Origin of the sequence: Porphyromonas crevioricanis (assembly GCF_900167225.1) — a bacterium.
Taxonomy (GTDB): domain Bacteria; phylum Bacteroidota; class Bacteroidia; order Bacteroidales; family Porphyromonadaceae; genus Porphyromonas; species Porphyromonas crevioricanis.
On record NZ_FUXH01000011.1, the window covers coordinates 1 to 57671 of the forward strand.

General features: G+C 43.9%; 47 protein-coding genes and 3 tRNA genes (1 of these 50 running past the window's edge). 15 read left to right on the top strand and 35 right to left on the bottom strand.

What is annotated here, in order from left to right:
- The first annotated feature begins 409 nt into the window (after positions 1-409).
- Both B5D48_RS06550 and B5D48_RS06555 read left to right on the top strand, forming a co-directional pair.
- Positions 410-925, top strand: a complete 516-nt coding sequence (locus B5D48_RS06550; RefSeq protein WP_023940361.1) for an isoprenylcysteine carboxyl methyltransferase family protein — start codon at positions 410-412, stop codon at positions 923-925.
- Positions 926-1040: 115 nt separating this feature from the next.
- Positions 1041-2294: a glycosyltransferase gene (locus tag B5D48_RS06555; protein WP_143742820.1), complete on the top strand. Its 1254-nt coding sequence runs from the start codon at positions 1041-1043 to the stop codon at positions 2292-2294.
- 106 nt (positions 2295-2400) lie between these two features.
- On the opposite strand, the gene B5D48_RS06560 is transcribed toward B5D48_RS06555, so the two are convergent.
- The 22 genes from B5D48_RS06560 to queC form a co-directional block, all read right to left on the bottom strand.
- Positions 2401-2473 (bottom strand) — tRNA-Pro (locus B5D48_RS06560).
- Positions 2474-2500: 27 nt separating this feature from the next.
- The gene (locus tag B5D48_RS06565; RefSeq protein ID WP_023937734.1) at positions 2501-3907 is read right to left on the bottom strand and encodes a TrkH family potassium uptake protein; all 1407 of its coding nucleotides are present in this window, start codon (positions 3905-3907) and stop codon (positions 2501-2503) included.
- A gap of 66 nt (positions 3908-3973) precedes the next feature.
- The gene (gene trkA, locus B5D48_RS06570; protein ID WP_023937733.1) at positions 3974-5314 is read right to left on the bottom strand and encodes a Trk system potassium transporter TrkA; all 1341 of its coding nucleotides are present in this window, start codon (positions 5312-5314) and stop codon (positions 3974-3976) included.
- Positions 5311-7212, bottom strand: coding sequence for a 1-deoxy-D-xylulose-5-phosphate synthase (gene dxs, locus B5D48_RS06575; protein ID WP_023937732.1), 1902 nt, complete (start codon positions 7210-7212; stop codon positions 5311-5313). The genes trkA and dxs overlap by 4 nt, the downstream gene beginning before the upstream one ends.
- Before the next feature lie 73 nt (positions 7213-7285).
- The gene (hisS, locus tag B5D48_RS06580) at positions 7286-8659 is read right to left on the bottom strand and encodes a histidine--tRNA ligase (protein ID WP_036889483.1); all 1374 of its coding nucleotides are present in this window, start codon (positions 8657-8659) and stop codon (positions 7286-7288) included.
- A 49-nt stretch (positions 8660-8708) separates the two neighbouring features.
- Positions 8709-9206, bottom strand: a complete 498-nt coding sequence (locus B5D48_RS06585; protein WP_023937729.1) for a dihydrofolate reductase — start codon at positions 9204-9206, stop codon at positions 8709-8711.
- Between the two features lie 23 nt (positions 9207-9229).
- Complete coding sequence (locus tag B5D48_RS06590) at positions 9230-10027, bottom strand: thymidylate synthase (protein ID WP_023937728.1); 798 nt, start codon at positions 10025-10027, stop codon at positions 9230-9232.
- 344 nt (positions 10028-10371) lie between these two features.
- The gene (secG, locus tag B5D48_RS06595) at positions 10372-10746 is read right to left on the bottom strand and encodes a preprotein translocase subunit SecG (RefSeq protein ID WP_023937726.1); all 375 of its coding nucleotides are present in this window, start codon (positions 10744-10746) and stop codon (positions 10372-10374) included.
- Positions 10747-10748: 2 nt separating this feature from the next.
- Positions 10749-11474, bottom strand: a complete 726-nt coding sequence (locus B5D48_RS06600) for a hypothetical protein (RefSeq protein ID WP_023937725.1) — start codon at positions 11472-11474, stop codon at positions 10749-10751.
- A gap of 6 nt (positions 11475-11480) precedes the next feature.
- Complete coding sequence (lptE, locus tag B5D48_RS06605; RefSeq protein ID WP_042120288.1) at positions 11481-12026, bottom strand: LPS assembly lipoprotein LptE; 546 nt, start codon at positions 12024-12026, stop codon at positions 11481-11483.
- On the bottom strand, positions 12004-13269 hold the full coding sequence (locus B5D48_RS06610; RefSeq protein WP_023937721.1) for a sigma-54 interaction domain-containing protein: 1266 nt from the start codon (positions 13267-13269) through the stop codon (positions 12004-12006). Before B5D48_RS06610 ends, lptE begins: the two co-directional genes overlap by 23 nt.
- Positions 13270-13547: 278 nt before the next feature.
- Positions 13548-13621 (bottom strand) — tRNA-Thr (locus B5D48_RS06615).
- 224 nt (positions 13622-13845) lie between these two features.
- Positions 13846-15426 (bottom strand): potassium/proton antiporter, encoded by a 1581-nt coding sequence (locus B5D48_RS06620; protein ID WP_023937718.1) that lies wholly within the window; start codon positions 15424-15426, stop codon positions 13846-13848.
- 22 nt (positions 15427-15448) lie between these two features.
- A complete protein-coding gene (gene sufD, locus B5D48_RS06625; protein WP_023937717.1) occupies positions 15449-16648 on the bottom strand; it encodes a Fe-S cluster assembly protein SufD in 1200 nt (399 codons plus the stop codon).
- A gap of 3 nt (positions 16649-16651) precedes the next feature.
- Positions 16652-17404 (bottom strand): Fe-S cluster assembly ATPase SufC, encoded by a 753-nt coding sequence (gene sufC, locus B5D48_RS06630; RefSeq protein ID WP_036888865.1) that lies wholly within the window; start codon positions 17402-17404, stop codon positions 16652-16654.
- Positions 17405-17467: 63 nt separating this feature from the next.
- Positions 17468-18922, bottom strand: a complete 1455-nt coding sequence (sufB, locus tag B5D48_RS06635; RefSeq protein ID WP_023937715.1) for a Fe-S cluster assembly protein SufB — start codon at positions 18920-18922, stop codon at positions 17468-17470.
- Positions 18923-18964: 42 nt separating this feature from the next.
- Positions 18965-19477, bottom strand: a complete 513-nt coding sequence (locus B5D48_RS06640) for a CvpA family protein (RefSeq protein WP_023937714.1) — start codon at positions 19475-19477, stop codon at positions 18965-18967.
- A 142-nt stretch (positions 19478-19619) separates the two neighbouring features.
- Positions 19620-22685 (bottom strand): translation initiation factor IF-2, encoded by a 3066-nt coding sequence (infB, locus tag B5D48_RS06645; protein ID WP_023937713.1) that lies wholly within the window; start codon positions 22683-22685, stop codon positions 19620-19622.
- 54 nt (positions 22686-22739) lie between these two features.
- Positions 22740-24116 carry a transcription termination factor NusA gene (gene nusA, locus B5D48_RS06650; protein ID WP_036889473.1) on the bottom strand — a complete coding sequence of 459 codons (1377 nt, stop codon included), beginning with the start codon at positions 24114-24116 and terminating at the stop codon, positions 22740-22742.
- 61 nt (positions 24117-24177) lie between these two features.
- Positions 24178-24645 (bottom strand): ribosome assembly cofactor RimP, encoded by a 468-nt coding sequence (rimP, locus tag B5D48_RS06655; RefSeq protein WP_023937711.1) that lies wholly within the window; start codon positions 24643-24645, stop codon positions 24178-24180.
- A gap of 197 nt (positions 24646-24842) precedes the next feature.
- The gene (locus B5D48_RS06660; RefSeq protein ID WP_023937709.1) at positions 24843-25283 is read right to left on the bottom strand and encodes a PepSY-like domain-containing protein; all 441 of its coding nucleotides are present in this window, start codon (positions 25281-25283) and stop codon (positions 24843-24845) included.
- A 264-nt stretch (positions 25284-25547) separates the two neighbouring features.
- Positions 25548-26216, bottom strand: a complete 669-nt coding sequence (queC, locus tag B5D48_RS06665; protein ID WP_042120305.1) for a 7-cyano-7-deazaguanine synthase QueC — start codon at positions 26214-26216, stop codon at positions 25548-25550.
- Between the two features lie 868 nt (positions 26217-27084).
- On the opposite strand from queC, the gene B5D48_RS06670 reads away from it, so the two are divergent.
- The 10 genes from B5D48_RS06670 to B5D48_RS06715 all read left to right on the top strand — a co-directional run bounded on the left by B5D48_RS06670 (position 27085) and on the right by B5D48_RS06715 (position 41837).
- Complete coding sequence (locus B5D48_RS06670) at positions 27085-29031, top strand: LptF/LptG family permease (protein ID WP_042120284.1); 1947 nt, start codon at positions 27085-27087, stop codon at positions 29029-29031.
- Positions 29032-29046: 15 nt separating this feature from the next.
- Positions 29047-30273 carry a bifunctional 3,4-dihydroxy-2-butanone-4-phosphate synthase/GTP cyclohydrolase II gene (locus tag B5D48_RS06675; RefSeq protein WP_023937701.1) on the top strand — a complete coding sequence of 409 codons (1227 nt, stop codon included), beginning with the start codon at positions 29047-29049 and terminating at the stop codon, positions 30271-30273.
- Positions 30274-30459: 186 nt separating this feature from the next.
- On the top strand, positions 30460-31362 hold the full coding sequence (locus B5D48_RS06680; protein WP_042120280.1) for a YitT family protein: 903 nt from the start codon (positions 30460-30462) through the stop codon (positions 31360-31362).
- 111 nt (positions 31363-31473) lie between these two features.
- Positions 31474-31555 (top strand) — tRNA-Leu (locus B5D48_RS06685).
- 65 nt (positions 31556-31620) lie between these two features.
- Positions 31621-33510, top strand: a complete 1890-nt coding sequence (locus B5D48_RS06690) for an ABC-F family ATP-binding cassette domain-containing protein (RefSeq protein WP_023937698.1) — start codon at positions 31621-31623, stop codon at positions 33508-33510.
- A 45-nt stretch (positions 33511-33555) separates the two neighbouring features.
- Positions 33556-34521, top strand: coding sequence for a calcium/sodium antiporter (locus B5D48_RS06695; protein WP_023937697.1), 966 nt, complete (start codon positions 33556-33558; stop codon positions 34519-34521).
- A gap of 133 nt (positions 34522-34654) precedes the next feature.
- Entirely contained in the window at positions 34655-36931 is a 2277-nt protein-coding gene (locus tag B5D48_RS06700) for an NADP-dependent malic enzyme (RefSeq protein WP_023937694.1), read from the top strand.
- Between the two features lie 504 nt (positions 36932-37435).
- Positions 37436-39169, top strand: coding sequence for a single-stranded-DNA-specific exonuclease RecJ (gene recJ, locus B5D48_RS06705; protein WP_023937690.1), 1734 nt, complete (start codon positions 37436-37438; stop codon positions 39167-39169).
- Between the two features lie 15 nt (positions 39170-39184).
- Positions 39185-41332, top strand: coding sequence for a RecQ family ATP-dependent DNA helicase (locus B5D48_RS06710; RefSeq protein ID WP_023937689.1), 2148 nt, complete (start codon positions 39185-39187; stop codon positions 41330-41332).
- A 34-nt stretch (positions 41333-41366) separates the two neighbouring features.
- Entirely contained in the window at positions 41367-41837 is a 471-nt protein-coding gene (locus B5D48_RS06715; RefSeq protein ID WP_023937687.1) for an arginine repressor, read from the top strand.
- On the opposite strand, the gene B5D48_RS06720 is transcribed toward B5D48_RS06715, so the two are convergent.
- From B5D48_RS06720 to B5D48_RS06775, 12 genes are all read right to left on the bottom strand, one after another.
- Positions 41806-42858, bottom strand: coding sequence for a ferrochelatase (locus B5D48_RS06720; RefSeq protein WP_023937685.1), 1053 nt, complete (start codon positions 42856-42858; stop codon positions 41806-41808). The two genes, B5D48_RS06715 and B5D48_RS06720, sit on opposite strands and share 32 nt — an antisense overlap.
- 30 nt (positions 42859-42888) lie before the next feature.
- Entirely contained in the window at positions 42889-44163 is a 1275-nt protein-coding gene (gene eno / locus B5D48_RS06725) for a phosphopyruvate hydratase (protein ID WP_023937683.1), read from the bottom strand.
- Between the two features lie 181 nt (positions 44164-44344).
- A complete protein-coding gene (locus B5D48_RS06730; protein ID WP_023937682.1) occupies positions 44345-46402 on the bottom strand; it encodes a dipeptidyl-peptidase Dpp5 in 2058 nt (685 codons plus the stop codon).
- Between the two features lie 233 nt (positions 46403-46635).
- On the bottom strand, positions 46636-47502 hold the full coding sequence (locus tag B5D48_RS06735) for a M23 family metallopeptidase (protein ID WP_231968814.1): 867 nt from the start codon (positions 47500-47502) through the stop codon (positions 46636-46638).
- Positions 47503-47832: 330 nt separating this feature from the next.
- Positions 47833-48303 carry an SsrA-binding protein SmpB gene (gene smpB, locus B5D48_RS06740; RefSeq protein ID WP_023937680.1) on the bottom strand — a complete coding sequence of 157 codons (471 nt, stop codon included), beginning with the start codon at positions 48301-48303 and terminating at the stop codon, positions 47833-47835.
- 16 nt (positions 48304-48319) lie between these two features.
- Positions 48320-49414 (bottom strand): LptF/LptG family permease, encoded by a 1095-nt coding sequence (locus B5D48_RS06745; RefSeq protein WP_036888855.1) that lies wholly within the window; start codon positions 49412-49414, stop codon positions 48320-48322.
- 29 nt (positions 49415-49443) lie between these two features.
- Positions 49444-50574: a tRNA guanosine(34) transglycosylase Tgt gene (gene tgt, locus B5D48_RS06750; RefSeq protein ID WP_023937678.1), complete on the bottom strand. Its 1131-nt coding sequence runs from the start codon at positions 50572-50574 to the stop codon at positions 49444-49446.
- 209 nt (positions 50575-50783) lie between these two features.
- Positions 50784-51296: a hypothetical protein gene (locus B5D48_RS06755; RefSeq protein ID WP_042120279.1), complete on the bottom strand. Its 513-nt coding sequence runs from the start codon at positions 51294-51296 to the stop codon at positions 50784-50786.
- A 223-nt stretch (positions 51297-51519) separates the two neighbouring features.
- The gene (locus B5D48_RS06760; RefSeq protein ID WP_023937674.1) at positions 51520-52047 is read right to left on the bottom strand and encodes a GNAT family N-acetyltransferase; all 528 of its coding nucleotides are present in this window, start codon (positions 52045-52047) and stop codon (positions 51520-51522) included.
- A 13-nt stretch (positions 52048-52060) separates the two neighbouring features.
- Positions 52061-52684 (bottom strand): recombination mediator RecR, encoded by a 624-nt coding sequence (gene recR / locus B5D48_RS06765; RefSeq protein ID WP_042120277.1) that lies wholly within the window; start codon positions 52682-52684, stop codon positions 52061-52063.
- Between the two features lie 136 nt (positions 52685-52820).
- Positions 52821-54386 (bottom strand): Rne/Rng family ribonuclease, encoded by a 1566-nt coding sequence (locus B5D48_RS06770; protein WP_036888852.1) that lies wholly within the window; start codon positions 54384-54386, stop codon positions 52821-52823.
- Between the two features lie 363 nt (positions 54387-54749).
- The gene (locus B5D48_RS06775; RefSeq protein ID WP_023937671.1) at positions 54750-55022 is read right to left on the bottom strand and encodes an HU family DNA-binding protein; all 273 of its coding nucleotides are present in this window, start codon (positions 55020-55022) and stop codon (positions 54750-54752) included.
- Between the two features lie 475 nt (positions 55023-55497).
- Between B5D48_RS06775 and rpsF the strand changes: the two genes are divergently transcribed.
- From rpsF to rplI, 3 genes are read left to right on the top strand one after another with little or no spacing between them, the layout of a single operon-like run.
- The gene (rpsF, locus tag B5D48_RS06785; RefSeq protein ID WP_023937668.1) at positions 55498-55857 is read left to right on the top strand and encodes a 30S ribosomal protein S6; all 360 of its coding nucleotides are present in this window, start codon (positions 55498-55500) and stop codon (positions 55855-55857) included.
- Complete coding sequence (rpsR, locus tag B5D48_RS06790; protein WP_023937666.1) at positions 55857-56132, top strand: 30S ribosomal protein S18; 276 nt, start codon at positions 55857-55859, stop codon at positions 56130-56132. The genes rpsF and rpsR overlap by 1 nt, the downstream gene beginning before the upstream one ends.
- A gap of 19 nt (positions 56133-56151) precedes the next feature.
- Entirely contained in the window at positions 56152-56766 is a 615-nt protein-coding gene (gene rplI / locus B5D48_RS06795; protein ID WP_023937665.1) for a 50S ribosomal protein L9, read from the top strand.
- Between the two features lie 67 nt (positions 56767-56833).
- Here rplI and cbiD read toward each other — a convergent pair whose 3' ends face one another.
- Positions 56834-57671: the 3' end of a cobalt-precorrin-5B (C(1))-methyltransferase CbiD gene (cbiD, locus tag B5D48_RS06800; protein ID WP_023937664.1), read on the bottom strand. Its footprint extends 959 nt past the window's final position; only the last 838 of its 1797 coding nucleotides appear in the window; the start codon falls outside the window, past its right edge; the stop codon is at positions 56834-56836.

A 57671-nucleotide genomic window follows, 5' to 3' on the forward strand; every position in this document is an offset into this window, starting at 1 on the left:
CAAAAGCAACTAAGCTTTCAGACAAAAGCAACTAAGCTTTCGGACAAAAGCAATAAAGCTTTTGATTGATCGCTCGGCATCTTTTTTCAACAAGTCAATTCAAGTACCTCTCTATGCAAAGAAACCGATATTAGTTTCAGAGAAAGTAGAACATCATAGCTCCCTGAAAATGACACAAACAGAGCTACCAGAAAGGGAATAAGCCTCTCTTGAAATCACGAAATAATCCCCCCATGTGGTAATTGCAAACAGCCAGAAAAGTATATACTTTTGAGTGCCAAAATGCTTTATAGAAGATATGTATCGTTTGAAAACACAACAGAGACCATTTGTGTGTATCTCCCTATGTAAACAAAAGTCTCCCTCCTTTTCCTCGAATCAATACTAATAATCAAACCACAATATGACTATGCAATACATCATCATCACTTTTATTGTCTTTTTTGCTCTCCGACTGACGACTCTCTCTTTCTCTATTCGTAATGAAAAGCTCCTACTCAAAAAAGGTGGCGTTCAATACGGCAAGACCAATTCTCTTCTGCTGACACTGGCACACATTGCCTTCTATTTCTCAGCTCTGTACGAAGCTTACATCTCGGAAGTGAGTTTCAACCATTTATCCGTAGCCGGTGTTGCCGTTATGACTTTTGCTTATGGGATGCTCTTTTATGTTATCTATAAACTGAAAGATATTTGGACGGTGAAACTCTACATTGTTCCCAACCAACGTATAGAGAAGAGTTTCTTGTTTAGGACGGTACGCCATCCGAACTATTATTTGAACATAATGCCCGAACTCATCGGAGTTGCTTTGCTCTGCAATGCGTGGGTGACTCTTTGTATCGGGTTCCCTCTGTATTCCTGTCTTCTCTTTGTTCGGATTCGACAAGAGGAAAATGCAATGAAAGGATTGTGGAATGCGTAATGTAATTTTCGACATCCTTGCATATAGGGCATAAGCAAAATGGCGATTGGCAAATTAGTCAATCGCCTTTTTGTTGCAGTATTTATCCAAGCAGAAATGCTCCTTCAACTAATTGGTGAATTCATTGTACATTTGGATCCGACTGGTCATTTTTACACCATCGGAATTAAACACAGCTCTCTATCTCTACCTAATGCACGAACCTCTTTCGCTACATATTGTCTCCTTTAATGTTCCCTGGCCTGCTAATTATGGGGGAGTTATAGACGTGTATTACAAATTATTGGCTCTGCACGATTTAAAAGTAAAAATAACACTGCACTGCTTCCAATATGAGCGAGAACCAGCTCCAGAGTTGGAGACCATTTGCCAAAAAGTTTATTACTACCCTCGCCAAAGAGGTGTTACTGCAAACCTGAGCTTACTTCCTTACAACGTCTACGGACGTCGCAGTCGCGAATTGTTGTCGAATCTTTTGACTGACGAAGCTCCGATACTCTTCGAAGGTCTTCATTCATGTTATTGGCTTGATCACCCGGCCTTGAGCAATCGATTGTTGATTGTCCGCCCTTGCAATATAGAGCATCACTACTACCAAGCTATATCTCGTGCTGAGCGAGGGCTTATTTCCAAAGCTTTTCACAAGATTGAAGGGTGGAAATTTAAGAAATATGAAAACGTACTGAAACATGCCGACTTGATTGCTCCGGTCTCTCTTTCTGATGCTGACTACCTGCACCAACACTTTCCGGAAAAAAACATTGCATTCATTCCCTGCTTTCATGCTCATCGTTCAATCAGTAGCCAAACGGGAGTGTCTGATTTTATCCTCTATCATGCCAAACTATCGGTAGCGGAGAATGAGCAAGCTGCTCTTTGGCTTATCGAAAACGTCCTCAAGTATATCCCCTACCCTGCAGTAATTGCGGGAATGAATCCGTCGGATCAGCTAAAAAAAGTCGTAGCTCGCTATCCCCGTATCAGATTGGAAGCAAATCCCGATGAAGAGCGTATGCAGGAGCTAATAAGCCAAGCACAAATTCATCTGCTTTGGACAGATCAGCCAACCGGACTCAAGCTCAAGTTACTCAATAGTCTATTCTCCGGAAGACATATCGTGGCAAACGATCTAATGCTTGTAGGCACAGGTCTGGATTCTCTATGCCACATTGCCCAAAATGCCGAAGAAGCCCAAAGTCTCTGCCAACAACTCATGAAAGAGCCCTTCTCCCCAGATGAACTAAAGTATCGGGAAATACAACTCTCCTCTCTGTATTCCCCCATAAATCAGGCAAAAACCTTATGTGATCTGATTTCAAAAGAAGCACGAACAAAGGGGAAGAATCTGAGAACAAAGAAAAAAGCCTAAAAGAGAAAAAGACCCCTTTTCTCCAAAGAGCTCGGAGAGTTTAAGAGGAGATAAGAAACCGCAGTCGATTGATCAACAATCCACTGCGGCATAAAAAATAAGACAGTCGGGGTGAGAAGACTCGAACTTCCGACCTCCACGTCCCGAACGTGGCGCGCTGCCAACTGTGCTACACCCCGAAAGCGGCAGCAAAGGTAGAAAATATTCTATTCCTTCCAAAACGCAGGGCGTAGAATACTCAATACAGTAAAAATCTCTAATCTACCAGCCAACATTAGAAAGCTCAAGACCCATTTTGAAAAGGGAGATATCTCAGCAAAATTACTTCTCAAGGAACCCAAGGCTGGGCCAACATTGCCTGTGGCAGAAACAGAAGCTGAAATACTTTCGATAAAAGGTATTCCATCAAAAGTAAGAAGAAGAACTCCTACACAAATAAGTCCCAAATAAGCAAAAAAGAAAGCCAACACCTGACTGACTAATGCTCCCGGAATTACAATCCCATTGGCCTTGACTGGCACAACCGCATTTGGATGAATGCGTTTCTTAAACTCATTTCTAAGATTCTTGACCAAGACCATAAAACGACTGACCTTCAACCCTCCGGAAGTGGAACCCGAACATCCACAAATGAACATTAGCAGCAGCATTATAACCCAAAAGAAAGGTTGCCATTGTGTAATGTCAGAAGTTAGATAACCAGTAGTAGAAATCAGGGAAGTCACTTGAAAAAGGGCTGTCCGGATTGTCTCCTCCACCGAGTCATTTTGCCAATGTGCCCAGAGCCACAAGCTTGTGATTAAAATGGCTGCCAAAACCAGTATAGAGTACCAGCGGAATTCTTCATCACGCAACAATTTGGTCGGTTTTCCCACAAAGCAAAAATAAATGAGGGTAAGACTCAAACTTGCAATGAACATGAAAGCAGAGAGGACATACTCTACATAGGCAGAATTGTAATAAGCGACACTAGAATCTTTAGTAGAATAGCCACCTGTAGAGATACAAGTGAGAGCATGGCAGACAGCATCGAAAGAGTTCATCGGCCCTATCCATAGCAGAAAGAAAAGAAGTGTGGTCATCACCACATAGACCAAGGCGAGACGTTTCGAGACTGTGCTTATACGAGGCAAAAAGCGATCATGCATAATCCCTGTTGTTTCCGCATTGTAGATAGTGGAGGCTCCCCTATCTCCCGTAATTACAGGTAACAAAGCAAGTGTAAACACTACAATCCCAATACCTCCCTGCCATTGCAACAGACTTCTCCAGAATAAAATTCCATGAGGTAAATGCTCTACAGAAGGAAAAATGGTAGCCCCGGTTGTCGTATAGCCGGACATAGTCTCAAAAAAAGCATCTGAGATGGAACCAACATACCCTCCTAGCCAAAAAGGCAACATTCCGATGGAAGATAGCACAACCCAAATGAGTGTGACAATGAGCATACCTTCTCGACGACTGAGCCGGGCTAAACGGGTACGAAAACCGGAAAGCCATCCAACAAGCCCAACACCAAGCATAAACAGGGTTGTGTAGATAAGCGGCATCAAATCTTCCTCTCTATAGAGAAAAGCAATCACGATAGCCAAAAACAAGAAGCCTGACTCCATGATACATGCTAACCCAACAGTCTTTAGTACAAATCGAAAATTGATATGTCTCACAATGCTTTCTTTTTAGCGGAATAGCTCTGCCAATTTATTCATGGAAGTACCCAGGCAGAATACTACCACATGATCATAGGGTTGTATAATGGTATTCCCATCAATCATAGAGGGAACACCACCTCGCACCATTCCCCCCAGAGTCATTCCATCCGGCAAGTCAAGATCCCTGACTCGCTTACGAGTGATCTTAGAGTCTTTTCGTGCGATCAACTCAGCCACGTCGGCATTCGCAATAGTCAGACATTTGACTGATTCGGTATCTACACCCAATAGCATTCGATGTATATGACCTGCTGCTATCAACTTCTTGTTGATCAGAGTACCAATATCCATTCGTTCGGCCAAAGGAATGTAGTCAATATTCTCTTCTTTTGCGATAGTTTTAAACACTCCATACCGTTTAGCTCCGAGACAAGCTAATATGTTTGTCTCCGAATTTCCTGTGAGAGCAATGAAAACATCTGTTGTATCAATCCCAACTTCTCTCAACAATTCCGGATCTCGCCCATCTCCATTGAATATTTGTACGTTAGCCGGCACCATAGCTGCTACCTGTATACAACGCTGAGGATCCTGATCAATGATACAAACCTGCATACTATGGGGGAGCTTGTTAGCTGTAAGCACAGAGATCTGGCTGGCTCCCATAATAATGACTTTATTTGCATCCCGTTTATCCTTACCAGAAAGGTGACGCACCAAGGATAGATGGGACTTACTACATGTATAGAAGAGAATATCTCCATGCATTACCTGAGTACTACCAGAGGGGATAATAGTCTCCATATCCCTCTTGATAGCCACGATATGAAAAGTCTTCTCGGTATTGATAGATAAGTCTTTAAGCTGTTTACCGACAAGAGGAGCCCCACGACGAATCTTAACCCCGACCAGAGCTAAGGCTCCATCGAAAAGGTCAATATACTGTCTAGCCCAAGGATTCTTGATGGAAGACACGATCTCATCTGCAGCCAATAATTCCGGAAAGATGAACATATCAATCCCCATATCCTTAAAAAACTTGGCATAATGGGATTGCATATATTCCTGATTATCTATCCGCGCAATACACTTTTTTGCCCCTAAACGCATTGCGAGAATGCAAGCCAAAATATTGGAAGCACTCTCATTCAAAACGCTCACAAACAGATCAGCGGATTCTATCCCACTGTCTTGCAGTGTGAGAATCGAAGTTGGATCTCCTTTGATAGTCAGAATATCCGTACTAAATCCAGCAAAGTGCAATCTCTTCTCATCTCTGTCTATAAGAGTGATATCCTGATCCTCATTGGACAACATTCTGGCCAAATGTGTACCGACTGCACCGGCTCCTGCTATTATAACTCTCATCGAGATAGAAATTCAACAGATATATTGTAAATCGATTCGGCATCGAGAGCGCAATAGGCCCGCTGCTGTGCCTGAGTGCCGTGTTCTATAAATTCATCAGGCAAACCCAATATTTTCAATTTTGGATTCCTTCCATTCTCCAATAACAAAGAGGCAATCTGAGCTCCTACTCCTCCGCAAAGGGTGCCCTCCTCCACAGTAATGACATGAGAGAAACGGTTGGAAACATTTAAAATCAGCTCTGTATCCAAAGGCTTAGCATAAATCAAATCATACCAAGCAGCCTGAATCCCGTCTTCTTCCCTAAGACGGTTCACAACAGAGCGAATTATATTACCAATAGGGCCAATCGACAAAAAGGCCAAATCTTTTCCCTCCACCATCTCTCGCCCTTTTCCAATGGGGAGAATTTGAGGAGTATTTCGCCAATCAAACAATACCCCCTTACCTCTGGGGTATCTTATGGCCATCGGTCCATTCTGTCCCTTATAGGCAGTAAACATCAAATTGCGAAGCTGATGTTCATCCAAAGGAGAAGAAACTACCATATTGGGAATTGTGCAGAGGTAAGCCAAATCGAAAGCCCCCTGATGGGTAGCCCCATCTTCTCCTACCAGACCAGCTCTATCTAAACAAAAAACTACATGTTGTCTGCTAATAGCAACATCATGTATAAGCTGATCATAAGCCCTCTGCATAAAAGAAGAGTAGATATTGCAAAAAGGAATCATACCCTCTCTAGAAAGTCCTGCCGAGAAAGTAACAGCGTGTCCCTCTGCAATACCCACATCATAGGTACGATGTGGATAGGCCTGTTGCATATAAGTAAGCGAACATCCTGTAGGCATGGCTGGTGTTACACCAACAATACGACTATCTTCAGCAGCCATCTCAACCAATGTGTGCCCAAAAACGTCTTGGTAAAGACTGGGAGAAGATATTTCGGATTTGCTTTCTCTAATACCTGTATTGATATCAAATTTTCCAGGAGCATGCCACACAGTAGCATCTGCCTCCGCAGGTGCATAGCCCTTACCTTTTTGTGTTTTCAAATGCAGAATTTTTGGCCCTTTCATTTCCTTGATATCACGAAGTATTTGCACTGTACGCAATACATCATTGCCATCTATGGGGCCAAAGTAACGAATGCTAAATCCCTCAAATAAATTAGACTGCTGACTGATAAGAGCCTTAAAACTATTGTTGAAGCGGATCAACCCTCTACGTTTGCTCTCTGTAATGAGATTCATCCTTTGCATGGTCTTGTAAAGGTCATACCTCAAAGCATTATAAGTCTTACTGGTAAGAATGTCTACCATGTATCTATTAAGGCCACCGACATTCTTATCAATAGACATATTATTGTCATTGAGCACTATCAGAAGGTCATTCGGGAAAGAGGATGCATTGTTGAGCCCTTCAAAAGCCAAACCTCCGGTCATGGAGCCATCACCTATAACAGCCACAACTTTGCGTGCGATCCCTTGTCTTTTAGTTGCCACAGCCATCCCCAAAGCTGCAGAAATTGAATTGGAAGCATGTCCGGCTGTAAAAGTATCATATTCGCTCTCCGATGTTGAGGGAAATCCAGCCAAACCACCCCACTGCCGAAGAGAGGGAAATCGATCTCTCCGCCCCGTGAGAATCTTGTGTCCATAGGCTTGATGTCCCACATCCCATACCAGACGATCATGTGGAGTGTCGAATACATAGTGGAGGGCAACCGTCAGCTCTACAGCTCCGAGGCTTGAACCCAAGTGCCCCGGATGCTGAGCTACAATCTCCAAAATATATTTCCTCAACTCATCGCAAAGCTGAGGAAGAGATTCCTCCGGCAGCAATCTCAAATCTGCCGGAGTATCGATATTGTTGAGTATCGGATATTTCTGTTCCGTCATTGTGATAAATCATCAGGGTCTCCCTAAAAAATAAAAGTCGGAGATCCCAGTTTGCGAATATCACAGAAAAGATTTACAGCAAGAAAGTAGTCTGCAAAATTGACAACAACTCTTCCACAGAGACACTCTTCTGATCTCCTTTCTGCATGTCTTTGAGCATTATACAACACTGCTCATATTCTTCGTCTCCAACCAGAGCGACATAAGGAATACTCAAATTGTTGGCATAAGACATTTGTTTCTTAAGCTTCACATCATCGGTGTAGTAGGAGCAACGAATACCTCCAGCACGCAGCTTACTCATAACTGATAAGACATAGTCTGCATACTCATGTCCCAAATTGAGGAAAAGTAGATGAGTTCCCACTCCGAGTTCTTTTGGAAAAAGATCCAGCTGTGTCATGACATCATATATGCGGTCGGCACCAAAAGAAATGCCTACTCCACTCATTCCCTCAAAACCGAATATGCCTGTCAAGTTGTCGTACCGCCCTCCTCCGGTGATGCTACCCATCTCAACAGTCATCGCTTTCACTTCCAATATCGCACCAGTGTAGTAAGAGAGACCTCGAGCTAAACTGATATCCACAATAAGCTCTGCTTGCAAAGGCAAGTGCTCCATCCGGTCTAAAACAAAACGCAACTCTTCGATTCCTTTCAGCCCTACTTCCGATCCAGACAGATGCTGCTCCACTTGAGCCAACTTTTCCCGATTGTCACCATCAACCAAAAGCAGGGGTTTCAAGCGATCTATTTGGGCCTCTGTAAAACCTTTCGAAGATAATTCGAGAAAGACCTTATCGGCCCCTATCTTATCGATCTTGTCTATGGCAACAGTGATGTCTACAATTCTTTCCGCACAACCAACTGTTTCGGCTATACCACTGAGAATCTTCCTATTATTGAGCAGAATCTTCACTGGGATTTTCAATCTGGAGAAGACCTCATTGATGATACAAATCAACTCAACCTCATTCAGGAGAGAATCTGACCCTATGATATCAGCATCACACTGATAAAACTCCCGATATCGTCCTTTTTGTGGTCTGTCTGCTCGCCAAACCGGTTGTATCTGATAACGTTTGAAGGGGAAAGACAAATCATTCCGATGCATGGCAACATAGCGAGCAAAGGGGACAGTAAGGTCGTAACGCAACCCCTTCTCACAGACTTTGGCAGCAAAAGACAAAGAGGAAATATCTGCCAACTGTTCACGGTCAAAATCAGAAAGAAAATCTCCGGAGTTAAGTACTTTGAAAAGTAATCTGTCCCCTTCTTCTCCATATTTCCCCATCAGGCATGATAATGTTTCCATGGCCGGAGTCTCTATACAAGAAAAACCGTATAAAGCATATACCTGACGAATCACAGAAAAAATATAATTGCGTTTGGCCATCTCTTCAGGACCAAAATCTCGCATTCCTTTAGGTATGGATGGTTTGTTCATTTTTGTGGCATGAAAAAAAATAAAAAGGTCATCAAAAACAATCCCAACATTAACTTGGCCGTTCATACACTCGATGTGTACAATCATAAGGGTTGTTACTATCTGCAGGCCATTCCTCTTCACTGACGAGCTGCCAATGTATAGGATCAATTTCCGGGAAATAGGTATCAGCTTCAGATTCAACAGTATGTACGTGGGTTACATACAATTTATCTGCAATGTCTATCGTAGCGGCATATAGCTGTCCCCCTCCTATCACAAAAAGCTCCGTTTCACCGGATTTCTGGGCTATCTCAATGGCTTCCTCTACAGAGGACACAAGCTCTCCCGCCTCTACAGATCCAAGGGTGGAACTGAGAACTAAATTTCGGCGGTTAGGCAAAGCTCCATTGGGCAGCGAAAGAAAAGTGTTTCGTCCCATCAATATGGTATGTCCTGTAGTTTTTGCCTTAAAAAACTTTAAGTCCCTCGGCAAATGCCAAATCAAATCATTGTCCTTGCCTATGGCCATATCATCGGATATTGCTACTATAAGAGAGAGTTTCATAAACAATATAGAAAGAAAAAGACTTACACAGAGACCCTACCGGCTATGTGTGGGTGAGCTTGGTAATCGGTCAACTCAAAGTCTGCGTACGAAAAAGAGAATAAATCTCGAACCTCAGGGTTGAGTTTCATTTGAGGTAAAGGCAGGGGAGATCGAGTCAGTTGTAGTTGTACTTGCTCCAAATGATTGAGATAAATGTGGGCATCTCCTAAAGAATGGACAAAGACTCCAGGCTGAAAACCCGAAACTTGCGCTACCATCAATAGTAACAAAGCATATGAAGCAATATTAAAAGGGACTCCTAAAAACACATCAGCCGAACGCTGGTATAACTGCAAACTCAGCCTGTTGTCTGCCATATAAAACTGCATCAGACAATGACACGGAGCCAAATGCATTGCAGGTAGATCTGCCACATTCCATGCTGAAACCAACATCCGCCGACTATAAGGATCGTGTTTGAGAGTGTCAAGTACTTGTTGTATCTGGTCTATAGATTCACCGGAGACTGTTGTCCACGAACGCCACTGATGGCCATAGATGGGGCCCAGCTCTCCCGTTTGTGGGTCCGCCCACTCATTCCAGATCCTTACATCATGCTCCTGCAAGAATCTCACATTGGTCGAACCACTGAGAAACCACAACAACTCATATATGATACTCTTTAGATGAAGTTTTTTGGTTGTAAGCAAAGGAAATCCCTCTGCCAAATCGAATCTCATTTGGTATCCAAAAATGGACTTTGTGCCTGTACCCGTACGATCGGATCGTTCGACCCCCTCATCCAAAATTTTTCTGACTAAATCCAAATAAGCCTTCATAAACTTCAAAAACACTTAGACACGACAAAACCGCCTAGCACCAAAGGTACAACATCTTCGGAAATCCCCGTATCTCAACAAATACAAAACCTGTATACTCTATATTTCGCAGAGAAAGCCGCTATATTGAGCAACAAGCCTCTTACACAATGGCTTACTTGAACTTTTATATCGAAGAGTTCGAGAGCGGATAAGAAGAAACAGACATAAGGCGAGAAAAAAAATAAGAGAGATCATCGTGGAGATCTTTATAACCTCCGCGACAATCTCCGCTCTTCATACTACCTCCTCTCGGAAGCTTCAAAAAACAACTGCAGGCATTCTGCCTTGCAGTTAATCAGCTTTTATTCAGGTTTGTTTTCCTGAGGTTGAGAAACTGGAGTGGCATTTGGGGTAGTCGGCAAAGCAAAGTTAGGCTTGGCAGCTTCCTCTTTTTCATTACGTACAACCTCTTCTTTCACCTCTTTCTCAAGGTCTGAAGTCTTACCGTCTGTGGCTGTGAATAGGAAATGAGAAGAAACGATACTCAACACCACTACAGCACCGGCAAGATACCAAGTTGCTTTTTCCAAAAAATCAGTGGTCTTACGTACCCCCATGATCTGGTTGCTAGATGAAAAACCAGCAGCCAAACCACCTCCTTTGGAATTTTGGATAATGACGATAAGCGTGAGCAAGATGCTTGCCAATACAATAAGGATGGTCAGAAAGATATACATTGCTATTCCTGTTTGTTATTCTTTATAATCTTCTCTAAAAACCTAATTTGGTCTGCAAAGTAAAGACTTTTTTCTGGGAATTTCAAGCTCAAAGACTTGACAATGCGCAAAGCCTTTTCGTAATGCCCCTGCTTAATATATATTTTGGCCAAAGTTTCTGTAAACAGGGAATCTTCTACATTGATCTCATTAACATCCATCGTCTCTGTTTTCTCATCCAAAGATTCGTAAAAGGCTCCAACAGATGGAGATGTAAATTGTGAAAAGACAGCAGCAGAAGATTCAGAATTCTTCTGCGATAAGGAAGAGGCGAAAGAGACAACGCCTCCTCTATCCAAATAATCAGGCACCATACTGTGGGTGTAAGTAATCTCATCGGGCAAATCAGCTCCGGCAGCCTTCATCTCAGACAAAAATTCCTCAATTACAGCAAAGCTGTCCGTGGTCTCCTCAGTAGCTTCAACTATTAGAGCTTGCTCATAGATTTTTCCTCCAACAAAAGGGGCCACTTGGTGAAATAATTTAGCTCGACTGGGTAAAAGAGGAGCAAAACGACCCAATTCGACCGAAAAGCAAACATCACTTTCCGTAGCGGCCTTGTATAAATATAGATACACACAAGTCGCAGAATAGGGATAAGTCATAGCTAAGGTACGGAGTTCATCCAAAGACTCATGCTCCACCTTTGTAGGATCTGCCAAGCAACCATATAAACTATCCTTCGTCATTCCTCATTACCAGTTTTCAACCGTTGCGGCATAGATCTGCTTGAGTATTCTCTCAGAAAGTTCCTCTACCAGCTGATCCTCAATGGTATTAAATAGAATATCACTTTTGAAATCCGTAAACTCAGTAAAGGTGCGCTTAAAGTTCTGGGAGGGAGTTACATTGTTAGTGAAAACGACTTCCACTCCCATCGTAAAACGCGTTTCCGCCGACAGTGCATTTTCCTGAATCGCCATCGGTGCCAAATCATAGGAAACGATTGTACACTCCAGCTCCAGATCCCCATTATAAGGAACCATTTCCAACTTGGTGCGCCTGATGTAAAGATCTCTAAGAGACTCAGTAAGGCGTGAAGCCAAAGGTGCATACTGATGTTGTGCACTATTTATCACATCAGCAATATAGATTGTCTTGGTAGTGTTGTAATCGATAGAGGCTCCATCAAATTTATAAGAGATACGACAAGACAAGGCCAATATCAGAAAAAGGAACAAGACACTTCCCTTCAACAAAGAGGAGTAGGCAAAACGATCACTGTACATCTTCAATGTCATATTCTTTCAGTTTTCGATATAATGTACGCTCCGATATGCCAAGTGCGTCGGCTGCAGCCTTTTTGTTTTTGACACCATATCTCTCCATAGCCAATCTGACCAATTGTGCTTCAGCCTCGGCAATAGTTGTTAAAGATTTTTCTGCAAACTTCTCTCCTTCCTCCTGCCACAAGGCTGCCTCTTCAGCTTCTCCCTCTCTATCTGTATCAATAAGCATTATAGGCTTACTTTCTCTATGATGAATAGTGGAATGTTCCATCAGAGAATCTCCATGAACAGACGTAATTGGCACTCTACCTTGCATAATATCCTGTACAAGATCTTTGAGTTCGTTCATGTCCTTACGCATATCAAAAAGCACTTGGAAAAGAATCTCCCGCTCAGAGCCAAAAGAATGACTCTCGGAATGTGCCTGTGAACGGAGTAGCACAGGATGACGGTCGGCAAAAGCACTGTCTGGTAAATAGGCTTTCATCCTGTCGGCTGAAACCATTCGTTCTTCCTCCAATACGGACATACGCTCAGCTACATTCCGTAACTCTCGAATATTTCCTGGCCATTGATAAGAGCAAACGACAGTCTCGGCTTCGGAACTAAGCCTCAGGGTGGGCATTTGGTATCGTTCAGCTGTATCAAGCGCAAATTTGCGAAATAGGAGGGGAATATCCTCGGAACGATCTCTCAAAGACGGTACCTCTATTGGCACCGTATTGAGTCTAAAAAGAAGGTCTTCCCTAAATCGTCCTTTGGCTACTGCATCACGCAGATTAACATTAGTAGCGGCAACGATACGAACATCTGTCTTATAGGCAACACTGGCCCCCACTGGTATAAACTCGCCACTCTCTAAAACTCGCAACAGTCGGGCCTGAGTAGATAAGGGAAGCTCTCCGACCTCATCCAAGAAGATAGTACCTCCATTAGCTTCCTCGAAATACCCCTTCCGATCAGCCAGAGCTCCTGTAAAAGATCCCTTACGGTGACCAAAAAGCTCTGAATCAATAGTTCCCTCAGGGATTGCACCACAATTGACTGCGATATAAGGATTATGCTTACGACTACTATACTGATGCACTATCTTCGGAAAGAATTCTTTCCCCGCCCCACTCTCTCCCGTTACTAAAACGGACATATCTGTGGGAGCTACCTGCACTGCTATGCGTATAGCTCGATCAAGTATTGGACTATTTCCGATGATGCCAAAGCGTTGTTTTACCTGTCTGAGATCTATATTCGTTGCCATAGAGAATACAAAATTGGGCTGGTAGAGTTCATCTCTCTTTATCTGTTAATGGATAAAGAGAATGAAAATCAAGCCAGACCTCTGCACAAAAATAAGAAAAAGAGAACGTTGGCGAATTCCCAGAAACAGCTGCGAGCTAAGACCACAACAATGAAGTCTAATAAAAAAGACAAAAGACGTGAAGATGTTATTACAGGAAGGTTGATCTCGGGATAGACATTGAATGGTTTCATTCTCTTTTTGCAATAAAAAAAGGGGAGAAACTCCCCTCTCTTTTGAGCCTCTTGTCGGATTCGAACCAACGACCCCGAGATTACAAATCACGTGCTCTGGCCAACTGAGCTAAAGAGGCAGCGGGTAAGCTTACCACATCGCGCTGCTACGACCCTCTACCCTTGCTGCGATCAAGCCCTGGGGGAGTCAAGGGGAGCTAGCCGTGTAGGACTTACCCGATGCAAAAGTAGTACATTTTCTGAAATAGACAAACCGGCTTGCTCTTTGCATGGCACAATTTCCTGTCATGGGTATGACAGGAAATATAAAAAGATTGATCAAGAGCCTAAAAATGGATCTGGATTAGTCAGAATGTTTTTTTAAACGATTCAACTGTCTGCGAAAAAGTGTCATTATTTTCTTTCCCCTATACGAAAGGGTGTGAGTTTTCTGGGACAAGGGGTATTGTTGCATAGCGATCTTGTCCGTCGTCCGCCTATCCTGTTCGGATACAATCAAGAGAATGTCCCCTTCCTGCAAGTGCATAGGCCCTTTAGGCACACGATAAGAGCCATGGCGGCTAATCAGGATAACAAGCTCTTTCTCATCCAAATCAATATCCATCAGACGATCTCCGGCAGATATCATTTCTTCGGTAACAATCCGCTCCTCCATTGTTGTTCCCGTTTCTTCCGGAATCTCAACTCCAAAGAGATTTCCTTCGGCAGAAGAAGGGATAGCCAGTCCCAACCAGCGCGCTGCAGAAGAAACAGTACTGCCTTGGATCAACAGAGAGACGATTGTAATAAAGAAAACAACGTTGAAAAGAATCTTCGCCTCAGGTATATTCATAAGAATAGGATAGGTTGCAAAAATGATTGGAACGGCTCCTCTAAGACCAACCCACGAGAGATAAATCCGCCCCCTAAAACTCAACTTACGGAAAGGAAGCAGTGAAATCAACACGCTCAATGGACGTCCCACGAAAATCAAAAAAAGAGCTGTCGCCAGAGCAAAACCCGCTATCGGCAACATCTCCGAGGGATTGACCAACAAGCCCAAAAGAATAAACAAGATAATCTGCACTAACCAAGTAATACCATCGAAAAAGGTAATGATACTCTTCTTGTGCACCAATCGGCTGTTCCCAACTACAATCCCTGCAATGTAGATCGTCAAATAGCCATTACCCCCGAAAAGAGAGGAAAGAGAGAAGGTTACGAAGACCAAACAAAGAAGGATAATCGGGTAGATCATATCATTTTCGATATTGATCCTATTGAGTAGAAACACCGAAATCTTCCCAAAGATATACCCCAAAACACAGCCTAGAGCAAACTGGAGGAGCAGTTCTCCTGCTATCACAGCAATATCGGCCTGCCCCATCCCTATGTACTGAATCAAAGCCAGAGTGAGCATATAAGCCATTGGATCATTGCTTCCGCTCTCGAGCTCAAGAGCAGGTTTGAGATTCTCCTTGAGGTGCATCTTTTGCGATCGCAAGATGGCGAATACAGAAGCTGAGTCCGTACTTGACATCAGAGCAGCCAACAAAAGAGCGGCAGGGAGGGAGATATGCACAGGTGACAAGTCGTAGTAGCTCAATAGGTAGACAAAAAGCCCGGTACTCAGGGTGGTCAGTATCACTCCCAGAGTTGAGAGTGTAACCCCCTCCCTAAGTACTGGGCGTATTTCCCGTATCTTGGTATCCATACCGCCAGAAAAGAGTATAACGGACAAGGCTACCATACCTGTAAATTGTGCTACACCGGCATCATCAAACTTAATACCCAACCCCGAGCTACCAAAGATCATCCCTGTGAAAAGGAACAACAACAACCCAGGAATACCGAATTTATATCCGACCTTGCCGGCCAAGATACCCGCCAAGATTACTAAAGAACCCAGCAATAGATAATGTTCTGTTCCGAATTCGGCAAGCATCTGTAGTTATGGTATTTTATTTTTAGTTCAGCTCAGCTTCTATCCGGCTGTGCAACTCCTCAAGCAAAGAAGGATCGTTGTCCAAATGCCCTATTACCTCCTCAGCAAAGGCTTTGACCAGCATTTTTCGAGCTTCCGTCAGAGGAATTCCTCTTTGACACAAATAGAAGAGGGCTTCATCACTCAGCTGACCTGTAGTCATCCCATGAGAGCATTTGACATCATCGGCATAAATCTCCAATTGAGGTTTACTATGCATGTTTCCAGTACCGGAAAGCAGCAAGTTGCGATTATTCTGGTAGGCCAACGTTTTTTGAGCAACCTGATCCACATAAATACGCCCACTAAAAACCCCATAGCCATTGTCATCGACAATGTATTTGAATAATTCGTCTGTATGACAATGAGGAGCCAAATGCTCTATTTTGGCATAATTATCTATATGCCTATTCTTTGTTGCCAAAGCCAATCCCTTGAGAAAGACCTCTGCACCTGGCTCAAACAGCTTGCTGTAGAAGTTATTTCGATTCAATCCACAAGACAAGGTGTATTCACTCCAACTGAGCATCGAATCTCTCCGTTGTTCCACCCAACAAGTCGCTATACGTCTCGCTGTTTCCTTTGCCTGTACTTCCTCGTGCACTTCCAAACGCGCCCCTGGACCAAGACAAACGCTCACGTGCTGCAAAACGGCTGTATGATCTCCTGCCAAATCCCGAAGAATTAGCTTAGCAGAAGCCTGCTCCTCCAGCAGAATCCTCAAAGAACGAAGTCCCAATTGCTCAGGATTTTGTTCGGAAAAACTAAGTTCGATGGGCTCTTCAAGAGTTTGCTTTTCAGAAACGTACAGCACACATACATCAGAAGAAAGAGCTTCATTTAGCAAGATGTAGCCATCTGTCGAAAAAGGACTCTTATCGCTTAGCAAAGAGGATACTTTATCTGGGAATTCTTTTGCAAACTCAGAAAAAGGGCCAAAGAAAAAGGCTTTGTCCAAGGGCAGAAAGGCCTGCCGATTAGATGTACACATAGACAGTCTCAAGGACATCAAGCCATCAAAAAAAGTGGACAAATCCGTCCGCTGGTAATCTTCTGAACCAAAAAGAGGCAGCCCCTCATTTTGCAAATGCAATCGAGCCTGCTCGGATCTTCTGCTCCAAGACGAAGAGCTAACAATCGGCTGTTTGAGGGAAAGAGCCGTATCTAAAGAACTCCTATCCATATATCATTCGTCTGCTTCGTTTTTGAGCCAATCGTAACCTCGTTCTTCCAATTCGAGTGCTAATTCAGGGCCTCCACTACGTATAATCCGTCCCTTGTACAATACATGAACAAAATCCGGTTTGATGTAGTCCAGCAAACGCTGATAATGAGTTATCACGATAGTGGCATTATCCTTTGAACGAAGACGATTAACACCCTCTGCAACGATCCTCAAAGCATCGATATCCAACCCACTGTCGGTCTCGTCCAAGATAGACAGAGTAGGCTCTAACATAGCCATCTGGAATATCTCGTTGCGCTTTTTCTCTCCACCAGAAAAACCAACATTGACGGAACGACCGGAAAAAGACTTATCTATCTCCACTAAGGCCTGTTTCTCTTTCATCAGTTTGAGGAAATCTGCGGCAGAAAGCTGGGGTAAGCCCAAGGCTTTTCTCCGCTCGATAACAGCCGAACGAATAAAATTGGTCATGGACACTCCCGGAATCTCCACCGGATACTGGAAACTCAGAAACAATCCTTTGTGAGAGCGTTCCTCCGGGCTAAACTCCAGTAAGTTTTCTCCATTATATTCTACAAATCCTTCCGTAACAGTAAAAGCTGGATGGCCCACCAATACCGAAGACAGAGTGCTTTTGCCCGATCCGTTCGGTCCCATAATGGAGTGAACCTCTCCCCTGTTTACCTGCAAATTGATTCCTCTGAGAATTGATTTGTCTCCGATAGAAGCGTGCAGATTATTTATATTAAGCAGCATAGAACTATAAAAGCTATTTGTAATTGTGAGTATTGTATTCTTCTGAGAAAGCACAAACGATCAACCTACGGATCCTTCCAAAGATACGCTAAGCAGTTTCTGTGCTTCAACGGCAAATTCCATGGGTAACTTTTGCATTACCTCCTTTGCATACCCTCCTACAATGAGAGCCACGGCCTCTTCTACCCCTATACCCCGCTGGTTGCAGTAGAAAAGCTGGTCTTCACTAATCTTGGAGGTTGTGGCCTCATGCTCGATAATAGCGGTTTCGTTATTGACCTGTGCATAAGGGAAGGTATGGGCTCCGCAACGATCTCCAATCAACAAGCTGTCGCACTGCGAATAATTGCGAGCAAACTTTGCATTGGGAGCTATCTGTACAAGACCTCGATAACTATTTTGGCTTTTTCCTGCTGAAATCCCTTTGGAAACAATCCGGCTTCTGCTATTTTTCCCGATATGGAGCATCTTGGTACCGGTGTCAGCTTGTTGGAAATTATTTGTAACGGCAACCGAATAAAACTCGCCTACAGATTCCTCACCCTTCAGGATGCAACTGGGGTATTTCCACGTAATGGCCGAGCCAGTTTCCACCTGCGTCCAAGAAAGTTTGGAGCGAAATCCTTTACATATACCTCTCTTTGTCACAAAATTGTATATCCCGCCATTACCATCTTTGTCTCCTGGGTACCAATTCTGAACAGTAGAATATTTGACCTCAGCTTCTGCCTCGACAAATATCTCTACAATGGCAGCGTGGAGTTGGTTCTCATCTCGCATTGGAGCTGTACATCCCTCAAGATAACTGACATAGGAGCCTTCGTCTGCCACAATAAGTGTTCGCTCAAACTGCCCGGTCTGAGCAGCATTGATGCGAAAATAAGTAGACAATTCCATGGGACACCGGACCCCTTTGGGGATGTAAACGAATGAACCATCGCTAAAGACAGCCGAATTGAGAGCCGCGAAATAATTGTCATTGTAAGGCACCACCTTACCCAGATATTTGCGGACCAACTCAGGATGTTCTTTCACAGCTTCGCTAAAAGAGCAGAAAATAATCCCTTTCTCGGCAAGTTGCTCTCGAAAGGTAGTTTTCACAGACACACTATCCATTACAGCATCTACGGCCATTCCCGATAAGGCTGCACGCTCATGTAGAGGAATACCCAACTTGTCGAAAGTCTTGAGCAACTCCGGATCTATCTCCTTCTTTTCCCCACTGACTTTCTGTTTCGGAGCTGCGTAGTAGATAATATCCTGATAGTCAATCTCCGGTATCTGCAAATGTGCCCATTTAGGAGCTCTCATGCTCAGCCACTTATGATAAGCCTTAAGCCGAAAATCAAGTAACCACTCTGGTTCTCCCTTTTTATTAGAAATGAGCCTCACTACATCCTCGCTCAAACCATGCGGAATTACCTCGGTATCTATATCTGTGGTGAATCCATATTTGTACTCACCTGATGTTACTTCTTCTATTATATCTCGTTGAATGTCTTTTTCGTCTTTCATATACACCCTGTATACTAAACTACCATCACCCCCTGTTTTTAATCAGGCTGGATTTACCTTGCTGGAGAACAAACCAAAGGAGACAAAAGTTGGCAGAATATCTCTAATCGGAATATAGAGAAGAGAATTAACCCTTGCCGAGGAGGAATCCACTTCTTTCTTCTCCCGCAAATCATCTGCCAAATCATAAGCATTAAAGGCTAAACTAAGCAGAAAGATAACCGTAACTCCATGCAATAATCCACCAGAAAATTTATTAAACAAACCTAATGGACTGGTATTGATCAATTTATTGACCCCAATGAACACAAATGAAACAGCCAAAACTATCAACACGATACTAAACAGCTTGCTTACAAACAATATAGCAGTATCCGACATTTCTGAAGAGAGTGATCTTAAACAATCCGCAAGAAACGGAGAAAACACTGCATAAAAAGCAATCGCCAATATCACAGACAACAAAGTACCTGCAGATCGGATAAGCCCCTTGCTCCAGCCTCGAAAGAAGGCTATCCCCAAGAGGAGCACGATAAGAATATCCAGCCAATTCATATTACAACAGTGAATCTCATTTGTGAAAATCAATCTACGTATCTTAGCTCACAAGAAACAAAGCTCAAACCCGGAAGTCTGTCTCCTTGTTTAGACATCTCCTTGTTTGAGCTTTGCAACAGAATACTGCTAATGACTATAATTAGAGAGACTTCTTTACTTCTATTTCGGTGAAGGCTTCGATCAAGTCCCCCTCCATGATGTTGTTGTAGTTCTCAATATTTAGACCGCAATCAAGCCCTGCCACAACTTCCTTGACGTCATCTTTGAAGCGTTTGAGAGAGCCCAACTCTCCGGTATGGATCACAATACCATCGCGTATCAAGCGCACCTTGTTCGAACGCTTGATCTTGCCTTCCTTAACCATACAACCTGCAATTGTTCCAACTTTGGAAATCTTGAATGTTTGCTGTACTTCCAATGTAGCAGTAACCTCTTCTCGTATTTCGGGAGCAAGCATACCCTCCATGGCAGTCTTGATTTCCTCGATGGTATCGTAGATGATGCTGTAAGTACGTATTTCCACACCCTCCTGTTCTGCCATTTTGCGAGCAGCTTGGGATGGGCGCACCTGGAACCCGATAATGATAGCAGAAGAGGCTGCAGCCAGCACAACATCGGACTCCGATATCTGTCCGACAGCTTTGTGAATCACATTAACCTGTACCTCCTCGGTAGAAAGACGGATGAGCGAATCGGCCAAAGCTTCTACAGAACCGTCCACATCCCCTTTTATTATCACATTCAGCTCGTGGAAGTTACCCATCTCTTTTCGACGAGCCACCTCGTCCAAAGTAAGCACCTTACGAGTACGGTCGTTTTGTTCGCGCTGCAACTGCTCTCGCTTGTTGGCTATACTGCGAGCTTCCTGCTCTGAATCCAGGACATTAAAGCCGTCCCCTGCTGTAGGAGCTCCGCTCAATCCTAAGATTTGCACTGGATCACTTGGTCCGGCAGATTTAACACGCTGATTGCGCACATTGAACATAGCCTTGACCCTTCCGTGATGTGTACCGGCCAAGACAACGTCTCCTATCTGCAATGTTCCATTCTGAACAAGCACAGTAGCCACATAGCCACGTCCCTTATCCAATGAAGACTCTATAATGGAACCACTCGCTTTTCGTTTTGGATTAGCCTGCAAACCAAGCATGTCGGCTTCAAGTAGAACTTTTTCGAGCAGTTCGTTAACGCCTATACCTTTCTTGGCCGATATCTCTTGACACTGATATTTACCTCCCCAATCTTCGACGAGATAGTTCATATTGGCCAAAGCTTCTTTTATCTTCTCCGGATTAGCAGCAGGCTTATCCACCTTATTAATTGCAAAAACAATGGGGACACCAGCTGCAGCTGCATGATTGATCGCCTCTACTGTTTGAGGCATCACATCATCATCTGCTGCCACTATGATAATAGCGATGTCTGTTACCTTAGCTCCACGAGCACGCATAGCCGTGAAGGCTTCATGCCCCGGGGTATCCAAGAAAGTGATGCGACGTCCATTTTTAAGCTCCAAATTATAAGCTCCGATATGCTGAGTAATCCCTCCTGCTTCACCGGCAATCACATTTGTCTTACGGATATTATCCAAGAGCGAGGTCTTTCCATGGTCTACGTGACCCATTACGGTAATAATCGGAGGGCGAGCTATGAGATCGTCTGGATCTTCGGCTTCTTCTTCCTCCTGATTGATCGTTTCAACCACATCAGCACTAACAAACTCAGTCTTGAAGTCGAACTCCTCTGCAACCAAATTGAGAGTCTCGGCATCTAAGCGTTGATTGATAGAAACGAATAGACCGATACTCATACAAGTGGCGATAACTTCGTTTACGGGCACATCCATCATCACCGCCAAATCACTCACTGTCACAAATTCCGTAAGCTTAAGAATACGGCTCTCCTGTCTCTCCTCACGGATAGCGTCCATAGCAGCCTTGCTGGCAGCCTCTCTCTTATCTTTTCTATACTTTGCCCCTTTGCTTAGGTTGGACGTTTTAGAAGTCAGCCTGGCTAATGTCTCCTTGATCTGCTTCTGCACATCTTCGTCGCTTACCTCCGGCTGTACAGGTGGACGCTTGGCAGACTTGGCTTTGCGAGAAGTGTTGTCTCGTCCAGCGGTCCTCTCTCCTGCATTCTTACGCTTGTCATCATCTTTCACCTTAGCAGCTTCGCTCTTGACATCCACAGCCTTTTTGTTGATGCGTTTGCGCTTACGCTTGGCATTCTCCGTTGTATTGTTACGCTCCTGTTGTCTCTCTTCTCGTGTTTTCTTCTTGGGGCGCATCGAAGAGTTGATCGAATCAAGATCGATCTTCCCTACCACTTTAACTTGTGGCTCCGGCAAGGTCTCTCCAGGACGATATATCTCTTCCTTCGGCTTTTCTTGCAACGACTCAGCCACCGCAAGTGTAGAATCCTTTGGGGAATTTTCTTTCACTGTAGCAGGAACAGTCTTGCTCTCCTCTTTCTTCTGTACAATGGGAGAAGCAACTTTCTTTTCTGGCTCTTCTTTTTTCTTTGTTTCGATTGAGATTTCTATTTTTTCCACACGATCTTGTTTGACCGGCTTAGGCTGTTGTTTAACTGGAGACGGAGATGTTTTTGGAGCATTTTTCACATCATCCACAAGCTTTGGTTCATCAACCAAAACTTTCTCTTTCTCAACTGCTTTCACCTCGAGCTTTTCCTTTGAGGCTGGAACAACCATGGCTTTCTTCTCTATGGGAGCTGATTGAGGCTCAGCCTTTTCGACAGGAGCGTCTGTTTTCTTTATCAACGGACGAGTTGGCTCTTCCGGCGGTAGAGTCTCTTTCTTATCTCGCTTAATCTTAGGGTGAACTCCATCCAAGTTCTCTATCCTGCCCTTGACAGTCAATTGAGGCTTGAAGGTCTCGGGGACTTCTGTCCAGATTGCGCCAGTCTCGGAAGGCTGACTATCCGAAGAGGAGGAAGCTCCCTCAGAAGGAGTAGCGTCAGACACGGAAGAAGCAGATTTTGGGGCAAACTTTTTGCGTATCTTCTCCACCGTAGCAACAGGGACATCCTTGCCAAACTCTGCAACAAGGCATTCGAATTCTTTCTTATCGATACGCATATTGGGGTTAGACTCCTCCACTTCAAAGCCCTTCTCTTTGAGCTTCGAAGCCAAGGTCCCTACTCCAACATTAAATTCTTTTGCTAAACTGAATAACTTTACTGACATATCTTCCTTACTATCTACGCTCCTTATATTGTTTATTGCTCCTTGATCTATTTCTTACTGCTCCATAGAGGTACCCTCAATCTCATCTTCTTCCTCCATTGTGTCAGAAAAATCAGATTCTTCGTACTCTGCGGGCAGACCTTGCTCCGAAGACAAGTCTGAAAGATCATCTTCGTCATCTTCCTCAAATTCTGCTCTCAACACACCCAGTACATAATCTATAGTAGCCTCCTCCAAGTCTGTTGTATGGATCAATTCTTCGCGACTCTTACGAAGAACACTCTTGGCAGTGGTACACCCCTTGTCTTTGAGAATATCAAGCACCCATGTATCAATCTCATCAGCAAATTCATCCAAATAGATATCCTCCTCATCTACTACGTCTACATCTCTGAATACCTCTATCTGATAGCCGGTGAGAGCAGAAGCTAACTTGATGTTAGAGGCATTTTTCCCGATTGCCAAAGGCACCTGATCGGGACGCAAATAAACCTCAGCTCGCTTGTCATCTTCAAAGATGTTGATTGTAGATACGTGAGCGGGGCTGAGAGCTCGCTGAATGAAGAGGGTTTTGTTGGTCGTATAAGAAGTTACATCTATGTTCTCACCTCTCAACTCCCTCACAATACCACGTATACGAGATCCGTTCATACCCACACAAGCTCCTACAGGGTCTATACGGTCATCATAGCTTTCGACTGCCATTTTGGCCCTCTCTCCCGGGATACGGGCAACGCTCCGTATCGTGATCAACCCATCGGCAATCTCGGGAACATTCAGCTCAAAAAGACGTTTAAGAAACTCTCCACTCGTGCGGCTGAGAATAACTTTCGGGTTATTGTTGTCATTTTCCACTCGGTCTATAACAGCGTGTACCGTCTCTCCTTTACGGAAAAAGTCACTCGGTATCTGCTCCGCCTTGGGTATGATCAACTCATTGCCATCATCATCCAAAAGCAAGGCCTCTCGTTTCCATACCTGATACACTTCGGCGGAGATCAGCTGACCTACACGCTGCGAAAAACCTTCATAGAAATTCTCCTTCTGCAACTCCAAGATCTTACTCGAAAGAGCCTGTCTAAGATTAAGAATGGCACGACGCCCAAACTCCTCGAAATGGATTTGATCGGTGACATCATCACCCTCTTCTGCTTCGGGGTCAATGGTATGAGCCTCGGAGAGACCTACTTCTCGATTGACATCCTGTACTTGACCATCTTGCACCACCTGACGAGTGCGATAGATCTCGAAATCCCCTTTCTCGGGATTTATGATCACATCGTAATTCTCATCTGTGCCAAACATTTTGGACAACACATTGCGAAACGAATCTTCCAATACGTGGATCATCGTTTCTTTATCAATATTCTTCAGCTCCTTAAATTCTGCCAAGGAGTCGATCATGCTTATGGTCTCTTGTTTCTTAGCCATTCTTAAATACGTGTATTCTATATAATACGTGTTCCTTTCCTGTTTTGTGCCACCCAACTTGTCACATCTCTACCTTATAACAGGCTCGTTTGATATCATCCAAAGCCAATTGTACCTCCGTCGGGACATCTTTCTTGCGCTTACTACCCTCTGGTTTGATACGACGTACCACTTCCAGACAAATGCTTGCAGAATCGACAAAGAGCAATCGTCCCTCTTCTTTCACTCCTGTTTTGAGCAAAATCTCTACGGGCTTGTCGATATACTTCTGCCACTGACGCAAAGAGACAATAGGAGAGCTAATACCGGCAGATCCGACTTCAAGCTCAAAGTCTTCAATATCCCTGTCCAGACAAGACTCTATATGTTTACTCAGAGCAACACAGATAGATATATCCACAGAGCTGTCACTGTCAATCGTGACAGTGATACGATTCTGGGAATCAACTGTTACTTCCACGAGGAAAAGACAGGGATCAGACGCCAGATAGGTCTCTACTATTTGTTCTATTTCTGCTTTGCTGATCATACTGTATCTGACACTTCTTTATAAAAACGAGGAGGAAGCAAGTCACTCGCCTCCTCCACCTTCGCCACAAAGGTAACAAATAATTCTATATCATAGCTAATTGCCTGATTTGCGAGGACTATGCACACTCTCCATTCTGTATGTGCAACGATCTCTTATTAATCGCTTCTCAAGGCTTGAATTAAGATTTTCCTCAATCAATTGTCATATCTCTTGAATTTCATCGTTTTCAAATCAAAAATAAGCTCAAGGGTATTATCCAACTCGACCTCATAATGACGCCTGTCACGAGATATCTTTACGACCTTGGAATCTGGATGCTTGGTATTTACAAACACATTGATTTTGCTCGGAATCACCGAAACAGGGAGCATTACGGTATTACCGTCGATCTCCGTCCAGCGACCAAACTTGTCAAAATCAACAGAGACTCCATTTCTCATCCTCACTTCATACGAAGTAGAAAACACCTCATTGTCCATCATCACGAGGCTCACATCTGTACCCTTAAAGTGTTTATGCACAAACTCCTGAGCTTGCTTGGGAAGTTGATCGAACCGAATCGGTTTATCCTCAGCCCTTGCTACAAGAAAAACAGATGCTACAAACACCAAGACAAAAACAACTCTTCTAATCATGACTCTTCGTTTTATTGATTACTACAAACACACAAAGACATAGAAAAACCTATATCTACTGTCGCTAAGATAACACATTACGAAGCATATAGTTCTTCATATCCTCAAGAAATAGATCAAAAAGATTCCAGACAAGGAGGATAAATTACAAAACAGCCATGGTATGCGAACAAGTTCACACAAAAAAACTCAATCTTATAGACTCCTTGTGGATCAATTCCTCCTCTTCACAATAAGCCTGTCTTTCATCAAAATGGAGAGAATTCAGAGAAAATCCGCCTCTCCGATAGCCCGGAGAGCTTCTATTCGCTCCAGACAAGTAGCACATTTTCTACAAGGAGTCATTTCTCCCTTGTAGCAGCTCCATGTGCGACGATAGTCGATTCCCAAGGTCTTTCCTCGTTTGGCAATATCAATTTTAGACCATCCAGTATAGGGAGCTTTCAGGCAAACGGCATTGGAGGTGCCGTGTGCTATCGCTTCTCCCATAGGTAAAACAAAATCAGCTCGACAGTCCGGATATATGCTGTGATCCCCAAAATGATTGGCGATATAAATTTCAGCCAAGCCATAAGATTCAGCCAAGCCAGCTGCTATACTCAGCATGATTCCATTGCGAAAAGGAACAACAGTCGAAGCCATATTGTCTTCGGCATACTGCCCTTCAGGAATTTCTCCCCCACTCTGCAATAGATCACTCCGAAAGTATTGATTCATAAAAGACAAAGGAATGACGATATGGCGTATCCCCAGACGTTCGCAATGTTCCTTCGCAAATGGTATCTCTTTGGCATTATGCTTGGCACCATAGTCAAAGCTAACCCCCAAAGCTATGCGATCGGCAAAATCGTAGAGCATGGTCACACTATCCATTCCTCCGGACACAATGATCAGCCCTTTCCGAGTTTGATCCTCCTTCTTATTTAGTCTCATTTCTTGCATTTTGGCTCTTGCTTCCTAAATTTTCCGAGCAAAGATAATAGGAGAGTATTGTATGTATCTTCCTAAAGTCAACTTCGATCGTTTTTTGATAGATTTTAGAGAAAACAATGATCAGAATCAATGCTCGAAGAAAGCCTATTTATACACTATGTAAGAAACTAATCAAATCATAACATTGGAATCGATATGGCAAGAATCCCATTTTGCGATAGCTCGAAGAAACCCTTGTTCCCCATCTCTAAATACACATGTTATGTAAAAACACAATCGCAGAAAAACTAAAAAACGGAGAGGGAATAGGCTACATAGACGACTGAATACTCTCCTATTTTGGATGCTCTATACCGACCTCTCAAAATCCCGATGAACAGGGCGTTCTGGAGGGGGCGAAATTCTCTCCTGAGAGAAATTTTGCTAACACAGGAGAAAAAAATAATTTCCACAGGAGAGAATTTTCGTTCTCTCCCGTGTCAGCAAAAAACATCTCCTTACGGTATCAAAATAGAGACGAAAAAGGAAGCCTAAAACCCCCTATCAGGGTCTGAAAGAAGCCCTCTAATTAAAAACATAAATACACAAGATAAAACAAAAAACATATTAAAAAAAGGAAGAGATAGCATATTAAGATCATTTCGGAAGTCTAAGCAGGGATCACCTATCTTGCGATTGGCAACACAATTGATTCTGAAACAAGCAAACCTAGATAAACTCGGAGACACAAAACAAATACACTCAAAGATCTTCTAAATTTTGACGCGGTTGCTCCGGCTGAGTTAGGCTAATTTTGACCCAGTTTATTTAGTACTTTTGCCCCTCGTAGTATGCAATCAACAAAACGCAATTGTATTATCGTCCGGCCATGAGACTGCTGCCCGTCAAACGACTGCATTGGTATATGTTACGCACATTTGTGCCTCTGCTGGTGATGACCTTCGGCATCTGTTGGTTCGTTGTGCTGATGCAATTTCTTTGGAAATATGTCGATGATATGGCCGGAAAAGGTCTGTCTCTCGACATATTGGGACAAATGCTCTTCTATTCGGCCATGCAGCTGGTCCCCATGGCTCTCCCGCTGGGCATACTTTTGGCCTCCCTAATGACTTTCGGCAACCTGGGTGAACGATTGGAGTTATTGGCAATGAAATCTGCTGGTGTTCCTCTACATCGCATCATGTTGCCACTATTTTTCGCCGTATGTGCTTGTGCTATAGGCTTGCTACTCTTCCAAAACAATCAGATAGCGAAAGCACAAGTCAAGCTATATACCATCATCTATTCGGCCCGAAACGCAACTCCGGAGCTGGAAATTCCTGAGGGGATTTTCTACAACGGGATCAAAGGTTACAATGTATATGTGACAAGCAAGAACCGCAAATCACACATGCTCTACGACATGATGATCTACGACCACAGTCAAGGTTTCGAGACGGCTCGCATTATACGCGCTGACTCGGGGAAACTGACTATGGATGAATCAAAAACCTTCCTTACTCTCAATCTTTTCTCAGGACGAAGTTTCCAAACATTAAGGAGGCAATCCTTTGCAGACCAACCAGAAGCAGTTCCCTCTTTCGATGAGCGATTCTCAAAAAAAGAGATTGTTATCCCCTTCGACACCAACTTCAAGATGGAAGATGAGGAAGGGATGCGTGGCACATACGTTGGTAAAAACTTGGTCGAATTACAGGGCATTGCAGACAGTGCCCTCTATGCCATTGACAGCATACGTATTGCCATAACACCCGGTCTTGAGAAAGACCTTGCGAAGAGCAGATTTTCTCCGAGCAGCCTCCTCTCACCTACACAAAAATCTCCTGAGGCGGTTGCTGAAAGGAACAACATTTGGAAAAAAGCCGAGCAAGAGCCATTAGATATGGACAGCCTGTGGGCAACCAGCTCTCCCTACACCATGCTTTCCGCCCTTCGAGAGGCAAATGACAGAATAAGCATGGTACGAAACGACATTGCATATGCCACGAGCGATTTACAACAAGAACTTTGGGTATATCGCGTACACAAGATGGAATGGTTTAGCCGATTTGCCTTTCCTGCTGCCTGCATTGTCTTTTTCTTTATAGGGGCCCCACTCGGAGCCATTATACGCAAGGGAGGGCTGGGTACACCTATCGTAGCCTCTGTACTCCTCTTCCTAATCTATTATATGCTGGATACTTTTGGCCGTAAAATGGTAAACTCCGGCGAATGGGCCGTATGGCAAGGGAAATGGCTCTCTACTGCCGTCCTGCTACCTTTGGGTATATTCCTTACCTACAAAGCTTCCCGAGACTCTTCCACACTCAACATAGACACCTACGTTCTCTTTATCAAAAGGCTTCTCAATCCTCGTCGAATACGGAAGATAGAGTACAAAGATGTGATTATCATAGAGGCTGATATCCATCAGGCTCATAAACAGATAAATGGGATACGAACCCAAATTGCACAGACAGTGGCCAGCCACGTGATGAGCTGTGCGTGGCCTCTGATATGGATATACGGATCTGAGCAGAGACAGCTGGTGCAGTTGCATACGCAATTGGAGCAGATGATAGATTACCTGAGGGATTGCCCCAAACGACTCGTTCAGGTTAAATTGATGGATATACCCTTGCTACCCAAACGCATTAGCAAATGGATTCCTCAATCGCGAATAACAGCCTATATGCTAATGCTCCTACTACCCTTATCTTTGCCACTGACTGTCTATTTGGCTGTCAGACGGATACATATACACCGTGATATACGGCAACTGGCTCCTGTACTGGATGAGTTGGACAAGTTGTTGGACACCGATTATGAAGAATAAACAACACATATAATTATGGATACAGTGGACACCTTCAAACTTAATACTATTGAGGAGGCTCTTGAGGACTTTAAACAGGGCAAATTCCTCATAGTGGTAGATGACGAAGATCGCGAAAACGAGGGCGACTTCATCATTGCTGCGGAGAAAGTAACTCCGGAAAAGATCAACTTCATGATGCGCTACGGTCGTGGCGTGCTTTGTGCTCCCATCTCGGAAGAAAGAGCCGCTCAACTGGAATTAGAAATGCAAGTGCCAAATAACACTTCGGTACACGAAACCCCATTTACAATCACTGTAGACCGTCTGGGGAATGGCTGTACAACCGGTGTCTCCATGTACGACAGAGCACAAACCATATTAGCACTGGCAGACCCCAAAACATTGCCCACAGACCTCGGCCGACCGGGACATATCTGCCCACTCAGAGCCCGGTCTCGAGGAGTATTGAGACGCGCCGGACACACAGAAGCCGCTGTAGACCTCACTAAGCTGTGCGGTATGCAACCTGCAGCTGCACTCATAGAGATTATCAATGAAGATGGCACTATGGCTCGTATGCCACAACTGATAGAGGCTAGCGAAAAATGGGGAATCAAGATTATCACTATCAAAGACTTGATTGCTTATCGTCTGAAAAGGGATTGTATCATAGAGCGAGGCGTAGAAGTGAAAATGCCCACGCAGTATGGAGATTTCAGACTCATTCCTTATAGACAAAAGAGCAATGGACAGGAACATATAGCTCTCTTTAAAGGAGATATAAGCGGATCCGCCCCTTTGCTCGTACGTATGCACTCCAGCTGCTCCACGGGAGATATATTTGCATCCAAACGTTGTGATTGCGGAGAACAACTCCACAAGGCCATGGAGATCATCGAAGCTGAAGGTCGAGGCTTGATTGTTTACCTTAACCAAGAAGGGCGTGGCATAGGGCTGATGGACAAGATGAGAGCATACCGATTGCAAGAGGAAGGAATGGATACGGTAGAAGCCAATCTGCACATTGGTCATGATGCTGATGAAAGAGACTATGGAGTGGGTGCGCAAATACTTAGAGATTTAGGGGTTAGCAAAATGCGCCTGATGACTAACAACCCGGTAAAAAGAGTTGGGCTGGAAGCCTACGGATTAGAGATATCCGAAGTGGTTCCTTTGGAAGTGACTCCGAATGCTTACAACAAAAAATACCTTGAGACCAAGCGCGACCGCATGGGGCACTCCCTGCACAAGCTAAAATAAGCAATGACCAATACCTTTTCGCCTCACCTCACAGAGTCTATCTGCTGAAGGTGAGGCGAACTGATATCTAGACAAAGAGACACATTTCCTCAAAAGCTGAAAGGCCTTTGAGGGTACTCAATCCGAAAACAATCCGGCATAAGCTATTACAAAACAAACCAAGCCAACCTCCTCTCTCGACCTTATATGAAAGACAGATCTCTACATTGGAGCTTAGACAAGGGCCTTCTCTCTGATATCATGCTCCTTATTTTCGGTTCTTTTTTGGAAGCCTTTGCTTATGCTGCATTCTGCCAGCCAAGTCAAATTGTTCCAGGTGGGGTCTACGGTCTTACGATTGCCATCAATCATGTGACCAAAGGCTTTTTAGGCTTTGCAGATGGCCTACCGATTGGCACAACAGCCCTATTTTTCAACGTACCTCTCTTCCTTCTTGCATGGCGCAAATTAGGGCTTTCCTCAGCAGGAAAAACAGTAGCTACTTTCTTGATGATCTCATTCTTCTCGGATTTGATTGGCAAACTAATGGGAGATATACGACTGGCAGAGGGAGATACCCTGCTGTCATCTTTCTATGGAGGGGCTATTTTGGGTGTAGGAGTTTTCTGTGTCTTCAAAGCTGGAGGGACGAGTGCTGGTACAGATGTTTTGGGTCGAATATTTACCCATAAAAACAACTTCAAACTCAGCTCCATGATCATCATCATAGACTCTGTGGTGGTGCTTATAGGACTTTTAGCTTTCAGAGATTGGACAGTCCCTCTCTATTCTTGGCTTACAATCGTGATCTATGGGCAAATTATCAATGTATTTATGCCAGAAAATCCTCTCAGAGCAGTCTTCATTATATCGTCCAAATCAACAGAATTAAGAGAACTGATCGTAAACAAGCTACACATGAGTGCAACCTACCTGCATGGTAAGGGCATGTACAGCAATGAAAACAAGGATGTCATATTCATGATTGTGGAGCGAAAGGATGTTCGCAAGCTCAAACAGCATATCCTGCAAGAGGATCCTTCTGCATTTATCTCTACAACCTCTGCTGCTCGGGATTCTCTGGCTCAACTCTCCGAAAAAGTCGGATAGAAGCGAAAAAGCAGAGGGAGCGGAGAAGTTGCAGGCAAAAACCTTTATTCTACTTTGTTTGGAGAGTTGGGTAAATGCTCTATCTTTGTCGTTGCTAACAAAAAGGCATTCGCGGCCGTGGTGTAATTGGTAGCCACGCTAGACTTAGGATCTAGTGACGAGAGTCGTGAGGGTTCGAGTCCCTCCGGCCGCACTTCCCCCTCTAAAAGGTCCCTGAGAGGTATCTCTTGGGGACCTTTTCGTATATCTTTGCGCATTATGTTGCAGGTAGAAAATCTTAGCAAGAGTTTTGGCGAACTTAAACTGTTGGAGAGTGTCTCTTTCAGTATAGAAAATAGTGAAAAAGTAGGGCTCATAGCCCCCAATGGAAATGGGAAGACTACACTACTAAAAATGCTGACAGGGGAACTTCAGCCGGATGAAGGACGTATTGTTTACAGCTCCGATATGAGAATCGCCTATCTCGAACAGCAACCTTATATAAATCCCAAACATACGATCATAGAGGCCTGTCTTGATGGGGATGATGCCCTAAGTCAGTTGCTGCGACAATGGGAACTTGCTGTACAAAAGGGCGACGGAGAGGCAATGGGCAAGCTATCCGAAAGAATGGATAGTATGCAGGCCTGGAGCGTGGAGCACAATGTGGCTGAAATACTCGGGAAACTTGGCATTACGGATATTCATCGCCCCTGCCAAAAGCTCTCCGGAGGAGAAGCAAAACGCATCGCTCTGGCAAGAGTGCTCATACAGGAGCCTAACCTGCTGATATTTGACGAACCGACTAACCACCTAGATCTCGACTCAATAGAGTGGCTGGAGGATTATCTTTCTCAGGCTCACATGGGGCTGTTATTGGTAACACACGACCGATACTTTCTGGATAGAGTTTGCTCTCGCATTATAGAAATCGATGACCTCTCGCTATACTCCTATCAAGGGAACTATCACTACTATGTCGAGAAAAGAGAAGAAAGACTCGCTGCACGAGAGGCATCTGTGGGCAAAGCTCGTAATCTTATGCGGAAAGAGCTAGATTGGATACGAAGACAGCCTCAAGCCAGGGGAACAAAAGCCAAATATCGTATTGAGGCTTTTGAAAAACTGAAGTTGCAGGCTCAATCCGGCAATATCCAAACAGAAATAGACCTAAGCAAGCATCAGTCTACCTACCTCGGCAAGAAGATATTCGAAGCAAAAAATGTATCTAAGCGTTTTGGCGAAAAAGTAATTTTGGACAATTTCTGCTACACTTTCAGCCGCTACGACAAGGTGGGAATTATTGGTCCAAATGGAGTGGGTAAAACCACTTTCCTAAAACTTCTTCTGGGTTTGGAGCAGCCTGATAATGGCTGTTTTGATATCGGGGAAACTGTCCGTTTCGGGTATTACAGACAAGAAATGCCCCCTTTCGACCCGGGGAAAAGAGTTATAGACACAATCACCGACATTGCTGACACTATCATTTATCCAGATGGAGGCAGTATCTCGGCCTCGCAATTGCTGAATCGTTTTTTATTTCCTCCACATAAGCAATACAGCCCAATTTGCAAGCTGTCCGGTGGCGAATTACGACGACTCTATCTATGCACCGTCCTCATCTCCGCTCCCAACTTTTTGATTCTTGACGAACCAACCAACGACTTGGATATAGTCACTCTAAACGTGCTGGAAGATTATCTGAGTGAGTTCACAGGTTGCGTGCTTGTAGTTTCTCACGACCGGTTTTTCATGGACAAAATTGTATCACATCTATTCTATTTCGAAGGCAACGGATGTATCAAGGATTTCCCTGGTAATTACAGCCAGTGGCGTTTGTTAAAGGAATTTCGAGAATCCGAATCCGTTGTCTCTACAAACTCCGACAAGCAAACAACAGCCAAAGAAGAAAAGAAAAAGCCAGTCCAGAGAGAAAAATACAAACTCTCATTCAAGGAGCAGAAGGAATACGACAATAACAAAAGTCGCATCGAAGAGCTGGAAAAAGAGCAAAAAGAACTGGAAAAGATACTTTCTTCGGGGACATTACAAGATATAGAACTACGAGAGCAGTCTATCCGAATCGGAAAAATCATGGAGGAGATGGAGCTGCTTATTTTCCGGCAATTAGAGCTGGAAGACAGCATTGAGGACAAATCGGGTCAATGACCTCAACAAATACGATTAATTATTCTCCAGAACAAAAAAACAAGCATGAGTTTTCTACTACTTATTATCGGATTGATATTGGTGGTGGGTGGAGCCCACTACCTCACAGACGGAGCCTCATCCATAGCTCATAACAAAGGAGTCTCTCCGTTAGTCATAGGTCTTACTGTCGTAGCTTTCGGCACCTCTGCTCCGGAATTGGCCGTGAGTGTCAGTTCCGCTTTACAAGGGAGTGGAGATATAGCGGTCGGTAATGTGGTCGGATCCAACATCCTGAATATCCTACTCATAGGAGGGCTCTCTGCTATTATCAGCACTCTCTCAGTAAGTCGATCGTCTATTAAATATGAGATCCCGATGTGTCTGCTTTTCAGCATCCTTTTGTCAGCTATGTGTCTGGATCATTTTTTGGGGGGAGGAGTCAACCAGATTTCTCGTTTTGAAGGGATGATGCTACTACTCTGTTTTTTCGCATTCTTCGGATATACTTTTTGGATTACTCGCCAAAGCAAAAGAGCTGCCGAAAATACTTCCGTAAACGTCAAGAGCAAAAGCACATGGCTGTCTATCATCCTTGTGGGAGGAGGACTGGCCGGGCTTATATTCGGTGGTGATCTCTTTGTCAAAAACGCAATAGATATAGCCAGGCAGTACAAAGTACCGGAGTCTGTCATTGGTCTCACCATTGTAGCCATAGGCACCTCTCTACCCGAACTTGCGACCTCTGTAATAGCGGCCATAAAAGGGGAGCATGATATTGCCATCGGAAATATCGTAGGCTCCAATATCTTCAATATGACTCTTATCTTGGGTACATCAGCCTGCATCACCCCACTCTCAATGTCGGGTATCTCCTGGACGGATTTGCTGGTCATGATCATAGCTGTGGCCATGCTTTTTCTATTCAGTCTCCTATGGGGTGAGAGGAAAATAAATCGAGTAGAAGGAACATTACTCCTAATTACATTCACCGGATATATGTATTTTCTTCTGTCTTCCTCCAACATTTGAAATTTGTGGTCCCTATACCCGATACTCAAAATATGCGACAGGGTGAACAAGTAAGACTCTTTGCAGTTATTGTGAATATACAGAGAGGGTATGTCGTGTACCCCAAATATTTGGATAAAGCAATCGAAAGAATATGGATAAAAAATTAGCAGATCTCGCACGGGCCTATCATGCTGGAGAAAAGCCCGGAAAAATAGAAATAAGACCCACCAAACCATACTCAACACAGCACGATCTGACTCTGGCGTACAGCCCAGGAGTAGCGGTGCCTTGTCTGGACATACAAAAGCACGAATCATCTGCATATGACTATACATCCAAGGGCAATCTCGTTGCTGTTATCTCCAATGGCACAGCAGTGCTTGGGTTGGGAGACATAGGAGCCTTGGCTGGCAAGCCGGTAATGGAGGGGAAAGGACTTCTCTTCAAGATATATGCGGGGATAGATGTTTTCGACATAGAAGTTAATGAGAAAGACCCCAAGAAATTTATCGAGATAGTAAAGGCGATAGCACCAACATTCGGGGGAATCAACCTGGAGGACATTAAGGCTCCCGAATGTTTTGAAATAGAGGAGAAACTTAAGCAGGAACTTAATATCCCTGTGATGCATGATGACCAGCATGGTACAGCTATCATTTCTGCAGCCGGATTGCTCAATGCTTTGATCTTGGCCGAAAAGTCGATAGAAGATGTTCGTATTGTGATCAATGGAGCCGGAGCATCTGCCTTCTCATGTACCAAACTATACGAATCTTTTGGGGCCAAACGAGAGAACATTGTGATGTTGGATAGCAAGGGGGTGATTACGCAAGATCGACAAGACCTCACTGAGCAGAAGCGTTACTTCGCCACTGACCGGAAAGAACTAAGAACCCTCTCGGATGCAATAGCAGGAGCGGACGTATTTGTAGGCCTTTCCCGTCCCGGGGTATTGACTCAGGAGATGATAAAGACGATGGCACCCTGCCCAATCGTTTTTGCTTTGGCCAACCCAGATCCGGAAATCACATACGAAAAAGCCAAAGCTGCAAGGGAAGATGTGTTGATGGCAACAGGTAGATCCGACTATCCGAATCAGATCAACAACGTGATCGGGTTCCCCTATATTTTCCGTGGAGCATTGGATGTTCGAGCCACTGCGATCAACGAAGACATGAAGCGAGCAGCCACATTAGCCATAGCTGCTATTGCAAGAGAATCCGTTCCGGATGAAGTTTCTCGCGCTTACGGCAACATCAATCTTCATTTTGGCCCTGATTATTTCATTCCCAAGCCGGTAGACCCTCGACTCATCGTGCGAGTATCGAAAGCTGTTGCTCAAGCTGCAATAGAAAGTGGTGTGGCAACAAAAGAAATAGAAGATTGGAATGCCTATGAAGATGAATTGATGAGCAGGCTCGGGCTGATGAGCCACTTAACTCGCAGACTGCACGAAGCAGCCAAACTTACACAGCACAGAGTTGTCTATGCAGCCGGTGAAAATCCAGCCATACTCAGAGCTGCGGCCACTGTTTACAACCAAGGCTTGGCACAACCCATCATATTGGGAGATCCCAAGCATATCAAGCACCTGGCAAAGGAGCTGGATGTGGATATTAAGGGGTTGGAAATCGTAAATCACCGCAGCGAAGATGAACAACAAAGGAGACAGCTGTATGCAGAAACCTTTGCCGAAAGGAACTGGAGAAAAGGTGGTAATGTGCCAGAGGCTTTGGACAAGATGTTCGACCCAAATTATTTCGGCATGATGATGCTCAATCATGGGGATGCCGATGCTATGATCACCGGCATATACAGTCACCACAGTCATTTGGCTCGGATAGCACAGGAAACGGTTGGTTTGCAGGAAGGGGTAAATCACTTTGCCACAATGCATATGGTTAGTCTAAAGAATGGCCCTTTGTTTTTGGCTGACACAACCATTAACTACCGTTTGGATGCCGAGGCCTTGGTAGACATAGCTGTTATGGCAGCTGAGAAAGTCCGCTGTTTCGGTATCAAACCGGTGATAGCCCTTGTTGGCTTCTCCAATTTCGGATCGGATGATGCAAGCCCCTCGGTAGAAGTACAAAAAGCGATCTCCATACTGCACAAAGAGCATCCCGAGCTGTTAGTAGATGGAGAAATGCAAGTCTCCATGGCTCTTCATGCAGACAAAAGAGACAAGCGGTACCCCAATAACAAATTGAAAGGGCATAATGCGAATGTTCTGATTTTCCCTCGTCTATCCGCTGCCAATGCATGTTACCAGCTATTGCGAGAAGCAGATGATGCACAAGAAGTGGTCGGTCCTATTCAAATGGGACTCAACAAGCCTGTTTACTTTGCCGACCAAGAGGCTTCTGTTACGGATATTGTGAATATCACGGCATTGGCAACGCTGGATCACTCTTCGTGTATCGTTTAACAAGTTCTCCCAAATAGAAAAACAACGAATACCCATCTTGTGAGAATGTCATGATAGAGGCGTTGCGATATTGCAACGCCTCTAGTCATAATAATCCGACACTATTGAATTCTCAATGACAGATCTCAATAGTCTTAATTACCAATCTTGGGAAAGTGTATTACCAATCTCGAGATTGCTCATTACAAATCCGAAGAAAACCCATTTACGCTCTTCCATAAGATCCATATCATTCTTTTCACTCGTATCATACAATCTTCATATTTTCCGGAAAAGCCTTGTACCTAAAGGGATAAGAATCCAAATGCAATAGCCCTATTTTAGGGCATAGTACATTAGTCTCCTAATGGATAAATTGTACCTTTGAGGGTCGTACTACATTTGTGAAAAGAGACTCAAATGACCTAATAAAATCGGATAGAACCCGACAAATACGACAAGTCAAGACCTTCGCTCAGATGAGCTTGAGGGCACCAAACTTATAGACAAAAAAAATGATATACAATGACAAACAACTGGAAGCTACACCCCTTCAGCAAAGACGAAGAGCGAGTGGGAGTAGAGATAGCCAAAGCACTACGATTATCCCCCGTAGTAGGCCTCCTATTGGCCAGGCGAGGGATAAACTCTCCCGAGGAAGCCAGTCACTTCTTTAAGCCTAAGCTAGAAGAACTGCACGATCCATTCCTCATGAGGGATATGGATAAGGCGGTGGCCAGATTGAATATGGCCATAGGCAGGAAAGAAAAAATCCTAATCTATGGCGATTATGATGTAGATGGAACTACAGCTGTAACCCTCGTATATAAGTATTTGCGGACTGTTGGGTGCTCGGAAAGTTCCCTTGATTACTATATACCTGACCGCTACGACGAGGGCTATGGAATTAGCTACCGAGGCATAGATTATGCCCACCAATGGGGAGCAAAGTTGGTCATCGTGCTGGACTGCGGTATAAAAGCAGTAGAAAAAGTAGCTTATGCCAAAAGTCTGGGGATAGACTTCATCATCTGTGATCATCATAACCCAGACGAAAAACTGCCCGATGCAGTGGCTGTACTCGACGCCAAGAGGAAAGACAATACATACCCATTTGAGCACCTCTCCGGCTGTGGTGTGGGATTCAAGTTTATGCAAGCCTTCGCCTTGGACAATGGCTTTTCCATCGATGAACTCTGTCGCAACCTTGACCTTTTGGCCGTAAGCATTGCTTCAGATATTGTCCCCGTAACAGGTGAAAACCGCATCCTGGCCTACCACGGCCTCAAAAGACTGAACCAAAATCCATCACTCGGATTAAAAACGATTATACGTATGTCCGGATTAGAAAATACTCGTATCGATATGGGGGATATCGTCTTTAAGATAGGCCCACGCATCAATGCTTCCGGCCGTATGATGAATGGACGAGAAGCTGTGGAGCTCCTTTTAGCAAGCGACAAAGAAACAGCGAAGAAATGCTGTGCTGCTATCGACAACTACAACGACCAACGACGCGAACTTGACAAAAGCACAACGGACGAGGCGACAGCTATTGTAGAATCGGATCCGGAGTACACCAGGAACAAAGTTATCGTCCTCTACAAACCGGACTGGCATAAAGGAGTAATAGGCATAGTAGCCTCTCGACTGACAGAGCGATATAGTCGCCCAACGATCGTACTCACAAAAAGCAGTGAACACATAAGTGGATCGGCCCGATCGGTTGAAGCATTCGATATCTACAAAGCCATAGAGTCTTGCCGGGATATACTTGTGAACTTTGGAGGTCATACTTATGCAGCTGGACTCACTCTTGCCGAAAAAGACCTGCCTCTTTTTACCAAGCGAATTCAGACATTTGCAAATGAGAACTTGCAAGAATGTCAACTGAAACCAAGCATTGATATAGATGCCCAAATAGAATTAGCTGATGTAACTCCCAAATTGCTGAGAGATCTAAAGAGGATGAGTCCATTTGGACCGGAAAATACCAAGCCTGTTTTTCTAACCTCCGGAATATATGATGCCGGTAGTTCCAGAACCGTCGGAAAAAATCAAGAACATCTTAAACTTGATCTTACCGATGCTTACCATCAAATCGGACCTCTCAAAGGAATTGCATTCAGACAAGCCGCTTCAGCAGAGCAAATAAAGGGGAATAAGCCTTTCAGTATATGCTTCACGGTTGAAGAAAACTATTTCAACGGCACGACTTCGATGCAAATGCTCATACAGGATATCTCTACTGACCAATGAGGAGATCGTACTGGTATGTCAACTCCCAATATCGGCAAACATGAGTTGGATGAGTTGTTAGACGATATCTATCGCAACAACTCATCCACGGAGCGAGAAAGAGGATTCGGTAATAATCAGAGAACTTCTAACCAGACAGATACTAACTCCGATGAATTGCCAGGGGATGAAAACACCCCTCTTCCTCCCCCCAACAATGTAGGTACTTCGGAAGAATGTAGGGCGAATTTGTGGAGGAAAGGTGTTCAAAACAAAAGACTCTCCCCCAAACAAGTACTAAAGAAGTATTGGGGATATGAAAACTTTCGGCCACTACAAGAAGACATAATCCTATCTGTTCTTGAGGGGCATGACACGATGGGTCTGATGCCTACCGGAGGAGGGAAGAGTATTACATTTCAGGTTCCCGGGCTTATCCTTCCCGGAGTCACCTTGGTTATAACCCCTCTCATCGCTCTGATGAAAGACCAAGTAGACCACCTTAAAGAACAAAGAATACCGGCTGCAACAGTACATTCGGGAATGTTGTACGAAAAGGTCATCTCTACTCTCGAAAATACTTGTTTCGGAGCCTACAAATTCCTCTACCTCTCCCCGGAACGGATAACATCCGAACTCTTCCTCAACAAACTGCCTCAGTTACAAATAAGCCTGATCGTAGTAGACGAATGCCACTGCATCAGTCAGTGGGGATACGATTTCAGGCCTTCCTACCTCAACATCATCGAATTGCGCAAAGCTGTTCCGGAAGTCCCTGTATTAGCTCTGACTGCCACCGCCACCCCACAGGTAGCTCAAGACATTCGTCGTCTGCTTGGTTTCCGTTCAGATGCTCGCCTCTTCCAAAAAAGCTTTTTCCGCCCCAACCTGTCCTACGTCATCCGTCGAACACAAGACAAAGACGGCATGATGTTACATATATTGCGATCAGTCTCCGGCTCAGCTATCGTGTATTGTAGGAATCGCAAACAAACGAGGGAAATAGCCAAGCTTCTCGAAGCAGAAGACATATCAGCTGATTTTTTTCATGCAGGTCTAAATTATACGGAGCGTGCTATCAAGCAGAATAATTGGAAAAACAATCAGACACGGGTCATAGTGGCGACCAATGCTTTTGGTATGGGAATAGACAAGCCTGACGTGAGGTTGGTCATACACTATCAAATGCCCAATTCTCTGGAAGAATACTATCAGGAGGCAGGACGTGCAGGCCGCGATGGAGAAAGAGCTTATGCGGTATCATTGGTCACAAAAAAAGACAGAGGGGTCCTGAAGAGGCGTATTAACGACGAATTTCCAAGCAGGGAGTTTGTCCGCCAGATATATGATGCTGTTTGCAATTATCTAATGATCGGCGAGGGAGAAGGATTTGAAAAAGTTTTTGATTTCCCAATAGAGCAATTTATTTACCAATTCAAGTTACCTTCTGTCCGCACCCAATCGGCCATACGGATTATCGAAATGTCGGGCATATGGACGGTCATTGAGCAAGAGAGTCGATCCAGACTCCGTTTCCTCTGTAAACGAGATGAATTGTACACCTATAAATTTGCAAACCCCACTGAAGAACTGGTCCTCAACGTAATATTAAGATCCTACGAGGGAGTATTTATTGACTTTGCTTTCATAAACGAAGTATTCATTGCCAACAAGGCTGGTCTAAACTCACAGCAAGTTTACAACATACTGGTCGAACTGGACAAAAAGGATATTCTGCATTACATTCCTCAAAAAAACACTCCTCGTCTGCTGATGAATATCAGACGAGAGGACAGTTCTCTAATACGCATTACCAAGGATGCTCTGGAAAATCGCAAAGAGAAATTCCAAGAAAGACTCAATAGTGTACTCAACTACATTGAAAAAGACAATTGCTGCAGGAGCCGGACTTTGGTAGGCTACTTCGGAGAGTGTCTCCTCTCCCCTTGCGAAAACTGTGATGTCTGCCTCAAGCGCAAACAAAATATACCTGCTTATTTCTTCGAGAAGGTATCAAACTCCATAAAGGAACTAACCGAGAGTGAAGGATTAAAAGAAATCTCTATCTCGCAACTGGCAAAAAAAAGTGGTCTGACCGAGATAAATGTAGCACATACTCTGCATGTCTTGAGCTTTGAAAGTCCCGAATGGTATGTACTTGGAGATATACTCATTTGGAAATAAAAGGAGGAAACCTCCACTCTCTAATGTCGAGAAAATGGACAAAAAACAAAGAAGACTTCGACTGATATGTCGTTTGGTAGAAACAGAGGAGATTGACAATCAACTTCTGCTCCAAAAGAGAATGAAAGAGCAAGGAGAAGTAGTCAGTCAGGCTACACTATCGAGAGATCTAAAAGAAATAGGGGTACAACGAATCTGCTTAGAGAAGGGAAAGCACCGATACAGAGTTTCTCAAGAATTGATACAAGAAGCCTCGAACAGGCAACAGAGTAGCCCTCTCGGGTTTTCTGGTATCTACGGCCAAATATCTACAGCCGGAGCAGTGATACATACAGCTCCTGGCCAAGCTCAACAGTTGGCTAAATGGATAGATGGCATGAAACTATTATCGCTGGCCGGAACCATAGCCGGACATGATACGGTATTGCTATTGATGGCTCCTGGTTCAGATCCATATCGCCTTTTGGAGAATCTTAGGATAGAGATTCGGCATAATCTTCAATAATATCAGCCAAAGCCTCAACCCACTGCTGGCTGGCGTTGAGACAAGGCAATAACTGGAGAGACTCTCCCCCAAGTGATAAAAAAGCCTCTTTTTCTCTCTCTCCTATCTCATCTAATGTCTCCAGGCAATCACATACCAAGCCAGGACTCGCCACCGAAACCTGTCGAAATCCTTTACCTGCCAATTCTGCCAATCTTTTTTTGAGAGAGGGGCCCAACCAAGTGCTATGGCCCATTTGAGATTGGAATACTGTTTCTACTTCTAACCCTTCTATGTTCAGTCTCTCTGATATAAGTCGAGAAGACTCGATGCACTGGTATTGATAACAAACTTCTGCCTCCAGAGAGCCAGAAGCACAACACAGAGATGAATGTGTATGCCCAGTAAAAAGCACAGAAGCCTTGTGTAAATGACTTACCGGAATACTGTGAAAAGCTAAAAGAAGATGCTTACATCCTCTCCTCTCCAAATCTGGACGAATCACATCACAGACAGCAGAAATATATTTCTCCGATTTATAAAAGGGAGGTAAAACATCTATACGTATTTGATTTCCCAGCAAAGTCCTTATCTCAGACAATGCATGCTCGGCAGCAGTATGGTAACCACTGAGTGCGAATTGAGGGAAAAGGGGAACAACCAACAGACATTTCAACTCGTGAGTATTTTTTTTTCGTAGTGTCCGCAAGGCTGTTTGCACCGATGGTGCTCCATATCGCATAGCAGAGACAATCGGCAGACAAAGATGGGATTCCAACAGAACAGTCAACCGTTCCATTGTTTCAACAAGAGGGAAAGTTTCTCCAGAATTCCTCCACAATCGCTGATACATCGCTGCAGACTTCCTTTTTCGAAAAGGAATAATAACTCCTCGTATCAAGATTTGTCTCCACAGCCAAGGCAAAGAGATCACATATTTATCTGTGAGAAATTTCTTTAAGAAAGCAGCAACGTCGGCTATCTCAGGTGAAGCTGGAGAGCCGACGTTGATAAGTATCACACCATCGTAAGGGAGGTGCATCTAGAGGACTATAAAAAGAGAAAAACAGTATCAATACTTACGACCATACACAGCCCTATCACCCAATTCCTCCTCTATGCGGAGTAACTGATTGTATTTGGCCATTCTATCTGAGCGGCTTAATGACCCCGTCTTTATTTGTCCGGAATTAGTGGCAACAGCAATGTCTGCAATTGTACTGTCTTCCGTCTCTCCTGAACGATGGGAAGTCACAGTTGTATATCCATTCCCTTGAGCCATAGATATGGCATCAAGAGTTTCCGTCAGTGTACCTATCTGATTTACCTTGATAAGGATGGAGTTAGCACAATGAGATTCAATTCCTTTAGACAAGAAATTCACATTAGTCACAAAAAGATCGTCTCCCACCAATTGACAGCTTCCTCCAATAGTTTCAGTCAGCTTCTTCCAGCCATCCCAGTCATTCTGATCCATACCATCCTCTATCGAATCGATAGGATAACGATCTATCAAGCTCTTCAAATAAGCTACCTGCTCTTCCGAACTACGCACTGCAGCATTCTCTCCCTCAAATATGCGATAGTCATATTTACCATCCTTGTAAAATTCGCTAGAGGCGCAATCCAAGGCAATTCGAACATCCTTACCTGGCTCATATCCTGCTGTCTGGATAGCTTCAAGAATAGAATCAAGAGCATCTTCAGTTCCTTCTAATTCAGGGGCAAAACCTCCTTCATCTCCTACAGCCGTGGAAAGATTCCGATCTTTGAGCACTTTTTTCAATGCATGAAATACCTCTGTCCCCATTTGGAGACCTTCACGAAAACTGTTGGCTCCAACCGGACGGATCATAAACTCCTGAAATGCGATCGGAGCATCGCTATGAGCCCCACCATTTATAATGTTCATCATCGGTACCGGCAACACATAAGCATTTACACCTCCCAAATAGCGATATAGTGGCATTTCGAGGTAGTTGGCAGCAGCCTTAGCTACAGCCAAAGAAACTCCCAAAATGGCATTAGCTCCCAAACTACCCTTATTCGAAGTACCATCCAAATCAATCAGGGTTCTGTCTATAGCTCTCTGATTAGAAGCATCCATGCCAATGATGGCAGGTGCTATCTTCTCATTGACATTTGTCACTGCCTTGAGGACTCCTTTACCGAGATATCTCTTCTTATCTCCATCTCTCAATTCTACGGCCTCGTGTTCACCAGTTGAAGCACCACTTGGAACGGCAGCACGCCCCATCACACACTCATCCAAATACACATCTACTTCTACAGTGGGGTTGCCTCGCGAATCTAATATCTCGCGCCCAATTACTTTGGTAATCTTCATCTTCTTCGTCTTATTTGTTTTTCATTCTGACTCTTTAAGGAAAGGCAAATATACAACATTCACACAGAAGAAAGGTTTTTTTCTATCCTTAAGGCTCTCTGTTTGGCTCAACATGAATTAAGAAAAAGGGCTACCTCGGTATTTCCGAGATAGCCCAAAATCATTTTAGATAGCCTCTCTCCTACTTGAGCCAACGATCAAGCCAACCAAAGAACGAACGTTGCCAAAGCATAGCATTTTGTGGCTGCAATATCCAGTGGTTCTCATCGGGAAAGATCAACATCTCTGCAGGAACACCTCTCATCTTAGCAGCATCAAAGGCCATCATTCCTTGAGAAGCGAGGATACGATAATCGAGTTCCCCATGTATGATCATGATAGGAGTATCCCAGTTCTGCACAAATTTATGTGGAGAGTTGGCAAATGTACGTTGAGCTGTCCCATTGTCTTTCTCCCAAGGGGCTCCTCCCATATCCCAATTAGCAAACCATTTTTCTTCTGTCTCAAAATATTGAGATTCTATGTTAAAGATCCCAGCATGTGCTATGAATGCAGCAAAACGCCCCTCATGATGCCCAGCCAACCAATAGACGGAAAAGCCTCCATAACTGGCACCCACACAACCCATCTTGTCTTTAGCTATCCATGGCTCTTTCTTCAACTCATCAGCTGCTGTCATGTAGTCTTTCATATTCTGACCTCCATAGTCTCCACTAATCTGCTCATTCCATTTCTGGCCAAAACTAGGTACCCCATGCCTATTGGGAGCAATCACTACATAGCCCTGCTCAGCCATAAGGCGCAAATTCCACCGAAAACTCCAAAATTGGCTGATAGGGTCTTGAGGTCCTCCCTGGCAATAGAGAATAGATGGATATTGTTTTTTCTCATCGAACTTTGGGGGCAATAATACCCAGACCAGCATTTTCTCTCTATTGGTGCAAGTAATCCAACGCTTCTGACAAACAACAGGAGACAAAGACTCCATTATCTCTTTGTTTTCATTTGTAACACGACGAGTATTTCCCTTTCTAAGGTCCACCTGATACAAATCTGTCGGTTCAAGAAAAGATTGTCTTGCGGCAAGCATAATGCCATTCTTCATGTCAAACCCCGTATAATCCCACATTCCATCCGTAATCTGGCAGATCTTTCTATCCTTAAGCCTAATACTCCAGAGCTGTGTCTCAGCTTGTTTACAGGCCACAAAGTAAATCATCCGGCCATCCTCAGACCATTGGAAATGATCCACATTCAAATCGAAATCCGGATTGACCCATTCCTTTGTACCATCCAGCAAATTCATCACAAAAAGGCGTTTAAGATCTGACTCATATCCGTCTCGCTCCATACTGATCCAAGCCACTCGTTTCCCATCCGGAGAGAACTTAGGGAAAGTATCATACCCCATCATTCCTTCGGAGAGATTAAGCGTTTTTCCTGAGACCACATCATACAAGTAGATATCCGAATTTGTCGATACAGCATAAGCCATACCAGTCTTCTTGCGACTTGCGTAGACAATTTGCTTTCCATCTGGGCTCCATGACAAATCCTCCATTCCACTAAAGGGGCGCATAGGACATTCGTACGGCTCTCCCTGCAAAATATCCTTTCCTTCGGATATTGGCACATCGGCAAGTTTAGCAAGGTAGGGGTGTGGAGTTGTTGTTACCCATTCATCCCAGTGTTTGTACAAAAGGTCCTTTACCACTCGGCCAGAGGCCTTGGGAAGATCAGGATAAATATCACCAGCTGTCTTAACAGACTTATGGCTATGTACATAGATTACTTCCTTTTCATCAGGGGAAAAAAGATATCCTTCAATACCACCCTGCACATCTGTAAGCTGTCGAAGATCATTGCCATCGGCAGACATACTCCACAACTGTTTCGAACCAGACGAAGAACTCAAAAAAGCAATTCTTCGTCCTCCGTCTATCCAACAAGGCTCACTTTCACTATGAGATGTGTTCGTTAATCTCATCTTATTCTTCCCATCTATCCCTATCAAGAAGAGATCAGACTGTGAACAATTGTCTTCAATACTCGGGTAAGATATGGTATACACTACTTGTTTCCCGTTTGGAGATAAGGCATATCCTCCCACTCTGGCCATTGTGAGTAAGGTCTCAGCAGACATACCTCCATTCACAGACGAAGCAGGCATCTGAGCCGAAGCAATCGAAGAAGTAGCTATCGCGGCTGCAGCCATTGCACTAAGAATTGATTTGTTCATTATTGATGATTTAGGATTAGGTTGTAGTCAAGTTTCAGTAGGGTAGGTCTTTTACAAATATGACTTTAGACTCTTTCGACAGGATAGGCCTTCATTACTCAATGAGACACAAAAAAACTTCGTCTTCACAACTTAGGCTGCGAAGACAAAGCTCTAAAAAGGGCTATTGCCAAAAGACAAGGCAGTGTGCGACGGAAAGGAATCAAGGGCTACAATAAAAAAAGCCTCAAGCATCACTTCACCCGAATAGATCTATTAATCTGCAGATTTCCTTCTTTGATACCAGGATTCAGTCTTTTTATTTTGCTCACTGTTGTAGAATTCCGCTTTGCGATAGCAGACAAAGTATCACCTCTTTTGATCCGATGTGTTTTAGGTCTTCTCTGTGCTGCAGCCGATCTACTGCCAGCTTTACGACCAGCACGATAAATCGGAGACTTTACTGCCCTCTGTATGGCACCCTTCCTGAAGTGATACACATCATCAAGAGGAACACCTTGTTCTAAATCAAATAGATCAGCCGGATTAATAGCAATTCCCATAAAACGGCACTCAAAGTGAAGGTGTGGCCCTGTTGATCTACCTGTATTACCTCCTAATCCGATAGGCTGACCAGCCTTTATGATGTCTCCTTCGTTGGCTATGCGACGGCTCATGTGCCCATAAATAGTCTCCAAGCCATTAGGATGACGGACGATAACATAATGGCCATAACCTCTGGGCTCAAATGAACTCACTCGAACTCGCCCATCAAAAGCCGATACAATCGTATCTCCTGTAACCAAACCCATATCGGTTCCGTAGTGCATACGACCGAAACGCTTGCGATAACCATATCCTGAAGTGAGCTTCCTGCTCTCTATTGGCATCACAAAACCAGAGCAGTCAATATCATAACTGTCAGGGATTTCGGCTGACATCTCTGTGAGTGGATTCACGAACTTTCCCCAACTATCTTCCCCATACAAATCCACAGCAGGATCTGTCAAATCCTCATGCATACGGACCTCTGCAAAGGCTCTTTCTCGTTCTGCTTTTTCCTTTTTCGCCCTGACATTCAAGTCCAAGCGGTCTGCCATCAGTCGCTGTGTAGTGTCCATAGCACTGATGTGCTGAGATCTCCGACTTCTAGAATACACCCCTGCACGAGAGGATTCCGAGGGAGCAGCCCAAGAAATAGTAATCGCACAAATGGAGCAAAACAGAAGTGCTACAACTCTGTTTGTCATTCAATTTCCTTTTTATTTCAACACAAACAAAGCTTACTTACGTCACCCCACAAGAAGACCTAAGTAAACTCCGGTACCACCGTACCTCGTCAAAGGTAGAAAAAAACAAAGAATTTCCAAGACCAACTGTGGGGAAATAACTATCATAAATATCCTTTTGGATATGTGATCATGAAGGGAAAAGCGAGGTCAACTTATCCTTCAATATCGTGTACGCATGGCTCTCGCCATCTCTCTCTTGTCATCTTTTTCTTTCAAAGAAGCTCGTTTGTCATAGAGTTTCTTGCCTCGAACAAGTGCTATGCTAAGTTTGGCAAGCCCCCTCTCACTAATAAACAGTTTGAGAGGAACAATTGTATTACCTGCTACACGCACTCCTTCTTCCAGATGACGCAACTCCTTGCGATTGAGCAACAACTTCCGGTCTCTCCTATCAAGATGGTTATTGTACGAGCCATAGAAATAAGGAGCTATGTATATATTTTTTGCCCACAACTCTCCATTGTGGAATATGCAATAGCTGTCGACCAATCCAGCCTTCCCCAACCGAAGACTCTTGATCTCAGTACCAACGAGCACAATACCAGCTGTATAGGTATCTAATATTTCATAATCAAAAGAGGCTCGTTTATTTTTGATCTGTATTTGAGTCTGTTTATTCTGCTTTTTCATATTCAGGATATCAACATTAACGAGGAGCCCTTGTATAAATGTAGGCCGCAATAAAGAGATAGACAAAATTAGGCAGCCAAGCAGCCATCCAGGGAGACATGCTACCACTCACGGCAAAAGTGCTGGTAGCTGTAGTAAACAAGATGTAACCAAAACTCAACCCAAGTCCTATGGCAATATTAAATCCTAATCCTCCTTTGAGCTTACGCGCCGAAAGAGACAAACCGATCACAGTAAGTAGGAAAGCTGTCATAATCGCTGCATATCTCTTATGTAACTCTATAGCATAGAGTTTTGCATTGCCAACTCCCCTCTCTTGTTGTCTGGAAATGTATTTGCTTAACTGTGGAGTCGTCATAGTCTCCATATCCTCCAGGCTAACCAGGAAATCTGATGGCTGTATATGCAGAAGAGTATCGATAGTTCGGCCAGTGATAACCTCCTGCTTCATATCCTTGTAGTTATTAATCACATAATTGTGTACCATCCAATGTCCACTGTCAGCATACTCAGTTCGGACGGCTGTCAAGCGAGAGACGAGTCTATTACCATCAAACTTTTCCATAGAGAACTGGTATCCCGTATTTATCTCCTCATTGTAGGAACCGAAATAGACAAAGACATCTTTCTGTACTTCCATCTGTATATTCTCGTCATAAGTCATCTTTCTATTTTTGATATACTGGTTCTGGAAATCTATACGAGTCTTATTAGCAGGAGGGATGAGAAAACTATTGAGCAAGAAAGTGAGTATCGCTATTACAGCTGCGGAGAACATATATGGTCTCATTAATCGCTTAAAACTGATTCCTCCAGCAAGCATGGCTATAATCTCACTATTCTCTGCCAATTTGGTGGTAAAAAAGATCACCGATATGAAGGTGAATAGAGGGCTGAAAAGGTTCGCATAATAGGGGATAAAGTTCAGGTAGTAGTCGAAAATGATTGCTCTTAGAGGAACTTCTGGTTTCAAAAAGTCGGATATCTTCTCATTGATATCAAATACGACAGCTACGGACAAAATAAGGAGAATAGAGAAGAAATAAGTCCCCAAAAATTGTCGCAGTATATAGCGATCTATTGTAGTGAACAATCGCACCTTTCTTGCCATTTGACTATACATCAACCCTTAATCTTACACTAGAGTCTTCTGCTTACTTGCTCCGCCATCATCGGGTACCAGCTACCATAATCTCCAGCTACAATATGTGCACGAGCTTGACGTACCAGTTCAAGGTAAAAAGCCAGATTATGTCGGGAAGCGACCTCTAAGGCTAGTATCTCTCCCACACGAAAAAGATGATGCAAATAGGCACGACTATAACGCTGATCGACATAAGAAGTTCCCTCTGGGTCTATGGGAGAGAAGTCTTTTGCCCATTTGGCATTTTTCATGTTAATGATCCCTTGCCAAGTGAAAAGTTTGGCATTGCGTCCGTCCCGCGAAGGCATAATACAGTCAAACATATCCACCCCGCGAGCTATTCCTTCGAGAATATTTGCAGGAGTGCCTACTCCCATCAAATACCGAGGCTTGTTCTTAGGTAAGATCTCGTTGGTTAGCTCTATCATCTCGTACATTTTTTCTGTCGGTTCACCAACAGCCAAGCCTCCTATTGCATTACCATCGGCCTCTATCGCAGCCACATTCTCGGCTGCACGCTTCCTTAAATCAGGATACACACACCCCTGGACGATAGGAAAAAGGCTCTGAGAATAACCATACAATGGCTCTGTATCTCTAATACGATCCACACAACGCTTCAACCAACGTTCCGTCAAATCAAGAGAGTGGCGTGCATAGCCATAGTCGGCATCACCCGGACAACATTCGTCAAAAGCCATGATAATATCTGCTCCAATCACCCGCTCTATATCCATTACTCGCTCCGGACTAAACAAATGCTTGGAACCATCTATGTGTGAACGAAACCAAACCCCTTCCTCACTTATCTTGCGATTCTCAGCCAGACTAAAAACCTGAAAACCACCACTATCTGAAAGAATAGGTCTAGACCAAGTACCGAATCGATGTAGGCCTCCAGCTGACTGAAGAATATCTAACCCTGGACGTAAGTATAGATGATAAGTATTGCCCAATATGATCTTGGCATCTATATCATCCTCCAGATTAGACATCTCCACCGCCTTGACCGATCCAACAGTGCCTACAGGCATAAAAATAGGAGTAGGAATATCTCCATGATCGGTACGAATAAGGCCGACACGGGCTTGAGTAGTAGAACAAGTATGTAATAGACTGTATTTCATTGGGGCAAAGATACCTAATAAGCAGCGACTGCAACTAGTCGGCAAAAAGAGGGTTATGCAAAACAAGCAGAAGACAAAAGGAATATCATCTCCCTTTGTCTCCTGCTCCTACAGTTCTTATTTCTTATTTAATAAAACCCATCCCCTTCCAGATTGACAAGGGAAGGCAAAACAAAGTCAAATCTACAAAGAGGCTCTTTATTGTCACATCAGAACCTCTTACCTACAGACATTTGGAAAAATCCGGTCATACCATAGCCTTCTCCCAAGAAGCGAGTTCCATAGATACCAAGCTGGAAAGACCACCCACTCTTATTTACATACTTATAACCGGTGCCCATACCCAACCCAGCGTGGAATTCGTCTAAATAATCACCTACAGAAGCGTTCACCTCTGCAAACAGACCAGAAGCATAGCGTGTAGTAGACACAGAATTTCCCATGAAGTACCAACGAAAAGTAGGTGTTAGGGCAACATTTACCCCTGCATATCTTTCTTTATCAAGAGAGGCCATAAAACGCCCACCCACACCCATATCCTCATTGAGCATACGTTCATAAGAGATTTCCGGAGTTGAAGCAAAAATTGTGCTAAACAGATTGATACTCAGCTCATTTCTTTTCGCTACCGGATCTAATGAAAGGTTTGCACCAGACTGCTGTGCAAAAGCCGCTGCCACGCAAGCCATAAAAAAGGCAAACAATAGAATTTTCTTTTTCATATCTACATCATTTTGTTCATACAAAGACTCCTCCTCAGAAATATACTCCTCACAGCCTCATCATAAACAGATGAAAAAAGGGAAATGAGACAAAAGCAGCTCCCGTGGAAGAATCCTATGGGCGAAGATAAATATTTACCCAACAATCAACAACCACTCCTCGGAAGATCTGGTCTGTACCAAAGACAGACTTAAAGACAAATTATGTCGTGGAATTGGGAATCTAATCTGCATACTTGGCAAAAACAGCCAAATCAGAGTAATCATGGCCATTCCAGCTCCATGCTGGTAATACAGCCACACGCTTGAATCCTGCTGCAGAAAAAGCCATTTGGCTCGGTGTATTATGAACCTCTATGTAGGCAAAAATCAACCTGAGACGGAGATCTTGCAGCACATAGTCAGATAATAGAGATATAGCACTCCGAGCAAATCCTTGCTGTCTATATTCTCGACCTATTAGTAGACCTATCGCCACTCGTTTGTTATATGGGTCGTAATCATATAACTCTATGGTCCCGACTTCAACTTTTCCTTCTTGTCTGATAATCATCAGCCTAAGAGACCCCAACTCGTAAATAGACTTATGATTCTCTCTTATGTAATTGCACAATGCCTCTCTACTGATCGGTTGTAAAACTGTGGTAGAAGCTCGGAGCTCAGGATCATTCTCCCAATGATAAAGAAGATCAACATCCGAAGGCTCCAAAGCTCTCAATTGAATCAATTCATTTTCGAAAAACAAAGGCATAGCAGATGAGTAATCAGTGCTTTAATGTATCATCAAAAGATGTACGATTAAGTATCGAACGACCAAGAGTGAGTTCATCAGCGTACTCTATCTCATCGCCAACAGCAATCCCTCTAGCAATCACTGATACCCGGACATCCAACCCGGACAGACGTCTATAAATGAAAAAGTTAGTCGTATCTCCTTCCATTGTAGATCCCAAAGCCAAAACCACTTCCTGCACTCCTTCCTCTCGCACTCGTTCTATGAGAGCATCAATAGTAAGTTGGGATGGGCCAATGCCATCTATTGGAGAAATAACTCCTCCTAACACATGGTAGAGGCCCTTGTATTGTGCTGTATTCTCTATCGCCAATACATCACTCACCGTTTGCACGACGCAAACAGTGTGACAGTCTCGTTTCGGATCGGCACATATAGGACAAAGCTCCGTATCACTTATATTGTGACAACGGCAACAATATACAATACCATCTCTCAAACTATCCAAAGCAGCCGTAAGTCGATGTGTGAATGAAGGCTCTTTGCTCAACAAGAAAAGACTGAGACGGAGAGCTGTTTTCCGACCAACGCCGGGTAGATTAGCCAACTGCTCAACCGCATTCTCCACTAATCTGGATGGATATCTGTGTTGCATAGAGAAAGAATCACATTAATGAGTGATGCAAAAACAGCCCATTCGAGAGCTTATAATAATATTGACAGACAAACTGACAACATAGAGCTCCTGAACGGACTGTTTTGTTTTGAGAAAGAACTTGGTGACAAATATTTCAAATGCCATCAAGATCTTCCAATTCATTCCCTTCATTATCGAAGAAACGATAATTGAGGAAAGGTACACTTTGATCAGGTATCACCCTGATACCCTTGGCATACTTCATCTTCCAGCGCATGGCTATCGACACGATGCCTTTCTTCAGGTAAGCTGCTACATAGGGGTGTACATGAAGGACAAATTGCCTCAAACCATGGGTATCAACCAATATTCGAACTTTCTCTTCGAGTGTATCGGTGAAGAGTATGGAGGCTTTCATCTTACCAGAACCCAAACATGTGGGACATTTCTCTTCAGTGTCAATGCTCATCGCAGGGCGTACTCGCTGGCGAGTAATCTGCATCAAACCAAACTTACTCAATGGCAAGATATTATGCTTGGCTCTATCCGTGGACATCAACTTACACATATGCTCATAGAGTTGCTGACGGTGCTGAGCTTCAGCCATATCGATAAAGTCGACCACAATAATGCCACCCATATCGCGCAAACGAAGCTGACGGGCCAACTCTTCAGCAGCAGCCATATTCACATCCACAGCTGTGTCTTCCTGTTGATTACTACCACGTGCACGGTTGCCACTATTGACATCGACCACATGCATGGCCTCTGTTTGCTCAATGATGAGGTATGCACCACTCTTATACGTAACAGTGCGTCCGAAAAGAGCCTTGATTTGTTTGGTAACAGCAAAATTGTCAAAAATAGGCAGTTCTCCCACATAATGATGCACAATATCCTCACTACCAGGAGATATAAGCGAAATGTAATCCCTGATACTGTCGTAAAAGAACTTGTTGTTCACGTGAATATTTTGGAAAGTATCGGGGTTAAAAGTATCTCGCAGAAGACCTAATGTACGACCGGCCTCTTCATAGAGTATTTGCGGGATCTTGCTGACCTTGGGGATCTTGGCCACACTGTCAGTAAACCGTTTGAGTAACATCTTCAGCTCAGCATCCAACTCGGAGGCTTTTTTTCCAGCAGCAGAAGTACGTATGATCACACTGAAGTTGTGTGGCTTGATACTGAGCATCAATTGCCTTAGGCGAGCCCTTTCTTCTCCGGACTTGATCTTTTGTGACACAGATACTCGATCGGAGAAAGGCACCAACACTAGAGAACGACCTGCAAGGGAAATCTCAGTTGTTAGGCGAGGCCCTTTGGTAGAAATCGGTTCTTTGACTATCTGTACCAATATTTGTTGGCCGGCTTTGAGTATCTCGCCGATCTTCCCCTCCTTGGGCAAATCAGCTTCGAGGGTCATCTTAGACACCTGTGGCAGACCTTTTTGCTGAGACATTGACTCCAACATCTTGCGCTGACTAAGATAAGTGAGCCCAAGATCAAAATAATGGAGAAATGCGTCCTTCTTATAGCCCACATCCACAAAAGCAGCATTCAACCCAGGCATGATCTTCTTCACCTTGCCTAAGTAGATATCTCCCACGGCAAAGGACTGATCTCTGGGTTCACGTTGAAGCTCTACCAACTTACCGTCCTCAAGGACAGCAATGGATACTTTCTTGGCATCAACGTCTACAATTAATTCGCTATTCACTTTCTCGGAGTGGAATTTCTTGATATCTTCTTCTGATTCCGGCCGAAGTACCCTCTCCACAAAAACTGGGGAAGCTCGGAAGAGAGAAAAACAACAGAGACAAAACATTTTGAGAAACACCTCAAAACACTAACTATCTGGCCGGTTCTTGAAAACAGATGGGGCCGCAAAGGTGTACAAAGACCCATTGTCCTTTGTTTCACATTTTCGGCCCCCACACAAACTAAAAAAGGTTACTTCTTCTTATGTCTGTTCTTTCTTAGTCTTTTCTTACGCTTATGTGTAGACATCTTGTGTCTTTTTCTTTTTTTTCCGCTTGGCATAGCAGTTTGATTTTGATTAAGTTATACGTTAGTTTGGTTGTTATTTCACTTTAGCTGCAAAAAGTTTCGAAGGCTTGAAAGCCGGCACTTTGCGTTTAGGGATAATTATAGTAGTCTGTTTGGTAATATTGCGAGCTGTCTTGGCTGCACGTTCCTTAACAAGGAAACTACCAAACCCTCTGAGGTAAACATTGTCTCCATTGGCAAGAGCCGTGCGCACATTCTCCATAAAAGACTCCACCACTTCAAGGGCAACTTCCCGATCTATACCCGTAGCTTTGCTTATCTCACTTACTATATCCGCCTTCGTCATAATGATTTACTGTAGCTTATTGATTGACATTCCTTTTTCGACCAGCAAAGGTAGTCTTTTCTTTTGATTCTATGCCTATTGTGTTCATTCCCTAAGCATTGTGTATCGTTGAAGAAACAGAGAAATAAAAAGAGTAATCCACACTTCTTCTGTCTTATGACTTTTGTAATTCGTTTTGCATTTGGGTGTAGCTGAAGACAGTATAGAATAATGAGGTATTCTAAAAAATCATACACTCCTTTTGTGTTGAATCTACTTCTCTAATCCGACGCATTTCGTCTCTCCAAAACCATAGCAACTTCGTTTCTCCCTCTTCTATTTCAGAAAAACAACTTCTCTTTAAAATAAAGAGAGGGATACAACCCAAAGAAGAGCGAAAAAGACGAGACAAAACACTGCATTTCATTCAAAATCTTTTGATTACCTTTGTGGCCGGCAATAATGCCAACTTGTAGTAATTATAAATAATCAACGTATGAACAAGTACGAAACCGTTTTCATTCTCACTCCCGTTTTGTCTGATGTTCAGATGAAGGAAGCGGTAGAAAAGTTCACAAAGCTTCTGCAAGAAGAAGGAGCTTCCATTGTGAATGAGGAGTATTGGGGGCTAAAAAAGCTAGCCTATCCTATCCAAAAGAAGTCCACAGGCTTCTATCAATTCATTGAGTTTGAGGCAGAGCCTACCACAATCGCCAAACTCGAAACCAACTTCCGTCGCGATGAGCGTGTGATTCGCTTCCTAACTTTCCGTCAAGACAAGTTTGCAGCAGCTTATGCGGAAAAGAGAAGGAACCTTAAGTCAACAAAAAAAGAAGAAGTAAAGGAGGATAAGTAATGGCGGCACCTAAAAGCAAAAGCGAAATTAGATATCTCACTCCCCTGTCAGTAGACAACAACAAGAAAAAATATTGTCGCTTCAAGAAAGCCGGTATCAAGTATATAGATTATAAGGATGCCGAATTCCTCAAGAAGTTCCTCAACGAACAGGGAAAGATCCTTCCCCGTCGTATCACGGGTACTTCTCTCAAGTTCCAGCGTCGTGTGGCTCGCGCAGTGAAACGCGCCCGTCATTTGGCTCTTTTGCCCTATGTAACAGACATGATGAAATAATAAGACCGGAGGATTTTATATGGAAATCATACTTTTGGAAGATATAGTAACCCTCGGGTTCAAAGATGAGATAGTAACGGTAAAGGATGGTTATGGTCGCAACTACCTTATCCCACAAGGGAAAGCCATAATAGCCTCTGATTCCGCAAAGAAAGTCTTGGCAGAAAACTTGAAGCAACGCGCCCACAAAATTGCGCAAATCAAGAAAGAAGCAGAAGATCTTGGAGCCAAACTTGGTGGTGTAACTCTAACAATCATGGCCAAAACGAGCAATAGAGGTGTTATATACGGCTCTATCAGCAACATCCAAATTGCAGAAGCCTTACAAGCCAAAGGCTTCGAAGTGGATCGCAAGAAGATTTTGGTCAAAGAATCCATCAAGGAAATAGGCGACTATGTAGCTCACATTCGTCTGCACCGTGATGTAACGGTAGAAATACCTTTCACTGTGGAATCTGAAAATGCAGCAGAAGAAATTGCAGCAGCCAAAGCTAAAGAAGAAGCCGAGCGTGAAGCAATCAAAGCTGCAGACAAGGCAAGAAAAGAGGCTGAAGCGAAAGCAAAAGAAGAAGGAGAGCTCTCTGAAGAAGAACAACAAGAAGAGACTCCCGAAGCAACCACTTCTGCAGAATAAGAGACTCTGTAGTTCTAAAGAAATAGGAAAAACCCTGGCAAGGAAACTTGTCGGGGCTTTTCTTTTTCTAATCCTTCACCAAGTGTATATCGAAATGAGCATTGGGGATCAAAGCCTTGCACACTTGGTAGCAATGATTCAATATAGCAGCCGACATCTTTTCACTGTCTTCCTTATTCAAATCGGAAAGGACCTGCCTGGCCAGATTCATTTGAGATATCAAATTACAGGCTTCAGCAGAGCAACCGGCTTCTTGAGCTAGATTTAAGAGGAAATTTCTATTCATTACTACTTTGTGACTGTGCGTATCAAGTTGCCCCTCAGCTAATTTCACGGCCTTACCAATCATGATCCCCATGACAATGTGAGGAACATTTCGCCTATTGAGCATCTCTAGTGTTTTACCAATAAAATTGCCGTATTGCACAAAGCTATGGGGAGGGAGGTGAGGATACATCTCCTTCATCTTATACTCACTCTTTCCTCCACTATTGATTACAATCGTATCTCCACCGACAGCCAGGGCAATATCTACAGCCCTCTCTATGCTGGCCACAAAGGCTTCACTGCTAAATGGGCGAACAACACCGGTTGTCCCAATAATGCTAATTCCATTCTCAATCCCCAGTCGGGGGTTGAACGTGCGAGGCCCTATATCACGCCCGTGAGGAACGGATATTAGTACATCCACCGCTCGCCCCGGTAATAGAGCTGTAACCTCTTGCATTATCATTAAACGAGGGGTTGTATTAATAGCAGCACTCCCAATTGGCAAATCAAACCCAGGAAGGGTGATACGTCCAATCCCTTCCCCTCCATCAATATTTACAGGGGGAATGCGATTTTCCTCATTCGACAAATGAATTTGCGCAACGATAGGAGTTCCATGTGTGGTGTCCGGATCA

What these genes read in the sequence shown, in the direction of transcription:
- B5D48_RS06550 (WP_023940361.1), top strand. Translation starts at nt 410, where the DNA reads ATGCAATACATCATCATCACTTTTATTGTCTTTTTTGCTCTCCGACTG.
- B5D48_RS06565 (WP_023937734.1), bottom strand. Translation starts at nt 3,907, where the DNA reads ATGGAGTCAGGCTTCTTGTTTTTGGCTATCGTGATTGCTTTTCTCTAT.
- trkA (WP_023937733.1), bottom strand. Translation starts at nt 5,314, where the DNA reads ATGAGAGTTATAATAGCAGGAGCCGGTGCAGTCGGTACACATTTGGCC.
- dxs (WP_023937732.1), bottom strand. Translation starts at nt 7,212, where the DNA reads ATGACGGAACAGAAATATCCGATACTCAACAATATCGATACTCCGGCA.
- hisS (WP_036889483.1), bottom strand. Translation starts at nt 8,659, where the DNA reads ATGAACAAACCATCCATACCTAAAGGAATGCGAGATTTTGGTCCTGAA.
- B5D48_RS06585 (WP_023937729.1), bottom strand. Translation starts at nt 9,206, where the DNA reads ATGAAACTCTCTCTTATAGTAGCAATATCCGATGATATGGCCATAGGC.
- B5D48_RS06590 (WP_023937728.1), bottom strand. Translation starts at nt 10,027, where the DNA reads ATGAAGGCTTATTTGGATTTAGTCAGAAAAATTTTGGATGAGGGGGTC.
- secG (WP_023937726.1), bottom strand. Translation starts at nt 10,746, where the DNA reads ATGTATATCTTTCTGACCATCCTTATTGTATTGGCAAGCATCTTGCTC.
- B5D48_RS06600 (WP_023937725.1), bottom strand. Translation starts at nt 11,474, where the DNA reads ATGACGAAGGATAGTTTATATGGTTGCTTGGCAGATCCTACAAAGGTG.
- lptE (WP_042120288.1), bottom strand. Translation starts at nt 12,026, where the DNA reads ATGACATTGAAGATGTACAGTGATCGTTTTGCCTACTCCTCTTTGTTG.
- B5D48_RS06610 (WP_023937721.1), bottom strand. Translation starts at nt 13,269, where the DNA reads ATGGCAACGAATATAGATCTCAGACAGGTAAAACAACGCTTTGGCATC.
- B5D48_RS06620 (WP_023937718.1), bottom strand. Translation starts at nt 15,426, where the DNA reads ATGCTTGCCGAATTCGGAACAGAACATTATCTATTGCTGGGTTCTTTA.
- sufD (WP_023937717.1), bottom strand. Translation starts at nt 16,648, where the DNA reads ATGGATAGGAGTTCTTTAGATACGGCTCTTTCCCTCAAACAGCCGATT.
- sufB (WP_023937715.1), bottom strand. Translation starts at nt 18,922, where the DNA reads ATGAAAGACGAAAAAGACATTCAACGAGATATAATAGAAGAAGTAACA.
- B5D48_RS06640 (WP_023937714.1), bottom strand. Translation starts at nt 19,477, where the DNA reads ATGAATTGGCTGGATATTCTTATCGTGCTCCTCTTGGGGATAGCCTTC.
- infB (WP_023937713.1), bottom strand. Translation starts at nt 22,685, where the DNA reads ATGTCAGTAAAGTTATTCAGTTTAGCAAAAGAATTTAATGTTGGAGTA.
- nusA (WP_036889473.1), bottom strand. Translation starts at nt 24,116, where the DNA reads ATGGCTAAGAAACAAGAGACCATAAGCATGATCGACTCCTTGGCAGAA.
- rimP (WP_023937711.1), bottom strand. Translation starts at nt 24,645, where the DNA reads ATGATCAGCAAAGCAGAAATAGAACAAATAGTAGAGACCTATCTGGCG.
- B5D48_RS06660 (WP_023937709.1), bottom strand. Translation starts at nt 25,283, where the DNA reads ATGATTAGAAGAGTTGTTTTTGTCTTGGTGTTTGTAGCATCTGTTTTT.
- queC (WP_042120305.1), bottom strand. Translation starts at nt 26,216, where the DNA reads ATGAGACTAAATAAGAAGGAGGATCAAACTCGGAAAGGGCTGATCATT.
- B5D48_RS06670 (WP_042120284.1), top strand. Translation starts at nt 27,085, where the DNA reads ATGAGACTGCTGCCCGTCAAACGACTGCATTGGTATATGTTACGCACA.
- B5D48_RS06675 (WP_023937701.1), top strand. Translation starts at nt 29,047, where the DNA reads ATGGATACAGTGGACACCTTCAAACTTAATACTATTGAGGAGGCTCTT.
- B5D48_RS06680 (WP_042120280.1), top strand. Translation starts at nt 30,460, where the DNA reads ATGAAAGACAGATCTCTACATTGGAGCTTAGACAAGGGCCTTCTCTCT.
- B5D48_RS06690 (WP_023937698.1), top strand. Translation starts at nt 31,621, where the DNA reads ATGTTGCAGGTAGAAAATCTTAGCAAGAGTTTTGGCGAACTTAAACTG.
- B5D48_RS06695 (WP_023937697.1), top strand. Translation starts at nt 33,556, where the DNA reads ATGAGTTTTCTACTACTTATTATCGGATTGATATTGGTGGTGGGTGGA.
- B5D48_RS06700 (WP_023937694.1), top strand. Translation starts at nt 34,655, where the DNA reads ATGGATAAAAAATTAGCAGATCTCGCACGGGCCTATCATGCTGGAGAA.
- recJ (WP_023937690.1), top strand. Translation starts at nt 37,436, where the DNA reads ATGACAAACAACTGGAAGCTACACCCCTTCAGCAAAGACGAAGAGCGA.
- B5D48_RS06710 (WP_023937689.1), top strand. Translation starts at nt 39,185, where the DNA reads ATGTCAACTCCCAATATCGGCAAACATGAGTTGGATGAGTTGTTAGAC.
- B5D48_RS06715 (WP_023937687.1), top strand. Translation starts at nt 41,367, where the DNA reads ATGGACAAAAAACAAAGAAGACTTCGACTGATATGTCGTTTGGTAGAA.
- B5D48_RS06720 (WP_023937685.1), bottom strand. Translation starts at nt 42,858, where the DNA reads ATGCACCTCCCTTACGATGGTGTGATACTTATCAACGTCGGCTCTCCA.
- eno (WP_023937683.1), bottom strand. Translation starts at nt 44,163, where the DNA reads ATGAAGATTACCAAAGTAATTGGGCGCGAGATATTAGATTCGCGAGGC.
- B5D48_RS06730 (WP_023937682.1), bottom strand. Translation starts at nt 46,402, where the DNA reads ATGAACAAATCAATTCTTAGTGCAATGGCTGCAGCCGCGATAGCTACT.
- B5D48_RS06735 (WP_231968814.1), bottom strand. Translation starts at nt 47,502, where the DNA reads ATGGACACTACACAGCGACTGATGGCAGACCGCTTGGACTTGAATGTC.
- smpB (WP_023937680.1), bottom strand. Translation starts at nt 48,303, where the DNA reads ATGAAAAAGCAGAATAAACAGACTCAAATACAGATCAAAAATAAACGA.
- B5D48_RS06745 (WP_036888855.1), bottom strand. Translation starts at nt 49,414, where the DNA reads ATGGCAAGAAAGGTGCGATTGTTCACTACAATAGATCGCTATATACTG.
- tgt (WP_023937678.1), bottom strand. Translation starts at nt 50,574, where the DNA reads ATGAAATACAGTCTATTACATACTTGTTCTACTACTCAAGCCCGTGTC.
- B5D48_RS06755 (WP_042120279.1), bottom strand. Translation starts at nt 51,296, where the DNA reads ATGAAAAAGAAAATTCTATTGTTTGCCTTTTTTATGGCTTGCGTGGCA.
- B5D48_RS06760 (WP_023937674.1), bottom strand. Translation starts at nt 52,047, where the DNA reads ATGCCTTTGTTTTTCGAAAATGAATTGATTCAATTGAGAGCTTTGGAG.
- recR (WP_042120277.1), bottom strand. Translation starts at nt 52,684, where the DNA reads ATGCAACACAGATATCCATCCAGATTAGTGGAGAATGCGGTTGAGCAG.
- B5D48_RS06775 (WP_023937671.1), bottom strand. Translation starts at nt 55,022, where the DNA reads ATGACGAAGGCGGATATAGTAAGTGAGATAAGCAAAGCTACGGGTATA.
- rpsF (WP_023937668.1), top strand. Translation starts at nt 55,498, where the DNA reads ATGAACAAGTACGAAACCGTTTTCATTCTCACTCCCGTTTTGTCTGAT.
- rpsR (WP_023937666.1), top strand. Translation starts at nt 55,857, where the DNA reads ATGGCGGCACCTAAAAGCAAAAGCGAAATTAGATATCTCACTCCCCTG.
- rplI (WP_023937665.1), top strand. Translation starts at nt 56,152, where the DNA reads ATGGAAATCATACTTTTGGAAGATATAGTAACCCTCGGGTTCAAAGAT.